At 67.1% G+C, this 55468-nt stretch carries 54 protein-coding genes (1 of these 54 cut by a window edge); 26 read left to right on the top strand and 28 right to left on the bottom strand.

Features of this window, described 5'->3' with window-relative positions; genetic code table 11:
- Positions 1 to 142: the end of a hypothetical protein gene (locus tag QN358_RS09390; protein ID WP_136640995.1), read on the top strand. The gene continues 446 nt to the left of window position 1, outside the view; the window shows 142 of its 588 coding nt (coding positions 447–588); the start codon falls outside the window, past its left edge; it ends in the stop codon at positions 140 to 142.
- Positions 143 to 189: 47 nt separating this feature from the next.
- Here the strand turns inward: QN358_RS09390 and QN358_RS09385 are convergent, their stop codons facing one another.
- Together QN358_RS09385 and QN358_RS09380 are read right to left on the bottom strand one after the other, a co-directional pair.
- Positions 190 to 876, bottom strand: coding sequence for a response regulator transcription factor (locus tag QN358_RS09385; RefSeq protein WP_323512172.1), 687 nt, complete (start codon positions 874 to 876; stop codon positions 190 to 192).
- Positions 873 to 2120, bottom strand: coding sequence for a sensor histidine kinase (locus QN358_RS09380; RefSeq protein ID WP_136641000.1), 1248 nt, complete (start codon positions 2118 to 2120; stop codon positions 873 to 875). Before QN358_RS09380 ends, QN358_RS09385 begins: the two co-directional genes overlap by 4 nt.
- Before the next feature lie 146 nt (positions 2121 to 2266).
- On the opposite strand from QN358_RS09380, the gene QN358_RS09375 reads away from it, so the two are divergent.
- The 4 genes from QN358_RS09375 (at position 2267) to QN358_RS09360 (ending at position 7813) form a co-directional block, all read left to right on the top strand.
- Complete coding sequence (locus QN358_RS09375) at positions 2267 to 3322, top strand: iron ABC transporter substrate-binding protein (RefSeq protein WP_136641003.1); 1056 nt, start codon at positions 2267 to 2269, stop codon at positions 3320 to 3322.
- A gap of 10 nt (positions 3323 to 3332) precedes the next feature.
- On the top strand, positions 3333 to 4892 hold the full coding sequence (locus QN358_RS09370; protein WP_136641008.1) for an ABC transporter permease: 1560 nt from the start codon (positions 3333 to 3335) through the stop codon (positions 4890 to 4892).
- Positions 4889 to 6157 carry an ABC transporter ATP-binding protein gene (locus QN358_RS09365; RefSeq protein WP_323512171.1) on the top strand — a complete coding sequence of 423 codons (1269 nt, stop codon included), beginning with the start codon at positions 4889 to 4891 and terminating at the stop codon, positions 6155 to 6157. Before QN358_RS09370 ends, QN358_RS09365 begins: the two co-directional genes overlap by 4 nt.
- 72 nt (positions 6158 to 6229) lie before the next feature.
- The gene (locus QN358_RS09360) at positions 6230 to 7813 is read left to right on the top strand and encodes a S53 family peptidase (RefSeq protein ID WP_136641015.1); all 1584 of its coding nucleotides are present in this window, start codon (positions 6230 to 6232) and stop codon (positions 7811 to 7813) included.
- Between the two features lie 4 nt (positions 7814 to 7817).
- Here QN358_RS09360 and QN358_RS09355 read toward each other — a convergent pair whose 3' ends face one another.
- The 4 genes from QN358_RS09355 to QN358_RS09340 all read right to left on the bottom strand — a co-directional run bounded on the left by QN358_RS09355 (position 7818) and on the right by QN358_RS09340 (position 13988).
- Entirely contained in the window at positions 7818 to 8861 is a 1044-nt protein-coding gene (locus QN358_RS09355; protein ID WP_323512170.1) for an NAD-dependent epimerase/dehydratase family protein, read from the bottom strand.
- A 90-nt stretch (positions 8862 to 8951) separates the two neighbouring features.
- A complete protein-coding gene (locus tag QN358_RS09350; protein ID WP_323512169.1) occupies positions 8952 to 9530 on the bottom strand; it encodes a YdeI/OmpD-associated family protein in 579 nt (192 codons plus the stop codon).
- An 11-nt stretch (positions 9531 to 9541) separates the two neighbouring features.
- Positions 9542 to 10372: a LysR substrate-binding domain-containing protein gene (locus tag QN358_RS09345; protein WP_323512168.1), complete on the bottom strand. Its 831-nt coding sequence runs from the start codon at positions 10370 to 10372 to the stop codon at positions 9542 to 9544.
- A 91-nt stretch (positions 10373 to 10463) separates the two neighbouring features.
- Positions 10464 to 13988, bottom strand: a complete 3525-nt coding sequence (locus tag QN358_RS09340) for a bifunctional proline dehydrogenase/L-glutamate gamma-semialdehyde dehydrogenase (RefSeq protein WP_323512167.1) — start codon at positions 13986 to 13988, stop codon at positions 10464 to 10466.
- Between the two features lie 119 nt (positions 13989 to 14107).
- On the opposite strand from QN358_RS09340, the gene QN358_RS09335 reads away from it, so the two are divergent.
- Positions 14108 to 15016 (top strand): LysR substrate-binding domain-containing protein, encoded by a 909-nt coding sequence (locus tag QN358_RS09335; RefSeq protein ID WP_323512166.1) that lies wholly within the window; start codon positions 14108 to 14110, stop codon positions 15014 to 15016.
- A gap of 51 nt (positions 15017 to 15067) precedes the next feature.
- On the opposite strand, the gene QN358_RS09330 is transcribed toward QN358_RS09335, so the two are convergent.
- Positions 15068 to 15871, bottom strand: a complete 804-nt coding sequence (locus QN358_RS09330; protein WP_323512165.1) for a hypothetical protein — start codon at positions 15869 to 15871, stop codon at positions 15068 to 15070.
- A gap of 72 nt (positions 15872 to 15943) precedes the next feature.
- On the opposite strand from QN358_RS09330, the gene QN358_RS09325 reads away from it, so the two are divergent.
- Positions 15944 to 16546: a PadR family transcriptional regulator gene (locus QN358_RS09325; RefSeq protein WP_136641040.1), complete on the top strand. Its 603-nt coding sequence runs from the start codon at positions 15944 to 15946 to the stop codon at positions 16544 to 16546.
- Positions 16539 to 18173, top strand: a complete 1635-nt coding sequence (locus tag QN358_RS09320) for an MFS transporter (protein ID WP_136641041.1) — start codon at positions 16539 to 16541, stop codon at positions 18171 to 18173. The genes QN358_RS09325 and QN358_RS09320 overlap by 8 nt, the downstream gene beginning before the upstream one ends.
- Before the next feature lie 77 nt (positions 18174 to 18250).
- Here QN358_RS09320 and QN358_RS09315 read toward each other — a convergent pair whose 3' ends face one another.
- From QN358_RS09315 to QN358_RS09265, 11 genes are all read right to left on the bottom strand, one after another.
- Entirely contained in the window at positions 18251 to 18880 is a 630-nt protein-coding gene (locus QN358_RS09315) for a hypothetical protein (protein WP_323512164.1), read from the bottom strand.
- Positions 18881 to 18926: 46 nt separating this feature from the next.
- A complete protein-coding gene (locus QN358_RS09310; protein ID WP_136641043.1) occupies positions 18927 to 19430 on the bottom strand; it encodes a GNAT family N-acetyltransferase in 504 nt (167 codons plus the stop codon).
- 162 nt (positions 19431 to 19592) lie between these two features.
- Positions 19593 to 20369 (bottom strand): polyprenol monophosphomannose synthase, encoded by a 777-nt coding sequence (locus QN358_RS09305; RefSeq protein ID WP_136641044.1) that lies wholly within the window; start codon positions 20367 to 20369, stop codon positions 19593 to 19595.
- A 69-nt stretch (positions 20370 to 20438) separates the two neighbouring features.
- A complete protein-coding gene (locus tag QN358_RS09300) occupies positions 20439 to 22079 on the bottom strand; it encodes a class F sortase (protein ID WP_323512163.1) in 1641 nt (546 codons plus the stop codon).
- Positions 22076 to 23041: a DUF4397 domain-containing protein gene (locus QN358_RS09295; protein WP_323512162.1), complete on the bottom strand. Its 966-nt coding sequence runs from the start codon at positions 23039 to 23041 to the stop codon at positions 22076 to 22078. The genes QN358_RS09300 and QN358_RS09295 overlap by 4 nt, the downstream gene beginning before the upstream one ends.
- A gap of 19 nt (positions 23042 to 23060) precedes the next feature.
- On the bottom strand, positions 23061 to 25115 hold the full coding sequence (locus QN358_RS09290; RefSeq protein WP_323512161.1) for a hypothetical protein: 2055 nt from the start codon (positions 25113 to 25115) through the stop codon (positions 23061 to 23063).
- On the bottom strand, positions 25112 to 26587 hold the full coding sequence (locus QN358_RS09285) for a glycosyltransferase family 2 protein (protein ID WP_323512160.1): 1476 nt from the start codon (positions 26585 to 26587) through the stop codon (positions 25112 to 25114). Before QN358_RS09285 ends, QN358_RS09290 begins: the two co-directional genes overlap by 4 nt.
- 37 nt (positions 26588 to 26624) lie before the next feature.
- Positions 26625 to 27176, bottom strand: coding sequence for a GtrA family protein (locus QN358_RS09280; protein WP_136641048.1), 552 nt, complete (start codon positions 27174 to 27176; stop codon positions 26625 to 26627).
- A gap of 147 nt (positions 27177 to 27323) precedes the next feature.
- Positions 27324 to 28604, bottom strand: a complete 1281-nt coding sequence (locus QN358_RS09275; protein ID WP_136641049.1) for a CynX/NimT family MFS transporter — start codon at positions 28602 to 28604, stop codon at positions 27324 to 27326.
- 66 nt (positions 28605 to 28670) lie between these two features.
- Positions 28671 to 29321: a hypothetical protein gene (locus tag QN358_RS09270; RefSeq protein ID WP_237280254.1), complete on the bottom strand. Its 651-nt coding sequence runs from the start codon at positions 29319 to 29321 to the stop codon at positions 28671 to 28673.
- A gap of 10 nt (positions 29322 to 29331) precedes the next feature.
- Positions 29332 to 30438 (bottom strand): acyl-CoA desaturase, encoded by a 1107-nt coding sequence (locus QN358_RS09265; RefSeq protein WP_201799227.1) that lies wholly within the window; start codon positions 30436 to 30438, stop codon positions 29332 to 29334.
- A gap of 294 nt (positions 30439 to 30732) precedes the next feature.
- Between QN358_RS09265 and QN358_RS09260 the strand changes: the two genes are divergently transcribed.
- Both QN358_RS09260 and QN358_RS09255 read left to right on the top strand, forming a co-directional pair.
- Positions 30733 to 30990, top strand: a complete 258-nt coding sequence (locus QN358_RS09260; protein WP_136641050.1) for a ribbon-helix-helix protein, CopG family — start codon at positions 30733 to 30735, stop codon at positions 30988 to 30990.
- A 34-nt stretch (positions 30991 to 31024) separates the two neighbouring features.
- Positions 31025 to 31369, top strand: a complete 345-nt coding sequence (locus tag QN358_RS09255) for a type II toxin-antitoxin system PemK/MazF family toxin (RefSeq protein WP_323512159.1) — start codon at positions 31025 to 31027, stop codon at positions 31367 to 31369.
- A 45-nt stretch (positions 31370 to 31414) separates the two neighbouring features.
- On the opposite strand, the gene QN358_RS09250 is transcribed toward QN358_RS09255, so the two are convergent.
- Genes QN358_RS09250 through QN358_RS09240 form a run of 3 tightly spaced genes read right to left on the bottom strand, consistent with a single transcriptional unit; the run spans position 31415 to position 34384 of the window.
- The gene (locus tag QN358_RS09250; protein ID WP_237280266.1) at positions 31415 to 32221 is read right to left on the bottom strand and encodes an ABC transporter permease; all 807 of its coding nucleotides are present in this window, start codon (positions 32219 to 32221) and stop codon (positions 31415 to 31417) included.
- A 34-nt stretch (positions 32222 to 32255) separates the two neighbouring features.
- Positions 32256 to 33236 (bottom strand): ABC transporter ATP-binding protein, encoded by a 981-nt coding sequence (locus tag QN358_RS09245; protein ID WP_136641052.1) that lies wholly within the window; start codon positions 33234 to 33236, stop codon positions 32256 to 32258.
- Positions 33233 to 34384 carry a LolA family protein gene (locus QN358_RS09240; protein ID WP_323512158.1) on the bottom strand — a complete coding sequence of 384 codons (1152 nt, stop codon included), beginning with the start codon at positions 34382 to 34384 and terminating at the stop codon, positions 33233 to 33235. Before QN358_RS09240 ends, QN358_RS09245 begins: the two co-directional genes overlap by 4 nt.
- Before the next feature lie 203 nt (positions 34385 to 34587).
- Between QN358_RS09240 and mftD the strand changes: the two genes are divergently transcribed.
- Positions 34588 to 35853, top strand: coding sequence for a pre-mycofactocin synthase MftD (gene mftD, locus QN358_RS09235; RefSeq protein WP_136641053.1), 1266 nt, complete (start codon positions 34588 to 34590; stop codon positions 35851 to 35853).
- Positions 35850 to 36665 (top strand): mycofactocin-coupled SDR family oxidoreductase, encoded by an 816-nt coding sequence (locus QN358_RS09230; protein WP_136641054.1) that lies wholly within the window; start codon positions 35850 to 35852, stop codon positions 36663 to 36665. The genes mftD and QN358_RS09230 overlap by 4 nt, the downstream gene beginning before the upstream one ends.
- Positions 36666 to 36676: 11 nt before the next feature.
- Here QN358_RS09230 and QN358_RS09225 read toward each other — a convergent pair whose 3' ends face one another.
- Positions 36677 to 38416, bottom strand: coding sequence for a cellulase family glycosylhydrolase (locus QN358_RS09225; protein WP_323512157.1), 1740 nt, complete (start codon positions 38414 to 38416; stop codon positions 36677 to 36679).
- Between the two features lie 121 nt (positions 38417 to 38537).
- Here QN358_RS09225 and QN358_RS09220 point away from each other — a divergent pair, with 121 nt between their 5' ends.
- From QN358_RS09220 to QN358_RS09210, 3 genes are all read left to right on the top strand, one after another.
- A complete protein-coding gene (locus QN358_RS09220) occupies positions 38538 to 39053 on the top strand; it encodes a CarD family transcriptional regulator (protein ID WP_136641055.1) in 516 nt (171 codons plus the stop codon).
- Between the two features lie 83 nt (positions 39054 to 39136).
- Entirely contained in the window at positions 39137 to 40009 is an 873-nt protein-coding gene (locus tag QN358_RS09215; protein WP_136641056.1) for an HpcH/HpaI aldolase/citrate lyase family protein, read from the top strand.
- A 110-nt stretch (positions 40010 to 40119) separates the two neighbouring features.
- Positions 40120 to 40383 carry a thioredoxin gene (locus QN358_RS09210; protein ID WP_136641057.1) on the top strand — a complete coding sequence of 88 codons (264 nt, stop codon included), beginning with the start codon at positions 40120 to 40122 and terminating at the stop codon, positions 40381 to 40383.
- Between the two features lie 14 nt (positions 40384 to 40397).
- On the opposite strand, the gene QN358_RS09205 is transcribed toward QN358_RS09210, so the two are convergent.
- Positions 40398 to 40895, bottom strand: a complete 498-nt coding sequence (locus tag QN358_RS09205) for a dihydrofolate reductase (protein ID WP_136641058.1) — start codon at positions 40893 to 40895, stop codon at positions 40398 to 40400.
- On the bottom strand, positions 40892 to 41701 hold the full coding sequence (locus QN358_RS09200; RefSeq protein ID WP_136641059.1) for a thymidylate synthase: 810 nt from the start codon (positions 41699 to 41701) through the stop codon (positions 40892 to 40894). The genes QN358_RS09205 and QN358_RS09200 overlap by 4 nt, the downstream gene beginning before the upstream one ends.
- Positions 41702 to 41798: 97 nt before the next feature.
- Here QN358_RS09200 and QN358_RS09195 point away from each other — a divergent pair, with 97 nt between their 5' ends.
- Both QN358_RS09195 and QN358_RS09190 read left to right on the top strand, forming a co-directional pair.
- Positions 41799 to 42110, top strand: a complete 312-nt coding sequence (locus QN358_RS09195) for an EthD family reductase (RefSeq protein ID WP_323512156.1) — start codon at positions 41799 to 41801, stop codon at positions 42108 to 42110.
- A gap of 3 nt (positions 42111 to 42113) precedes the next feature.
- Entirely contained in the window at positions 42114 to 42602 is a 489-nt protein-coding gene (locus QN358_RS09190) for a glutathione peroxidase (RefSeq protein ID WP_136641061.1), read from the top strand.
- On the opposite strand, the gene QN358_RS09185 is transcribed toward QN358_RS09190, so the two are convergent.
- A complete protein-coding gene (locus tag QN358_RS09185) occupies positions 42599 to 43255 on the bottom strand; it encodes a PadR family transcriptional regulator (RefSeq protein WP_323512155.1) in 657 nt (218 codons plus the stop codon). The genes QN358_RS09190 and QN358_RS09185 overlap by 4 nt on opposite strands.
- 141 nt (positions 43256 to 43396) lie before the next feature.
- Between QN358_RS09185 and QN358_RS09180 the strand changes: the two genes are divergently transcribed.
- Genes QN358_RS09180 through QN358_RS09170 form a run of 3 tightly spaced genes read left to right on the top strand, consistent with a single transcriptional unit; the run spans position 43397 to position 47008 of the window.
- Entirely contained in the window at positions 43397 to 44590 is a 1194-nt protein-coding gene (locus QN358_RS09180) for a MalY/PatB family protein (RefSeq protein WP_136641063.1), read from the top strand.
- The gene (gene nhaA / locus QN358_RS09175) at positions 44587 to 46482 is read left to right on the top strand and encodes a Na+/H+ antiporter NhaA (RefSeq protein WP_136641064.1); all 1896 of its coding nucleotides are present in this window, start codon (positions 44587 to 44589) and stop codon (positions 46480 to 46482) included. The genes QN358_RS09180 and nhaA overlap by 4 nt, the downstream gene beginning before the upstream one ends.
- A gap of 40 nt (positions 46483 to 46522) precedes the next feature.
- Positions 46523 to 47008 carry an FBP domain-containing protein gene (locus QN358_RS09170; RefSeq protein ID WP_323512178.1) on the top strand — a complete coding sequence of 162 codons (486 nt, stop codon included), beginning with the start codon at positions 46523 to 46525 and terminating at the stop codon, positions 47006 to 47008.
- 18 nt (positions 47009 to 47026) lie between these two features.
- On the opposite strand, the gene QN358_RS09165 is transcribed toward QN358_RS09170, so the two are convergent.
- Both QN358_RS09165 and QN358_RS09160 read right to left on the bottom strand, forming a co-directional pair.
- Positions 47027 to 48172 (bottom strand): VIT1/CCC1 transporter family protein, encoded by a 1146-nt coding sequence (locus QN358_RS09165; protein ID WP_136641066.1) that lies wholly within the window; start codon positions 48170 to 48172, stop codon positions 47027 to 47029.
- Between the two features lie 29 nt (positions 48173 to 48201).
- Positions 48202 to 48669, bottom strand: coding sequence for a DUF5997 family protein (locus tag QN358_RS09160; protein WP_136641067.1), 468 nt, complete (start codon positions 48667 to 48669; stop codon positions 48202 to 48204).
- Positions 48670 to 48760: 91 nt separating this feature from the next.
- On the opposite strand from QN358_RS09160, the gene QN358_RS09155 reads away from it, so the two are divergent.
- The 4 genes from QN358_RS09155 (at position 48761) to QN358_RS09140 (ending at position 52860) form a co-directional block, all read left to right on the top strand.
- The gene (locus QN358_RS09155; RefSeq protein WP_323512154.1) at positions 48761 to 49717 is read left to right on the top strand and encodes a LysR substrate-binding domain-containing protein; all 957 of its coding nucleotides are present in this window, start codon (positions 48761 to 48763) and stop codon (positions 49715 to 49717) included.
- A 27-nt stretch (positions 49718 to 49744) separates the two neighbouring features.
- Entirely contained in the window at positions 49745 to 50809 is a 1065-nt protein-coding gene (locus QN358_RS09150) for an NADPH:quinone reductase (protein WP_136641069.1), read from the top strand.
- Positions 50809 to 52182: an alpha-amylase family protein gene (locus tag QN358_RS09145; protein WP_136641070.1), complete on the top strand. Its 1374-nt coding sequence runs from the start codon at positions 50809 to 50811 to the stop codon at positions 52180 to 52182. The genes QN358_RS09150 and QN358_RS09145 overlap by 1 nt, the downstream gene beginning before the upstream one ends.
- Before the next feature lie 69 nt (positions 52183 to 52251).
- Positions 52252 to 52860: a GNAT family N-acetyltransferase gene (locus QN358_RS09140; RefSeq protein WP_136641071.1), complete on the top strand. Its 609-nt coding sequence runs from the start codon at positions 52252 to 52254 to the stop codon at positions 52858 to 52860.
- A gap of 30 nt (positions 52861 to 52890) precedes the next feature.
- Here QN358_RS09140 and QN358_RS09135 read toward each other — a convergent pair whose 3' ends face one another.
- Positions 52891 to 54402 (bottom strand): 8-oxoguanine deaminase, encoded by a 1512-nt coding sequence (locus QN358_RS09135; RefSeq protein ID WP_323512153.1) that lies wholly within the window; start codon positions 54400 to 54402, stop codon positions 52891 to 52893.
- A gap of 53 nt (positions 54403 to 54455) precedes the next feature.
- Here QN358_RS09135 and QN358_RS09130 point away from each other — a divergent pair, with 53 nt between their 5' ends.
- Complete coding sequence (locus QN358_RS09130) at positions 54456 to 54941, top strand: GNAT family N-acetyltransferase (protein WP_323512152.1); 486 nt, start codon at positions 54456 to 54458, stop codon at positions 54939 to 54941.
- 125 nt (positions 54942 to 55066) lie between these two features.
- On the top strand, positions 55067 to 55468 hold a 402-nt coding region (locus tag QN358_RS09125; protein ID WP_323512151.1), incomplete at its 3' end, for a hypothetical protein.

The following is a 55468-nucleotide window of genomic DNA, read 5'->3' as shown; positions in this document are numbered from 1 at the left end:
CGCGCTCGAGGCCCTGCCCGACTGGACCAGCCTCACCCCTACAGAGGCCGCTCACGCCGTGCAGGTGAACGCCGACCCGAACTACTATGCGAACTATTTCGCTGACGCAGAGACGGTGGTCACGACGCTGTCGGGCCGGTAACGAACCGCGCCAGGAAGGCGTGCCATCCAGAAGACCTGACGACCGTGTCAGACGAGCCCGTGCTGGTACGCGAAGATCACCAGCTGAACCCGGTCGCGCAGTTCGAGTTTGCCGAGGATGCGGCTCACGTGCGTCTTCACGGTGGCCTCGCTGAGGTGCAGCTCGCCCGCGATCTCGGCGTTGCTCAGACCGCGGGCGACAAGGTCGAACAGATCGCGCTCGCGCGGGGTGAGCAGCGAGAGGGTGTCTTCGCGATTGGAGCCGGCGCCCGAGCCAGTATCGACAGGCGAGGCGAAGCGCCGCACGAGGTTCGCAGTGGCACCCGGGGCGATGACGGCGTTGCCCGCGTGAACCGTGCGAATGGCCGCCAGCAGAAACTCGGGGTTGGTCGTTTTCAGCAGAAACCCGCTCGCGCCGGCGTTGATGGCGCGAAAGGTCTTGTCGTCGAGGTCGAAGGTGGTCAAGACGATGATCCGCGGCACCGTTTCGGCCGCCGGATGCCCGGGCCGACCCTGCACGATCAAGCCGGTGGCCTCGATTCCGCCCATCTGCGGCATCTCGAGATCCATCAGCACCACGTCGACAGGGGTTGAAGCGCTGAGCGCGACCGCCTCCGCACCGTTGGAGGCCTCCCACCGCACGCTGAGGTCGGGTTGCGAGTTGATCACCATGGCGATGCCCGCCCGGAACAGCGGCTGATCATCGGTGAGGCCTACGCGAATCTCGGCGGTCATCTGCTGCTCTCACTGGGGAAGGGGGTGCGGGGCTGGGTGGGGAGATGCTGAAGGGGTGAGGCTGAGGAGTACGGCAGGTAGCCACGAACGCGAAAGCCTCGGGAGACGTCGGTGCGAGGCCCGGTTTCGACCCCGCCGCCCAGCAGGCGCATGCGCTCGGTCATGCCGATGAGCCCCTGGCCCGATGTGCCGATGAGGCTGCGAGTGCCTGTGCCCGGCTCGTCGGTCAGCACGTCGAAGTGAACGGCGCTCGCCTGCCAGTCGAGCCGCAGGTCGACCGCCGACCCGTGCCCGCCGTGCTTGATCGCGTTCGTGAGGCTCTCCTGAAGAACGCGGAACAGCGCCAGCTCGTGGGCCGCGCTGAGCGCCACCCGGGAGCCCGTCTCGGTGACGGTCACGGCGAGCCCGGCATCCCTGACGCTTGCCACCATGACGCCGAGCCCTGCCGCGCCGAGCGCCGGCCGCGCCGCCGGATCGCGCGGCTCTCGCAGCACGCTCAGCAGTTCGTGCACGTCGTCGAGCGCTGCCCGGGCCGTGCGGCCGATGGTCTCGAGCGCACGGGTCTCCGCCTCGGGGTCTGCGGCTTTCGCGTACCGAGCCCCGTCAGACTGCGCGATGACCACGGCCAGGGCATGACCGATGAGGTCGTGCATCTCGCGGCTGAGCAGGGCGCGCTCGCGTTCCTCGGCGAGCGTCGCCTCGGCCATGATGCGGTCGTGCAGCCGCCCGAGTCGTTGGCCGGCCGCGGCCCGTCTGTTGCGTACGAGCACTCCGAGCGCCCAGAAGAGCGCCAGCGCCGCAGCGATGACCGCGCTGACGAGCACGAAGTAGACCCCGCGGTAGAACGGATCGGTGGGCAGCAGTGCGCTGTCGCTCGTCTTCGGGGCGAAGAGAACGAGCCGGGCGCCGGCCACCGCACCGCCCACTACGCTCGAAGCGAGGCCCGCCCAGCGAACGAATCTCTGCTCGGTGAGGCCGGTGGCGAAGACCGCGCCGAGAATCAGGATGTCTCCGAGAATCAGCCCGTCGACGGTACCGATCTGCACCAGCGCCCCGACCCAGGCGATCGCGAGGCCGAGGCCGGGCATCCGGCGCCAGAAAGCGAGCGAGAGGGCGAAGACGATGTCGATGAGCATGCCAGGGACGCCGTCACGCACGAAATCGGCTGCGCCGAACAGGGCGAAGGCGAGAACCGCGATGGCCGCGTCGGCCAGCCGGGGGTGTGATTCGAACCAGGCCAGCACAGTCGACACTCTAGCCGTGCTGGAACCTAACGAGATGTGTGCGGGTTTCGTTCAATCCCGTCTGCACCACCCGAACGGCCGAAGGTTAGGTTAGGGTTACCTTTGTTCGATCTTTCGTGCTCTCACAGAAAAGACCCTGTACTGCCATGAACCGCCTTCCCCTCGTTTTCGCCGCCGCTCTAGCCGCAACTGCGCTGACGCTCACCGGATGCTCGTCTGCGAGCACCACGCCGGCCGCCACCGCCGGGGCGACCGGCGCCGCCTCGTTCTCGGGAACGAGTCTCACGGTCTACAACGCCCAGCACGAAGAACTCACCCAGGAGTGGGCTGACGAGTTCACGAAGGAGACAGGCGTCACCGTAACGCTCCGCAACGGTTCTGACTCTGAACTCGGCAACCAGATCATCGCCGAAGGCGCCGCGTCGCCGGCCGATGTGTTTCTCGCCGAGAACTCACCCTCGATGTCGCTGGTCGAGAATGCCGGGCTGTTCGCCGCCATCGACGCCGACACGCTGGCTCAGGTTCCCACCGCGTACAAGCCTTCGACCGGCAAGTGGACGGGCATCGCTGCCCGTTCGACGGTGGTCGTCTACAACCCGTCGCTGATCAGTGAGGCCGAACTGCCCGCGTCGCTGCTCGACCTGGCCGACGCGAAATACAAGGGCAAGTGGGCTGCGTCACCCGGCGGCGCCGACTTCCAGGCCATCGTCTCTGCACTGCTCGCCGAGAAGGGGCATGACGCGACGCTGGCATGGCTCACCTCGATGAAAGCCAACTTCACCGCGTACAAGGGCAACAGCACCGTCATGAAGGCGGTCAATGCCGGCGAGATTCCGCTCGGGGTGATCTACCACTATTACTGGTTCATCGACCAGGCCGGCACCAAGGAGAACAGCCTCAACACGAAGCTGCACTACATCAAGAACGAAGATCCGGGTGCATTCGTCAGCGTTTCCGGCGGCGGTGTGCTCGCTTCGAGCAAGAACCAGGCGGCAGCGCAGGCGTTCGTGAAGTTCATCACGGGCAAGGCCGGCCAGGGCATCCTGCAGACCGGAACGAGCTTCGAATACCCCGTTGCCAGCGAGGTCGCACCGAACCCCGCACTGCCGACGTTGGCTTCGCTCGAAGCACCCACCATCGACCCCTCTACGCTGAACAGCACAGAGGTTACCGATCTCATGACGCAGGCGGGCCTGCTGTAGTCGAAACCCTATGGCTGAACGTATTCAGAATGACCGGCGGAAGGTCGTGAGTCGAGGCTCACGACCTTCCGCTCTGCTCGTTGTGCTGGTGTGCCTCATCGCAGTGGTGATGCTGGTGCCCGTGGGATACGTGCTCAGTATCGTTCTGCAGGTGGGGTGGAGCACGCTCGCGCCGCTGATCTTCCGGCCGAAGGTCGGCGAACTGCTTGTCAACTCGCTGCTGCTGGTCGGGTTCGGGGTGCCGCTGTGCGTGGCCCTGGGTGTGGGGGGTGCCTGGCTTGTCGAACGCACCACTCTGCCGGGGCGACGGGTCTGGGGAGTGCTGCTGGCGGCCCCTCTGGCCATTCCTGCATTCGTGAGCAGCTACGGCTGGGTGAGTGCCGTACCCTCGATCGGTGGTCTCGGTGGGGGTCTGCTCATTGCGACGCTGGCGTACTTTCCGCTCGTCTACCTGCCGGCCGTGGCTACCCTTCGGGGCCTCGACCCAGCCCTCGAAGAGTCGGCCCGGTCGCTCGGGTTGGGGCCGTGGGCCGTGTTCTTTCGAGTGGTTCTGCCGCAACTGAGGCTGGCCGTCTGGGGCGGCGGCCTCGTGGTGGCGCTTCATCTGCTCGCCGAGTACGGGGCATTCGCGCTCATTCGGTTCGACACCTTCACGACAGCGATCGTCGTGCAGTACGAGTCGACGTTCGCAGGGCCGGCGGCGAGCGCACTCGGGGCCGTGTTGGCGACCGTCTGCCTGGTGCTGTTGGTGGTCGAGGCGTCGACCAGGGGGCGGGCCCGCTTCGCGCGCCTCGGTTCGGGGGTGGCGCGCAGGGCGACGCCGGCGAGGCTCGGGGCCTTCGCGCCCCTTGCCCTGGTGGGGCTTGCTCTTCTCTCGGTGCTGTCGATCGGCGTGCCCGTGGCGAGCCTCGTGCGCTGGCTGAGCGTCGGCGACCCGTGGTCGCAGCGAGAGCTGCCCACTTCGATCATTCAAACCGTTCTCCTCGCCGGAGGCGGCGCTGTAGCCGCCGTGCTCGTCGCGTTGCCGGTCGCGTGGCTCAGCGTTCGGCACCCCAGCCGCCGTGCGCGGGTGCTCGAAGGGGCGACCTACGTCGCGAGCAGTCTGCCCGCCATCATCATTGCGCTGGCGCTCGTCACCGTGACGATTCGCCTCGTTCCGGCGCTCTACCAGACCCCCTTCACTGTCGGCCTGGCCTACGTGATCATCTTTCTGCCCCGGGCCCTGGTGAGCCTGCGCACAGGGCTCGCCCAAGCCCCGGTTGCCCTGGAAGAGGCGGCAGAGGCCCTCGGGCATTCGCTGGTCTCGGCGCGCCTTCGCGTCACCCTGCCCCTTCTGCTGCCCTCGATCGGTGCCGCCGCGGCACTGGTCGGGCTGGGGGCCGCGAACGAACTCACCGCCACCCTGCTGCTGGCGCCCAACGGCACCCGAACGCTCGCCACCCAGTTCTGGTCGGCGAGCTCGGCCGTCGCGTACTCGAACGCCGCGCCCTATGCGGTGCTGCTGATTCTCCTTTCTGTGCCCGCCGTCGCGCTGCTGTTCGCGCAATCCCGAAAGCGTGTGACCACATGAGTGCCCTCTCTGTCTCCGGTGTGTCGAAGACCCTCGGCGGGATAGCCGTTCTCGCCGACGTGACGTTCTCGCTGCCATCGGGCACCCGGATGGCCGTGGTCGGGGCCTCTGGCAGCGGAAAGAGCACGCTGCTGCGGTTGATCGCCGGGTTCGACCGGGTGGATGCCGGGCGGATCGTGCTGGGGGGCAGGGTGGTGTCGGCGGCGGCTGGTGCTTCTGCGTCGGGGCTGGCCGAGGGCGGTATCGATGCCGGTGGCGGTGCCGCTGCCGCTGACGCTGCCGGTGCCGGTGCTGGTGCCGGTGCCGGGCGGGGCGGTGGGGCGCGTGCTGTCTCGGTGCCGGCGCATCGGCGCGGGGTCGGGTACGTGGCGCAAGACGGCGCGCTCTTTCCGCACCTCACGGTTCGGCAGAATCTGCGCTTCGGCCTGTCGGGTGGTCGTTCGGCCGGTCATTCGGGAGGCCTATCGGGTGCGTTGTCGGGTGGCCGGGCGGCGGCAGAACGCCGGGTTCGCGAGGTGGCCGAGCTCGTGGCCCTCGACAGCGGGCTGCTCGGGCGGTTTCCGCACGAGCTCTCGGGCGGCCAACAGCAGCGCGTGGCCCTGGCGCGTGCGCTCACCCCCGAGCCCGGCATCATTCTGCTCGACGAACCGTTCAGTGCTCTCGACACCGGCCTGCGGGCGCAGACGCGTGAGGCCGTCATCGCCGCGCTCGAGCACAGCGGTGTGACGACAGTGCTCGTGACACACGACCAGGAGGAGGCCCTCTCGTTCGGCCACTCGATCGGCCTGCTGACGGGCGGCCGGTTGGTTCAGACGGGGGAGCCCTCTGCGGTGTTCGACAGCCCGGTCGACGCGTGGGCGGCTGAGTTCCTGGGCGCCGCTGTGCTGCTGCCGGTGGAGGTCGTGCGTGGTGTTGCGCACTCGGCGCTCGGTGAGTTGCCCGTGCGGCACGACCGGAGCATTGGCGGTGCCCGCCCGACCACGGCACTTCTTCGACCAGACCAGCTGCGCCTGATGGCGGATGCGGGTGCGAATGCATCGGCGGCGAACGCGGTGGTGCTCGAGGTAACGCTGCGGGGGTCGCATGCGCGCGTTACGGTTCGTGCAGGTGCAGGTGCAGGTGCAGGTGCAGGTGCAGGTGCAGGTGCAGGTGGTGATGCTCGTGGGGTCGAGATCGACGTGCGGGTGCCGCTGGCTGAGGCTGGGCAGTTCGCCAGAGGGGTTCCCGCGCGCATCCAGGTGACCGGCGGAGTCGTCGTCTACTGAGCCAGGGCACGACGGGCCGATGGAGTCGCAAGGGGGCTAGACGGTGTCGGTGGCGCCGTGTAGACCGGTGGTATGACGGAGACAGAGGGCGCCCGGGGCGACCACGAACGAATCGAATTGGTGCCGCTGGCCGGCAGTGAGCGGCCGCCGGCTCGGCAGGCGCTGGCCGCTGCTCGGGCGCTTCCGCCCGCTGCACTGGTCGACGCGACCGTGGTGCTGCGCCGGGAGGCTTCGGGGCAGCTGGGGGCGGCACCGGCAGATGTCGAGCTCGTGACGTCGACTCTCGAAGGGCTGGGGCTCAGCGTGCTGCTGGTCGATGCGGCCTCGCGGCGAGTGCGAGTCGAGGGCACGGCGGCCCAGGTGGGGCGCGTCTTCGGCACATCGCTCGAGGCGGTGACGAGCAGCGCGCCCGACGGGCAACGGGTTGAGCACCGCCACCGTACGGGTGGGCTGAGCATTCCTGTCGCGCTCGAGGGGGTCGTGACGGCTGTGCTGGGGCTGGATGATCGGCCGCAGGCCCGCGCCCAGTTTCGGGTTGCTGAAGCGCGAGCCGCGACGGTGAGTTACACGCCGGTCGAGTTGGGCCAGATCTACCGTTTTCCGGCCGACACCGATGGGTCGGGGCAGACGGTCGCCATCGTCGAACTCGGCGGTGGGTATCAGCAGAGCGACCTCGACACGTACTTCGGCGGGCTCGGAGTGGGGTCACCGCGCGTGACGGCGGTGGGTGTCGATGGGGCGAAGAACGTGCCGGGCGGTGACCCGACGGGGGCCGACGGCGAGGTGCTGCTCGACATCGAGGTGGTGGGCGGGCTGAGCCCGAAGGCATCGATCGTGGTGTACTTCGCGCCCAACACCGACGCCGGCTTTCTCGACGCCGTCGCCACGGCGGCCCACTCCACGCCCACGCCTGCCGCAATGAGCATCAGCTGGGGCCAGAGCGAAGACGAGTGGACGCCGCAGGCACGAACCGCGCTCGACGACGCCCTCGCCGATGCGGCGACGCTCGGCGTGACGGTGACCGCGGCTGCGGGCGACAACGGCAGCTCCGACGGCGCAGCCGACGGCAGGAACCACGCCGACTTTCCGGCGTCGAGCCCCCACGCGCTCGCGTGCGGCGGCACGAGCCTGCACGCCACCGCAACCCGCGTGAACTCAGAGACGGTGTGGAACAACGGCGCCGGCAAAGGCGCCACGGGCGGCGGCGTGAGCGATGTGTTCGGGCTGCCGAGCTGGCAGAGTGCGGCCGGCGTTCCGGCGGGTGCCGCGCCCAATGGACCCGGTGGGCGTGGGGTGCCGGATGTCGCGGCGAACGCCGACCCGGCGACGGGGTACGAGGTGCTGGTCGACGGCAAGCGGGCGGTCTACGGCGGAACCAGTGCGGTCGCCCCGCTCTGGGCTGCGCTCGTGGCGAGGCTGGTTCAGTCGCTCGGCACGCCGCTCGGGCTGCTGCAGCCGCGGTTGTACGCGCTGGCGGCAGCGAGCACGGGCACGGGCACGGGAGCGGGTTCGTCGGCGGCCGGGCTTCGCGATGTCACCGAGGGTTCGAACGGTGCCTTCACGGCCGGCCCGGGCTGGGATGCGTGCACGGGTCTGGGTGTACCCGACGGCACGGCGTTGCTTGCCGCCCTCGCGGCGACGAAGCCGGGCGCCTAGCGGCTCACCCTCGCGACCGCGGAGAGTGCTGACCGCTCAGCGGCGGCGAGGCCATTACGCGGCTGCCGTCGGCGAGGCCCTGAACGACTTCGTCGAGGGCATCCGTCGCTGACACCTGCGGTGACCAGCCGAGCACGGTTCGCGCCCGCTCGGTCGACATGACGGGTACGCCTGCGGCGATGTCGATCCAGCCCGGGTCGGTGGGCTGCAGGCGCAGCTTCCACGTTGCCCACACCAGTAGGCGCGCGGCAGCCAGCCGAACCGGCACACTGCGACTCGCGCCGAGCGCTTCGGCGATGAGCGGGGGTGTCAGCACAGGTTCGGCGGCGAGGTTGAAGGCGCCCGCCTCACGCCGGTCGATTGCGCGGCAGAACGCATCGGCCACATCGCTCGCGTGCACGGCCTGGAAGATGGTCTGCACCGGCAACGGAACCACCGGCGGCCGAATCAGCCCCAGCCATCCCGTCGGCAGCAGCGGCCCGAGAAACAGGCCGTGCAGCTCTGCCGCCGCCCGGCGCTGAAAAACAAGCCCCGGCCGCATGAGCGTGACCCGCACGCCGGGGTTCTCGGCCTCGAACCGCTCGAACGCCCGCTCGTTCACGGCCTTGTGGCGACTGTAGTGCGACGTGTGCAGCCCGCCGGTCGGCCAGTTCTCGTCGACCCGACGGTGTTTCGGGCCCGCGCTGTAGGCGCCCACTGATGACGCAGCGAGAATGTGCGGCACTCCGGCTCGCGCGACGGCCGCCAGAATGGCCCGCGTTCCGGTGACGTTGGTGCGCCACAGTGTGGCCTCGTCGCGGTTGGGCTGCAGCGCCCAGCCCAGGTGCACCACTGCATCGGCCCCTGCGAACACCGTCGCCAGCCGTTCGGTCGCGCGGTCGTCGGCGATGTCGAGCGGGTGCCACTCAACTGCGCTGTAGGGCGCCGCCGCGGTGTTCGGCACGCGCCGTGCGACACCTACAATCTGGGTGACCGCGGGTTCGCTCTGCAATCGGGTGAGCAGGGCGGTGCCGAGGTTTCCGGTGGCTCCGACGACAACGATGCGCATGGGACTCCTCTGGCGGGTACAGGATGCCCGGGCGGGCGTCTCGGTTCATCCCATCACCAATCGGGCGGGTGTCGCCCGGGGTTGACACGCCTAGTGCTGCGGGTAGATCGTCTCGCCGCGTTCGAGCATCTCGACGTACTCGGCGATCTTGCGGGCTCTGGTCTCTGCCCTCTTCACCGAGCCGATGCGAAAGAGAATGGCGTACCGGTTCACGCTCGAAAGTCCGCTGAAGAAGGCCGCGGCCAGGGGCCGTGCTGCCAGGGCGAGGGCAAGATCATCCGGAACCACAATGGTTTTCGAGCCGGCATACGCGGCCGCCCAGCGCCCGTCAGACTTCGCGCGCTCGACCTCGGCGAGCCCGGCAGGCCGCATGCGCCCGTCGGCGATGAGGCGGTCGACGCGGTCGCGGTTGATCTCTGACCACATTCCGCGCGGGCGTCGTGGGCCGAAGTTCTGCAGAAAGTAGTTGTCGTCGAGGCGGTTCTTCTGGCCGTCGATCCAGCCGAAGCAGAGGGCGCTGTCGAGGGCGTCGCTGTAGCTCACGCTGGGCTGGGCGCCGCCCTTCTTGGCGATGGCGAGCCGCACACCGGGTGATACGGCGTGATTCTCGGCGAGCCACGCGTGCCAGGCCGCTGCATCGGGGCTGAAGTGCATCTCACGGTCGAGCATGACGGGTGCCGTCAGAGGGTCTCTCGGGTGCTGTCTGCGAATGCCGGATGCACGGCGAGGGCCTGGGCGGCCTGCTCGACGAATGCGGCGACAGCGGGGTGCGGCGCCTGAAACGCGTGCACGACGGCGAGGTGATGGCGGGTCATGTCATCGACCGTGACGAAGACGACCCCGACGCGGGCGTTGCCGAGGCCGATCGACCGCGGAACGATGACGATGCCGTTTCCCGCCGCCACGTGCGCCAGCTGTTCGTCGAGGGTGTCGAGCTGGCCCAGCGCGAAACTCTGGGTCTGGCCGACGGTGACGCCCCGCAGCTCAGCCGCGATATCGCGCCACTCTGGCACCTCGTCGGGGCTGTGCAGCAGGTGGTGACCGGCGAGCTGGGCGAGGGTGACGGTGGGTGTTGGCGTGGGTGTGGGTGTGGGTTGGAGTGCCGCGACCAGCGGGTCGGTTTCCGGGAGTGCCACGACCCATGGTTCGTCGAGCACCGGAATGATGGTCAGCCCGCGGCGGAGCACCGGCAGACGTACGATCGCAATGGAGGCGGCGCCGCAGCGCACGGCTCGTGCCGCGATGCTCGAAGACGACTTCGGCTTCAGTGCCACCAGAGCGTCGGCGTGGCCGGCTGCGAACTCGGCGGTCAGGTCGTCGAGGGGGATACCGGGTGCCGCGGCGACCACGAGGGCGGCGGGCGGCTGGTCTGAGTCGCCGTTGTCGGCGCGTGCACTCAGCTGGTCAGCGAAGGCCCGAACGGCGTCGACGGCGTCCGCCGACGACGGCAGGTCGGCGTGCCGACGAGCGAGAGCGATGACGCCCTCGAGCTGTTCACGGTCTGCATCCATGCGGGCCTCCTGCCTAGTATCAAGAATACTCCGGTTGGCGGGGCTCTGCCCCCCAGATCTGCCGCTCGGCTCTGGTCGTCAGAGGAGTCCGTCAGATGAGCCCGTCAGACAGGTGGTTCGGGGTGCCGAAGCGGTGGGCGGTGATGCTGACGGCCTGCTCCTGCAAGAAGGGCAGCAGTTCGACCCGACCCGACTCGGTGACGGGGTTACTGTAGACGGCGATGTCAGGCCGCCCCTTGGTCGCTGAAGCGAGCGCTGATGCGTCGCCGCCGAGCAGACGGATGCGGCCAGCGCCGATCGACTTCGCGCGGGCGATCCACGCTGCGTCGGTCTCGGTGGTGACGGCCACGGCGGCGTCTGTGAGCGCCGGAAGCAGGCCGGAGGGCAGCACGCTCGCGGTCGACACGGTGAGGGGTGCGCCCGCGAGCAGACCCGCGGCGACCACGCGGAGCAGCTCCCTGACGGGCTGCGATTCGCTGTGCCGGATGGTGACCGGGCGCGGCAGGTAGCGCAGAACGTTGCGTTCGGCGGTGAGCTCTGACACGTCGCGTGCGGTGCCGAATTCGGCCGCCCACGCGGCGGCGTCGCTCTGGGCCGCGCGCTGCAGGAAGGCCAGGTCGTCTGCCGAGAGGTCGAAGCCGGTCGAACCGCCGACGGCGCCGTAGACCGCTGCGCCCGAGGGCGCTGCGGCGGAGGATCCACCCGATGTGCTGTTTCTGGCGGCGGTCTCGGCGGCTGCGAGCAGCCCGCGAACGGCGGCGGAGGTGACGGGGGTGGTCGCGGTGCTGTGGGCGGGCATCCACGACCCGAGGCCGACGAGATAGTTCGGGCCGCCCGCTTTGGTGCCCGGGCCGACGGCTGATTTCTTCCAGCCGCCGAAGGGCTGGCGACGCACGACGGCGCCCGTGATGCCGCGGTTGACGTAGAGGTTTCCCGCCTGCACGGTGTCGAGCCAGAGCTGCAGGTCGTCGGTGTCGAGCGAGTGCAGGCCCGAGGTCAGGCCGTAGTCGATCTCGTTCTGCAGGGCGATGGCCTCTTCGAGGGTGGCTGCGGTCATGACGCCGAGAATCGGGCCGAAGTACTCGACCAGGTGAAATTCTGAACCGCGGCGAACGCCGGTGCGAACGCCCGGGCTCCAGAGCTGGCCGGTCGCATCGAGCGAGCGCGGTTCGATGAGCCACTTCTCGCCCTCGCCGAGGGTGGTGAGCCCGGCCAGCAGCTTGCCGGCGGCCGGCTCGATGAGCGGGCCCATCTGAGTGACCGGGTCGATGGGGTAGCCCACGCGAAGCGACGACACGGCATCGACGAGCTGGTCGTGGAAGCGGCGCGAAGTGGCCACCGACCCCACGAGGATGACGAGCGAGGCGGCGGAGCACTTCTGGCCGGCGTGCCCGAAGGCCGACGACACGACGTCTTTCACGGCCAGGTCGAAGTCGGCGCTCGGGGTGACGATGATGGCGTTCTTGCCGCTGGTCTCGGCCAGCAGAGGGAGGTCGGGCCGAAAGCTGCGGAACAGCTCGGCCGTCTCGTAGCCGCCGGTGAGAATGACCCGGTCGACGGCGGAGTGCGAAATGAGCTGGCGCCCGAGAGTGTTCTCGCCCACCTGGATGAACCGCAGCACCTCCCGCGGCACACCGGCCTGCCAGAGGGCCTCGATCATCACGGCGCCGCTTCGCTCGGCCTGCGGTGCGGGCTTGATGATGACGGCCGACCCGGCGGCCAGCGCCGCGAGGGTCGAGCCGGCGGGAATGGCGACCGGAAAGTTCCACGGCGGGGTGACCACGGTGAGCGCGGCCGGAACGAAGCGTGCGCCGTCGACGCTGTCGAGTTCGCGCGCCAGTTCGGCGTAGAAGTGGGCGAAGTCAATGGCCTCCGATACCTCGGGGTCTGACTGGTCGAGGGTCTTGCCGGTCTCCGAACCCATGACCTCCATGAGACGGGCGCGGTTCTCTTCGAGTGCGACCCCGGCTCGGTGCAGCACCTCGGCGCGTTCGGCTCCGGTCAGTGCGGCCCAGCCGGCCCCGGCCGCCGCGGTGGTGGTGATGATGCGGTCGAGGTCGGCGGCATCGGTGACGGTCGAGTTCTCGACCAGGCCCTGCCCGAGCGTCGAGCCCGGGATGCGGCCGAGAATGTCGCGGCCCCACGAGCGGTTGGCGGGCAGCGCCGCATCGGTGTCGGGGGTGTTGCTGAAGCCGTGCATCCGGTCGCCCGCATCGACGGGAGCGGTACGGTCTTGCACGCGGTTCGACGGCGGAACCCGGTCGTCGAGGTTCGCCAGCGAGGCGAGAAAACGCTGGCGCTCGCGTTCGAAGAGCGCCTCGTTCTCGGTGAGTTCGAACACGGCTGACATGAAGTTGTCGCTCGAAGCGCCCTCTTCGAGGCGGCGGATGAGGTAGGCAATGGCCACGTCGAATTCTTGCGGGTGTACAACGGGCGTGTAGAGCAGCAGCTCGCCGATGTCGCGGCGAACGGCTTCGGCCTGGCCCTGCGCCATGCCGAGCAGCATCTCGAATTCGATGCCCGCCTGCACACCTCGGCTGCCGGCCAGCAGCCAGGCGAACGCGATGTCGAACAGGTTGTGCCCGGCGACACCGATGCGCACGTTCTTCACGCGCTCGGGGTCGAGGGCGTAGTTCAGCACGCGTTTGTAGTTTGTGTCGGAGTCTTGTTTCGAACCCCAGGTGGCGAGCGGCCAGTCGTGCAGTGACGACTCGACCTGCTCCATGGGTAGGTTCGCGCCCTTCACGATGCGCACCTTGATGCCGGCGCCGCCGCGGGCACGACGGGCGGCAGACCAGGTCTGCAGGCGCATCATCGCGCTGAGGGCGTCGGGCAGGTAGGCCTGCAGCACGATGCCGGCCTCGAGGTTCAGAAACTCGGGGCGGTCGAGAATCTGGGTGAAGACCTCGATGGTGAGGTCGAGGTCTTTGTACTCCTCCATGTCGAGGTTGATGAACTTCGGCGTCGGGGCAGCCGCAGCGCGCGCATAGAGGGGAGTGAGGCTCGTGACCACGTGTTCGACGGCTTCGTCGAAGGCCCACGCCGGGTGCGGTGCGACAGTCGACGACACCTTGATCGACACGTAGTCGACGTCGGGCCGCGCCAGCAGGGTGTGGGTGCCCTCGAGCCTGCGGGCGGCCTCGCGCTCGCCGAGAACGGCCTCGCCGAGCAGGTTCATGTTCAGGCGAACCCCGTCGGTGCGGATCTTCGCGATCGCCGCCCCGAGCTTCTTGTCGGTCGCATCGACGATGAGGTGGCCCACCATATTGCGGAGAACCGTGCGCGACGCCGGCACCACGATGCCCGGCAGCAGCGGGGCGAGAGCGCCGCCCACCTGCACGGCCGAGCGCATGTACCAGGGCAGGAAGGCTGGCACCAGGGGCGCGAGCTTCTGCAGGTTGCGAGCCGCGACGGTGAGGTCTTCTGGCCGCACGACGCCGTCGACGAAGCCCACCGTGAAGGCGAGGCCCTGCGGGTCTTTCAGCACCCCCGCGAGCTGCTGGCCCGACGCGTCGACCGGAATCGTGGCGGCCTCGGCGAGCCAGCGCCGCACCAGCGCGGTGGTCTCGTCGGCCAGCGGGTGCACACTCGGGCGGGTGTCGGTGACGTTCGTCATGGCAGTGATCCTTCAATCGCGTCAGTGGGGTTGCCTTCAGTATGATCGCGCTGTCTAATTAGATAAAGCGACTGTTTCTGAACGATAGGCATAAGTAGAAGTGATCAATTGGATGCCCGATGCTTGACGTACGCCGCCTCAGGCTGCTGCGCGAACTGAAGATCCGCGGCACTCTGGCCGGAGTCGCCGAAGCGCTCAACTTCAGTGCCTCGTCGGTGTCGCAGCAGCTCACCCTGCTCGAGAAGGAGACCGGTGTCGAACTGCTGCGCAAAGTCGGGCGCCGGGTGCAGCTCACGGCAGAGGCCGAGCTGCTCGTCGAACACGCCACCCGGGTGCTCGACATCCTCGAGCAGGCCGAGGCCGACCTCGGCGCCTCCTCCACCGCGGTTGCGGGAATCGTGCGGGTCGCCGTCTTCCAATCGGCCGCCCTCGCCCTGATGCCGGCCGCCCTCACGGCCATGCGCGCCGGGTATCCCGCGGTGCGGGTCGAGATGATCCAGCGCGAGCCCGAGACCGCGCTCTACGAGACGTGGGCGCGCGACTTCGACATGGTCGTGGCCGAACAGTACCCCGCCCACGCCGCCCCGAGACACCCCGATCTCGACCGCAGAACGCTGACCTCCGACGCCCTGAGGTTGGCGTGCCCGCCAGAGGCCGCCGAGGTGCATCCGGTGCTGTCGGTTCAGGATGCCCACGATCTGCCGTGGGTCATGGAGCCCCCGGGCGCCGCGAGCCGGCACTGGGCCGAGCAGGTCTGCCGCCAGGCCGGGTTCGAGCCCGACGTGCGGTATCAGACGGCCGACCTGCAGGCCCAGATCAGGCTCATCGAGTCGGGCAACGCTGTGGCTCTGATGCCCGATCTCGTGTGGACGGGTCGGGGCACCACCTGTCGCCTGCTCGAGCTGCCCGGTGCCCCGCGGCGCACCATCTTCACATCGGTGCGGCGGTCGGGGGCGCGGCACCCGGCCGTGCAAGTGTTTCGCGAGGCGCTCGAGGCGGCGGCGGCGGAGCTTGCGAAGGCGGTGTGAGGCGGCTCCCCGTGTCTACCTCCGTGTCTGTCTCCGTTTCTACCTCCGTGTCTACCCCGCTGCGAGGTAGACACGGGCCTCGACGGCAGTCTGCGCAGCGACGAGGCGTTCGGCCGTGGCCTGCTGATCGGCTGACGCCACGGTGAGGTCGAGTTGTGGGGCGGGCGGTGAGCCGTCAGAGGTCTCTGCCTCATATGCGTCGGCGCGCGCGAGGGGTACGGTCGCCGCGATGCTCTGCCAGAGCGCTACGGCGGCGTCGGGCGTCGCCCCCGGTTGGGCCCTGACCACGAACCGGCCGCCCTCGGTCGACGCGGCGAAGAACAGGTCGGTCTGCACGCCGCCCACCCGCGCGGCCACGCCGATCAGCTGGTTCGCCGCGGCGAGAAGCGCCGCAGGGTCGGTGCTGACCACCGACACGCAGAAGCTGCCGCCGCAGTCGACGGTGCCGCGGGCGTTCACCGCGAGGTAGCCGTCGGTGTGCCGCAGCTGGTCGAACACGGCCAGCGTTGTGGGCCCGCCGACGTTCGAGACGCTGTGGTTCGCACCGAGGGTGTACGTGATGTGCGGGTTCGACCAGCCGGCGTCTTCGGCGCGGTGGTCGGTCTGAACGGCGAGCTGGGAGAGGTCTTCGTCGGTGATGGCGGGGTCGACCGCCACAGTGAGGGTGATGCTCTGGTTATAGAGGTCGGTGTCGACGAGCGAGGTCGCCGCCGAGACGTGCGCCTCAGCCGCGACCCAGTCGGCGACTTTCTGACCGTCGCCCGCGGTGTGCGCCGAGCAGCCCGTCACGGCGAATACCGCGGCGATGGCGAGGCAGCCTGCCGTCGCGCGCCCGACCCTCTGCATAACTGGCATATGCTCACTTTACCAGCTCGTGAGGATGACGCCCCCTTGATTTTGAGCGACTAGTTGTGTGAGAGTAGTCGCATGTCATCCATTCGTCTGTTCATCCTGGGATCACTCTCCCAGCACGGAGAGATGCACGGGCACCAGTTGCGCCTGCTCGCCGAAGAGGAGCACGTTCACCTCTGGACAGACATCAGTGTCGGCGCCCTCTACGGCGCCATCAAGCGCCTCGCGGCCGAGAACCTCATCGAGGTGGTACGGGTCGAGCGGGAAGGCAACTTTCCGGAGCGCCAGGTGTACGGCATCAGTACTGCGGGCCTCGAAGCGTTGACCACGATGCGTTTTGACGAACTCAGCACGTTCGCCATGAAGCCCGACCCGTTCGACCTGGCACTCACCCGCCTCGACCGGGGGCGGCTCGATGAACTGCCGCAGGTCATCCAGAACCGTCTGCAGGCACTGCGGGAGCTACTGCACGACACCGAGGGCTTGAACACCAAAGCCCTGCCCTACCTCTCGCTCGCCGAGAGATTCGCCCTGAACCACCGCGAGCACCGCCTGCGCGCCGAAGTCGAATGGCATGAAGGCCTTGTCAAGGCCCTGCCCGAGATCGTCGACGATGAACGCGTCGGCCGTGCTGTCACGCACACTGTAAATCACGAAAGGCCACACACCAATGTCTGAAAAATCTGCCGCCTGGGCCTCGCCCGCGGCCTCATCGCCCCCGGTGGTACCCAAACACGCATGGCAGGCGCTCGTCGTTCTGCTGCTCGGCATGTGCATCGCCCTGCTCGACACCACTATTGTCAACGTGGCGTTGCCGAGCATCCGGTCGAATCTGAACGCCAGCGAATCGACTCTGTCGTGGATCATCTCGGGCTACGCCCTCGCCTTCGGGCTCGCGCTGATCCCCGCGGGCCGCATCGGTGACCGACTCGGCCACAAGTGGGTGTTCTTCACCGGAATCGCGCTGTTCACCGTGGCGAGCTTCGCGTGCGGGTTCGCTCAGAACGACTCGCAGCTGGTCATCGCGCGAGTCGTACAGGGGCTCGCCGGCGGTATCTTCGTGCCGGCCGTCACCGCGTTCATCCAGCTGCTGTTCCCCGGTGCGTCCCGAGGCAAGGCGTTCGCCATCATGGGCGCCGTCATCGGTGTGTCGTCGGCGCTCGGCCCCATCATCGGCGGGCTTCTGATTCAGGCCTTCGGTGACGAGAACGGTTGGCGGCTGGTGTTCTTCGTGAACCTGCCCATCGGCGTCGTGACGCTCATTGCTGCCGCCATGCTCCTTCCCAAGCGTGAGTCGAAGGATGCCCAGCCGTCGTCGGGCGTCGACTGGCTCGGGCTCGTGCTGGTGTCAGCCGGGTTCGTGGCGCTGCTTGTTCCGCTCATCCAGGGCCAAGACGCCGGCTGGCCGCTCTGGACGTACCTCACCATCGCCGGCGGCATCGTTCTGCTCGCCCTGTTCGGACTCTGGGAGGTGCTCTACACCCGCCGCGGCAAGGTGCCGCTCGTACCCCCGAGCCTATTCACGCACCCGGCGTTCACCGGTGGCGTTGTTCTGGCGCTTGTCTACTTCGCGGCGTTCACGAGTATCTTCTTCACCATCTCCATCCTCTGGCAGACCGGCCTCGGCCACACGGCGCTCGAGTCGGGTGCCGTCGCTATTCCGTTCGCGGTGGGTAGCATCATCAGCTCGTCGCAGAGCAACAGAATCTCCGCCAAGCTCGGCCGCAACGTGCTGGTGATCGGTACGGCTCTCGTGGCGATCGGGCTGGTGTGGCTGTGGCTGGTGCTGCTGCTCACGCCCGCCGCCGATCTCACGAACTGGCTCGTGCTGGTTCCGCTGTTCCTGGCCGGTGTGGGCAACGGGTTCTTCATCGCCCCCAACGCTCAGTTCATCGTCGCCACCGTCGAGCGCAAAGACGCTGGCGCCGGCAGCGCGGTCATCTCGGCCGTGCAGCGGATCGGCAGCGCGGTGGGCATCGCCATCATCGGCAGCGTGCTGTTCGGATCGCTGACCATCGCCGGGCGCACTCCGGCCGCGGTGGCCACCGGGTTCACCAATGCGGCGGCCTCGGCCATGCTCGTCAGTGCCGCGTTCGCGGTGCTCGCGTTCCTGCTCGTGTTCGCGCTGCCCAAGCGCGTCAACTCCTGGGGCAGTGGAGCGCCCGCTGCGGGCGGTCACGCTGCCGCCGGGGCGCCTGCGGCCACGGGCGCAGGCGTGCCTGCTGGCGGCGAGCACGCCGGTTCGGCTTCGCACGCCGCTCACTCGGCACACGTCGCCGAGCCCCCCACCCCGACGCACTCCTGACCCACACCCTCGCGTTTGCGTGCGTGCGTGCGTGCGTGTGGGGTGGGTGGGGCAGGGTGCGGCCGCGTAGGTGGCAGCTACGGCGAAGGCGGCGAGGCGAGGGCGGCGGCACGGGCTGCGCCGATGACGGTGTGATGCGCGGTGACGAGGGGCTCGGGGTCGTGCAGGCGATCCAAACGAAGGGCCTCTGTGAGGGGCCCGCTCGACTCGACAACGATGGCGTGGGGGCCGAGGGTTCCGGATGCCCACCAGACGCCTCCGCGGTCAGCGTGCGAGTACCAGGTTTCGAACGTCACGGGGGTGGTGTCGACGAGCAGCGTGAGCAGGTCATCCGGAACCGCAGCCAGAGGATCGACGGGCTCGTACGACGCGTGGCCGCGATGGGTGAAGGCCTCGGCGCGACGGCTGAGCTGAGTGCGAAACTCGCGGGCGTCACGGTGATCGTCAAGGTGAACGGTCACCGTCGCACCGGCTGTCGCCGTCGCGTGATCCTGCGTGGTCGCGTGCGCTGAGACGTCGCCTCGGACCGGACTGGTGAAGACGAGTGAGCGGTGGCCGCCCGCGAACATCCACTCGCCGATCTGGAGCGCAGGCCATCCAGCGACGCCGAACATAGGCAACCGGGCGAACGATTCGCGAAACGCGTCGTCGCTCACGCTGACGCGCTGCCAGAACTCGTCGTCATCCACAAACCGATGAAAAGTCATGTCGCCAGTCTGCCCCAGACTCCTACATTTGCACTGCGCAAGAGTGTCAGGCGCGCGGCAGCGGCTTCTCGTAGCAGAGCGAGAACGGAATCGCCTCGATGTACGGCTCGTACACGGCGATGGGGGTGTAGCCGAGGCGGGTGTAGAGCGCCACGGCCTCGGGCTGCTTGTTACCCGTCTGCAGAATCAGCCGCACCGCACCGCCGGCCCGCGCGATGTGTTCGAGTTCGGTCATCAGTGCCCGGCCGACACCGCGCCCGCGCTGGTCGCCCGCGACGATGACCCGCTTGACCTCCCAATCGCCCCGCAGCAGCCGCAGCGCCGCGTGCCCGATCGGAGTCTGGTCGGCGTCGATCACGAGCACCGTCGCCTGCACATCGGCTGGGTTCACAGTGAGCGCCTTCACGACCGCGGGGTCTGAGGGCGAGTTGATGCCGTCGTTGTAGCGCTCGTTCATGTCGAGATCCATGACGCGTCGCAGCTCGACCGCCCGCGCATCGTCGTATTCGACGCGTTCGAAGGTGTAGGGGGCTTCAGGATGCTCGGGCATGACTCTCATCTCATTCAGTACGATCGCTCCCCACAATTCTCCTCCACCCGCTCACTGAACCAGCACCCCGCTGGCCCGCGTGATGCGCCGCCACCGCAGGGCGCGGGTCTCGATGCGCCGCGCCGCTGCCGTGTGCGCGGGCCGCGTGGCACCTGTGAACCCTCAGCGCACCACCGACGACGTCGCCCGCACCGACGGCAGCCGGTGGTGATTCACCACGACCGCCCGCACCGCCTGCGCTCGCCGCCGCAGCCCCCACACCGTGACCCGTACGAGCGACTCGCGAACGATCGACCCACTCATCTTCGACTCGCCGACGGTTCGCTCGGTGAATGTGATGGGCACCTCCACCACCCGCAGCCCCGCCTGCAGCGCCCGCCACACCAGATCGAGCTGAAAGCAGTAGCCGTGTGACTCGACAGCCGTGAGCCCGATGCGTTCGAGTGCGCTCGAACGGTACGCCCGAAAGCCGCCGGTGGCATCTTTGACAGCGATTCCGAGCGCAAGCTGCGCGTACAGGTTGCCGCCCCGGCTCAGCAGTTTACGTTTGGCCGGCCAGTTCTCCACTCGGCCACCCTCGACCCAGCGGGAGCCGAGCACGAGGTCGTGGTCGACGAGTTGCGCGAGCAGCTCGGGCAGGGCTTCGGGGTGGTGCGAACCGTCGGCGTCCATCTCGACGAGCGCCGTGTAGCCGCGGGCCAGGCCCCACTCGAACCCCGCGAGGTAGGCCATGCCGAGCCCCGACTTCTCCGAGCGGTGCAGAACGCTGATCGCAGGGTCGGCGTGGGCCAGTTCGTCGGCCAGGCGGCCAGTGCCGTCAGGCGATCCATCGTCGACGATCAGCACGTCGGCGGTGCCGGTGGCCAGCACCCGTTCGACGATGGGTCGAAGGTTTTCGAGCTCGTTGTAGGTCGGAATGATCACGAGTGCGTCGCGCATGGTTCAGCCTTTCGAGAGTGGGTGTTCGGCAGTGGGTGTTCAACAATGGGTGTTCAGCAATACGGATGCTCACGCCGAGGTCTTGGTCGCGAACACCACCACGTTGTCGAGGTAGTGCCCGTACGAGTCGTCGAACACCCCGCCGCAGGTGATGAGCCGCAGCTGGGCGTCGGGCGTGGGCCCGTACACCTGATCGGTCGGAAACTGTTGCTTCGGCGCCTGCAGCTCGCTGTTCACGGTGTAGGTCACCGTGCTCGCATCTGACAGCGTCACGGTGACCTTCGCCCCCGGTTTCAGCGACGACAGCGTGTAGAACACGGCCGGCCCGATGGCTGAGTCGATGTGCCCCGCGATGACGGCGGGCCCGGTGTCGCCCGGCACCACCCCGTCTTTGTACCAGCCGGCCGAGGCGAAATCGGTGGGCGGGAGGATGGCGCCGGTCTGATCGCGCGTGAGCGACTCGAGCCCCGAATCGACCCCGATGTCGGGTATCTGCACGCGCACCGGTGTCAGCCCCTCAGCTTTCTTCGAGCTGGTCGAACTCACCGACGTCGCCTGGGGGTCTTGGTTGGCCCCCACGCCCCCCGAGGCCGAAGCCAGCGGAGGGCACGAGCCGAGGTTGGCCGTCTCGAGCAGCTGCATCGAGAGGGCCGTCCACGCCGCGCCATAGTATGTCGGCGTGGTCTGATCGAGCGTGTCGGCTGTCGCCAGATCGGCGTCGGATTTGTCGGGCTGGGCCGCTGCCGCGTAGGCGGCAGCCCGCGCGGCGTAGCTCACGGGATTGGTGTCGGTCGTTGTCGCGGTGCCGCCGAGGTCGAGCTGTGCCTTCAGTGGGTCTGAACGCGACAGCGTCGACACCAGTTTCGCCGCGAGAGCGGTGTCGGCCGGGTCGCACGACTCGGCGTACCTGATCGGCAGGCGAGCCGCGTCGTAGCTGTATTCCACGGTGTTCGCGCTGCTGTCACCTCGTGGTGCGGGCATTTGGTCGACGGTTCCGTCAGCGTGCACCTGTGCCCAGTCGGGCGGCAGCGCACTCTTCGTGAGCAGTGTCGTTGTGACCGCACGAGACCCAGCGCTGAGCTCGGCCCACCGCGGGTCGCCCGAACTCGCTCCCAGCTCGCTGAACGCGGCGGGCGACGCGTACGACGGGTTGTAGGCGTACGGCGAGCTGGCCGCGGCCCAGAGGCCGGGCAGCAGGATGCGCCCGGTCGCCGTGGTCACCGTCAACTTGTCGAGAATCAGCCCGCCCAGCTTGTCGCCGCTTGCTATGAGCGCAGGGTCGGAGAATTTCGTTCCCGCTTCGACGAGAGCCCGGGCCATGTCGAGGTCGGCATCGCTCGCGGGCTCGGAGTCGACAACTTTTCCGTCTTTCCAGTTCCACGCCATGAGGCCGTCTGGGCGTTGCAGGTTGGTCTGGGTCCAGCTCCAGATCGAGTCGAACGTGGCCTTGTCGTTCACTCCGACGGCGAGCAGCATGCCGTAGGCCTGCCCTTCGCTCACCGTGTCAGACCCCTGGTCGCGCCGAACGACGCGGCCGGAATCGACGTACTCCGTCAGAAACCGGGTGGCGACCTGATTGGCGCCGGCCACGCCGGTGGGTGCCGCTGTGGTGGTCGGTGCCGGGGCGGGTGCCGCCGTGCATCCGGCCAGCGTCAGACCGACGGCGACCGCGGCGGCACCCAACACTGCTGCCGGGGTGCGCCGCATCATTTGCCCCCGGTTGCCAGTCGGTTCGAGCGACGAACAAGCAGGATGGCGAGAGCCAGCGCAGCGAGCATGCTGCCGCTGAGCGCCAGACCCACGGTGTCAGAAACCCGAGCGCCGGTCGCGCCGGCCACGTGCTCTGCGGCCCAGCCGCCACCGGTCTGTATGCCGCCGGTGGGCAGGGCTGCGCCGACACTCGCCGCGTCGGTGACCGACTTGATGGTCACACCGCCTGAGGCGTTGTCGAGCACGAACAGTGATGACACGGTTCCTGCGCCCAGCGTGATCTGCGTGGTCGAGGCTGCCGCGCCCGCGCCGGTGAGCGCGAGGTTCCACGGCCCGGCTGGAACGCTGGCGTAGTTCGTCGCGGTGCCCTCTTTCGCGTCGGTCGCGATGACCGCGCCCGCGCTCGTGGCGATGCTCACCGACGGAACCGTGGTCGACGCCTGAATGACCCGAACGCGCGACTGGCCATCGGTCGGGGTGGTGAGGTCGTCGGGGAACACCGCTGTGGTCAGCTTGGCGTTGGTGCCGATGGCGGCCACCGTCATCGGCTGCCCCTGCGTGACATTTATCGAGGTCTGGATGAGCGGGTGGGCCATGTCGCCCCCCGCCGGAACCATCGCCACCACGTAGGTGCCCTGCGGTAGCGCCATGTAGTCAGACACCTGACCGTAGATCACATTGGTGAGGGACTCGAGCACCTGGCCGCCGGAGAGCGCGGTGAGCTGAATATCGACGGCCTTCGTGTCGGGCGAGAGATGGACGAGCCGGATCCAGCCGGTGTTCGCGGCGGCAGCCACCGGGGCTGCCGACTGCGATGCGGCTTGCGAGGCGGCTTGGGGTGCGGCTGTCGCCGCCTGGGCCGACGAGGCCCCGAAGACGGTGAGCAGGAGCCCTGCGCTGACGGCCACCGTTGCGGCGGCCACCTTCGACCAGGTCGAGCGGTTCTCGTGTACTGAAGTCATGGTGCGGTTCCTTTCGGGGTCAGTTCTGGGGGGTGGGGAGGAGGCCGGTCGGCTCACCGAAGGCGAAGGTGACCAGCACACCGTCTGCGGTCTGCGTGAGCGTCGGGGCGATGGTGTTGGTGTTGGTCAGCGAGGAGAAGTACGCCGAGACGTCGGCTGCAGCGAGGGAGCCGGCAGGCGTGGGCTGCCCGTTGATCGACGAGATGAGGATCTGGCGACGAGCGGCGTTCTGCTCGCCGTCGACCAGCGGAAAGTCGGAGACCGTCACGCTCGACTGGGCGAGCAGCTGACCGAGAGCCAGAATGCCGCGCGAGTCGACCTGGCCACCCGTCAGCAGGTCTTTGGCCGATGGTGCGAGGGTGAGCCGCGTGTTCGCCGCCAGCTGGGTACCGGCGGAGGAGCGTGCCTTGCTCGCGGTGTCGGCATCGGTCGTGGCCTGCGTGATGCCGTCAGGGTCGATCTTGCGAACGTCGACCTGCTGGTCGCCCAGCCCGAAGCTGGCCACCACGACCGAATTGTCGACGGCCTGGTTGACCTGCGGAAAGGTCGACAACAGCGAGCGCATCGAGTTCGTGGTGATCACGTAGTCGGAGTCGCGCCAGCCGTTTGGCGAGAGCGCCTGCACCGCGGGGTCGGTGTCGACCTTGTAGTACCACGTGACGTTCTGGCGGGCGAAACCGGCGTTCACCGAATCGACCCACATCGAGTCGTCGACGATGAGGCGTGACTCGCGGCCCACATTCGCGTCGATCCAGGCCTGCGCTTCGCGGGTCGGCTGGTCGAGGTCGGCCAGAAAGAATCCGCGCAGCTGCGTGCTCCAGAGCGGTACCGCCACGACTCCTGCAGCCACTGTGGCGACAATGACGACCGCGGCCGTCACCCGCCTGGCGGGGGTGGCCTTCGACGTACGAAGCAGCTTCTGTACGGCGTTCTGAACCACGCCCACCACCAGAAGTGCGCCGAACGGCAGCAGGGCGATGATGTACGGCACCGGAAGGTAGCCGCCGGGCCGGAACATGAATGCCACCAGCGCGAGCAGCAGAATCGCGAAGGGGCGCAGGCGCCGGATGAACAGGGCCACGATTCCCGCCACGACACCGGCCACGATGAAGACCGGGTCGAGCTGCCACCACATCGAGAATGTCTTATTGATGAGGCTGTTCGGGTCGCCGATCGACCCACTCGACTGGCGGTTCGACAGCTGAAAGCTCAGGCCGTCGATGAGGCTGGCATGTCCGGCGCCCGAGAAGACCTCGCCCTTCACCGCGGCAAGCAGAACGTACGTCAACCCGATCAGCGCGAGTACGCTCGCTGCGACAGAGAGTGTGTAGCGCCGGGTTGCCGGGTGGGCGTTTCGCCACATCAGCCACGCCACGAGTGGCAGCGCGAGCAGAAAGGTCTCTTTCGAAAGAACAGCGATTCCGAGGCAGGCAGCACTGCCGATGAAGCTGGCGAGCTGCTTGCGGTGACTCATGGCCAGAATGATCGAGCCGATGAGCCAGGGCGTGGCGATGTTGTCGAGGTACACCGAACGGTGAAACTGCAGGGCGAGGGGTGACAGCGTGAACAGCAGCAGCGTGATGGCGGCGGCCGGTCGGCTGAATCGCAGTCGGCGTGCCAGCACCCAGAGCAGTGCGGCGCTGACAATGACGCTGACGACCATGAACTCGCGGCCGGCCAGCACCGCGGTGTCATAGCGATCGAACGCGCCGGTCAGTTTCGCGTACCCCGCGAGCTGCAGCCAGCCGAGCGGCGGGTGGTCGTACCAATAGGTGTAGTGCGTCAATTCGCCGAGCTTGTCGATGGCCCAGGCCTGAGCGGTGTACGTGCCTTCATCATCGATGCGCTGGGGCGATCCGGCGAGGTTGACGATCTGCGCCACCGCGCCGAGCACGAGCACGGGCACGAACCAGACGGCTGAGCGACGGCTGCGCCGAATGCGGTCGGTGAAGCGTGATCGCCGCCGCGGTGGCTTTGCGGCCCCCGTCGCGGCGGTGCTGGTCTCGGTGGCGTTGTCGATGTCAGAGGGTGTGTGTGAAGGTGTGTCTGAGGGGCGTTCGAGGGTGCTGGTCATGACGTTCCTCCTGCCTGCTGAAGTGCGAATGAGGGTGCGGCCGACGAGGTGGTCTCGTCAGAGCGGTGTGCTCCGGTGTGTTCGGTCTTCTCCCAGCTGTTGATTCCGCGAACCTGCCGGATGACCGACCTGATCGCCGCGAGGGCGAGAAACACCTGGTACGGCAGAAGACCGAGCACGAGCTTCACGTAGTCGCGAACCCGAACCTTCTTGTCGTAGACCCGGCCGAACTCGGCGAGTCCCGTGGCCTCGACCGCCAGCGTGATGATGGTGGGCACGAGGGGCAGAAACGTCACCAGCGCGACGATGGTGGGCACCTTCACAAAGATGATGAGCAACAGCGAGAATGGGATGAGCATGCCGGTCGCTGCCTGCAGGAACGGCATGGCCAAGAGGTACCGGGCGAACATCCGCTGCTTCAGGGTGGGCAGTTTGTGCCACTCGCCCTTGCCGAGAACTTGAAGAAAGCCCTGGTTCCAGCGCGTGCGCTGCTTGTAGAGCGACGTCATCGAGCCGGGGGTCTCTTCGCGGGTCACGAACTCGGGGTTGTACGCCACGACGACTTTCGCCTGGGCGCTCGAGAGTCGAACGCCCAGCTCGCAGTCTTCGGCCAGGCAGTTCGCATCCCATCCTTCAGACCAGTCGAGCCACTCTTTGGTGACGAACACCGTGTTGCCGCCGAGAGGAATGAACTTGCTCTTCGCGTGAAAGTGCAGGCGCGACCGAAACCAGAAATAGTACTCGAGCACGTTACGAAGCGCCCACCAACTGCTCTCGAAGTTCATCAGCTGAACGCCGCCCTGAACCACGTCGGCGTCGGTCTCCTGAAATTTCGAGTCGACCACCGTGAGAAGGCGAGGGTGCACCTCGTCTTCGGCGTCGAACACGCCGATGACGTCACCGCGGGCCGACTTCAGGGCGAGGTTCAGCGCCTTCGGCTTGTTCTTGGGCACGCTGTCGTCGACGATGACCCTGATGAGGTCGGGGTGCCGCTCGGCGGCGGCGCGGGCCACCGCTTCGGTACCGGGGTCGTCGTGGCCGACAATCGCGATGATCTCGAAGTCGGGGTGGTCTTGCTGGGCCAGCACGTCGAGCGTTTCACCCAGCACCTCCTCTTCGTGCCGCCCCGGAACGAGCAGCGTGAACGAGTGGGCCGCGGGCCTCGGGTTCGCCGAGAACTGCGTGCGGGTGAGGCTCGAGGGCGAGCGCCAGGCGTGCAGCATCCACCACAGCGTGGTTGCTGCGATCACGGTGAGCAGCACTGCCACGAGCATCAGGCTGGTGTAGCCGATCCACTCGCCGGGGCTCCAGTGCGGGAGAAACCCGAAGGCCGACACGGGGTCACCGGGGGTGATCTGCGACGGGTCGGGGCGGTTGGGGTCGATCACCGAGTCGGGGCTCGGCAGGGGGGCGGGGGTAAGCAGAGGCGCAGGGCCCGCGGGCGCGGGCGTAGCGTCTGTCACGAATGTCATCGTCGATCTCCAGAGTGGGTGGTGCGGTGGAGTAGCGCTAGTCAGAGAGCAGGGCGCCCTGGGGTTCGTATTCGAGTACGACAGGGCGGGCATCCGGCATGGCCTCGGCCATCGGGTGAGCCGGCGCCGTGCGGAAGACCACGAAGTGATAAGCCGCAAAACGGAATGCTGTGCCGAGAACAAGACCGATCACGTTGCCGGAGATGTTGTCAGCGAGCTGCGAGGTGAATCCAAGCAGGTAGTGCGAAACGAACAGACAGCCCGTGGCGATGAGCAACCCGAGGAGGTTCACGACGGCGAAGAGAAAGCCCTCTTTCAGGGCGTTCGATGAGCGTTGGTTTCGAAAAGTGAGATACCGGTTGCCAATCCAGGCGACAACCATCGAGATGCTCACCGAAACGACTTTCGACCAGATCGGTGAATCGCTGAGAACGGTCGCCCGCAGGGCGTTGTACACAGCGAAGTCGACCACGAAGGCGATTCCGCCGATCAGCCCGAACGACGTGAGTCGTCGACCAGATCGGCGCAACCGCACAGCCAGACGTTTCACCCTCTCGGGTGAAGACGACGGTTCTATGGTGATTGACATAGTGGGTATGCGGAGCCACTCGCTAACGGGTTTGGTCGAGCTTGGATTTCGGCCAATCGAGGCCAGCCCGGTTGCGGAACGCTCGTTCGTGACGTAGTGGCTAGCGAGCAGCAGACCTGGTGGTGAGCACCAATTGTGGTCGCGGGGTCATCGTTCTATAACGCTCTGCCGGGTTCCCCGTGTCGCACGCAGCGACCCGGCGAGCCCGGCAGCCGTGAACGCCAGCGTGCCGATACCCACGACCGCGAGCGGCGCACCCCAGGCACCCGTCGCGTCGTGCACGGCTCCGATGAGAGTCGGCGCCGTGGCACCCAGGGCATAACCGGTGCCCTGGATCATGGCCGACAGCCCTCGTGCGTGTGTTCCGCTCACGGCGAGCTGAACGATGAGCATGAACACGATCGTGATGCCGCCGCCCTGGGCCACGCCGCCGAAGAACCCCCACGCCAACCAAGAGCTCGGCGCCAGCAGCAGCCCGATGGGGCAGCTCAGCCAGAGCGCAGCCACGAGTGCGAAGGTGCGCGGAACGCCAATGCGTTGTGACAGCAACGGCACCCCCAGCGCGCCCACCACGGCAGCGATCTGAAAGACAGACGAACTCGACCCGGCGGCCGTCACCGTGAAGCCGAGCTCCTGAACGAGAATCGACGGAAACCAGGCTGTCAGCCCGTAGTACGCGAAGGCCTGCCCCGAGAAAGCCAGCGCGAGCAGCAGGGCGGATGCACTTCGCCACGTGCGCGGCCGCCGAGCCTCTTCTGCGGCGCTGGTCGGCCGCAGGTCGATGCGACCCGTGTCGATGACAACCGTGTCGACCGCACCCGTCTCGATGAGCGGGGCGACGGGACCGAAACGGAATGCGGCGCGGGGGCCCACTGCGAACATCCAGCCGCCCGCAGCGATCACCACGAACCCCAGCCACGCGAGAAGGGCCACGTGCCAACCGAACGCCTCGGCGAGCGGTGCGGTCGCCAGTGACGTGATCATCGAGCTGACGTTGAGGGCCGACGTGTAGGCACCCGTGACGATACCCACCCGCTGCGGTGGCACGTCACGGCGGATCAGCACCGGCACCACCACGTTGCCGATGGTGATGAACCCGCCCATGATGACGGTGCCGACGAAGGCGGCCTCCACGCCGCCCGACGAGCGCACGATCGACCCGATGCCCACCCCGATGATGGCGACAGTCGTCGAGAAGTTCGCCCCGCCGCGGCCCACGAAGAACGAGGCCAGCGGGGTGACGAGGGCGAAGCACAGCACCGGCAGGCTCGTGAGCAGCCCCACCTCGGCGGCCGTCAGCCCGAGGTCGGCACGCAGAATACCCGTGATCGGTGCCACCGCAATGATCGGCCCGCGCAGAATGAACCCGATCAGTACGATTCCCACCAGCATCGGCCAAGGAAACGCTCGACGGGTGAACTGCTTCATGTAGCGTGCCTTCGTGGTCTTCGGCTCACCTGGCCTCGGGCGAGCCGCCTTCGGTCGGTGTCTATGCTACTCCCGGGCCTCCGGCTGCTGCCGGATGACCGTGGTGAGGTCGACCAGGCTCGGAGCCGCCGGGGCAGAGCCGAACCCGAAGGTCACGGGTGGATCGAGCCGTGCGAGAGCACCTACGTCGCTCCCGTCGTAGTGCCCGCTGATCGCGGTGAGCGCCCGAATCGTGCGCACGCCGTAGTACTCGCGACGGCCGGCGCCGGCGCTGCCGCTGGTGCGTGCCCCGGGCACCAACACGCGGGCGGCCGGGTCGATGAGCGTGAGCCAGGCCGGCGCAGTGGCGAGTGGCGGGGGTATCGCCCGCAGCAGGCGGCCGAGGGGCGTGAGGGTGCCGACGGCGAGCGACAGCGAGAGGGTGCTTTCGGTGCCGGCGCGAGCGTCGATGCGGAGGCCTCCGTCGATGCGGCGGAACGAGACATCCAGAACCGTCGTCTGATCGAACGTGTAGGTGGTCGACACGTACTCGGCGACCGCGTCGCTCGGTGCGAGCAGGGTGCGGTGGCCGCCGGGCTGCTCGATCATCACGTCGACGAAGCGGCCAAAGGGGGAGTGCTGCCACATTCCGACGACGAACCGGGTGCCCGACGTGCTGCCGAAACCAGCGATGCGCCCCTCGAACCGCTGTTCGCGGGTTCGGGGGCGCATCGGCATGGTGAGAACTCTAGCGGCCGTACGAGGCGGCAGCCGGGCAGGCGAACTCTTTGCTCGCCGCGCTCAGACCGACCTTGTTCAGGTGCTTCACCACAATGGCGTAGGCCTGGGGCAGGGTGGTCTCTGTGTACAGAATGGTGTGTGTTTCGCAGTACTCGCGGGCGATGACCTGGGCGCTCTTCAATGCCGGGCGGGGCATGTTCGGAAACAGGTGGTGCTCGACCTGGTAGTTGAGGCCGCCCATGAAGATGTTCATGAACCAACCACCGCTGATGTTGCGGCCGGTGAGCACCTGGCGCTGCAGAAAGTCGACCTTCGAGTCGTGCGGCAGGATGGGCATTCCCACGTGGTTCGGGGCGAAAGACGAACCCATGTACACGCCGAACACTGCGACCTGTACGCCGATGAACGCGAACGCCATGCCGAGCGGCAGGGTCATGAAGATGAGCGCCACATACAGGCCGATGCGGGAGACCAGCATGACGATCTCGACGGCCCGCTTGTCGACCTTGCCGCGGCCGAAGACGGTGCGAAAGCCGTGCAGGTGCAGGTTCAGGCCCTCGAGAACGAGAATCGGAAAGAAGAACGTGCCCTGGCGGCGGGTGAACCAGCCGTAGATGCCCTTGGCCTGTGCGGCCTGCTCGGGAGTGAACGACACGACGTCGCGGTCGATGTCGGGGTCTTTGCCGATGATGTTGGGGTTGGCGTGGTGCCGGCTGTGCTTCGTCATCCACCAGCTGTAGCTGATACCCACGAAGAGGTTGGCAAGCATGCGGCCGGCCACATCGTTGGTCTTGCCCGACTCGAAGACCTGGCGGTGCGAGGCCTCGTGCGCCAGAAAGGCGTACTGGGTGAGGATGATGCCGAGCAGCCCGGCCATGATGAGCTGGTACCAGGTGTCGCCGAGCAGCGCGATGCCGACGATGACGCCGCCCAGTGCCAGGGTGAGGGCGCTGAACATGATGTAGTAGTAGCCCGTGCGGCGCCGCAGCAGGCCAGCATCGCGTACCGTACGCAGCAGCGCGGAGTACTCGGTGGTCGGGTTCGATTTGTTGCCACCCGGCTTCGTTCTGGTGAACGTCACGACGGGCGGGGTGATTGAAGGGCTGCTCACAATTGAGCCTCATTCCGCGAGTTGATCAGGAAGAGAACGATGCCGCTGTCGCCGCGCATTCTCGTGGCGACCAAGGACTGGGGCTACCATTCATGAATCTAGGGCAGCCCGGTTCTCAGCACACCCAGCTTGGCGGCAGAAACCCCCTTTGGCAGCAAATCCGCAGCTATGTTGAGCCACGCCGTACCCTAAGTGAGATACGCTCAGTTCATGACTACCGAGGCCCGTTCACACTCCGGCTGCGAGCGTGCCATCTCTCCCTCGCTTGCAGCTGTTATACCGAGTTATACTGACGTCATGAAGACGGCGATATCGGTACCAGACGAAACGTTCCATCGTGTTGACCAACGTGCCGCAGAACTCCACATGAACCGCTCGGAGTTCTTCTCGAGGGCGGCAGAGCGGTACCTTGACGCTCTGGATGCGTTGTCGTTGACCCGCGAGATAGACGCCGCGGTGCTCCGCAGCGGCACTCTGCTTCAGGCTGAGACAGCGACGGTCACGCGCGTCGGCCGCGAACGTCTTGCAGCGCTCACGGCCGACGACGAATGGTGATTCGTCGTCGTTTTGTGTGGTGGGGCGACGACGAATGGTGATTCGTCGTGGTTCTGTGTGGTGGGTCGACCTGGGTGAGGCGCGCGGCAGCGCGCCCGCCAAGCGTCGACCCGTGGTGGTGGTGCAGGCAGACGAGTTCTCAGCGAGCGCGATCGCCACGGTCACCGTTGCCGTGGTGACCTCGAACACTCAGATCGCCGAGTATCCCGGCAACGTTTTCGTGCCGGCGGCCGCTTCGGGGCTCCCGAAAGACTCGGCGGTCAACGTCTCGCAACTCGTCACGCTCGACAAGGGCGATCTCGTCGAACAGACGGCTGACCTGCCACTGTACGTGCTCCGCGACGTCGATCGCGGTTTGCGGCTCATCCTCGCGCTCTGACCGCCCCAAGCGGCTCTCCAGCCGCTTGGGGCGCGCGGGCGGGGGTTACGAGAGAACGTCTTTCGACGAGAAGCGGCCGTAGGCGAGGGCGCCGAACACGACCACGTAGCCGAGCTGCAGCAGGGCGTTCGAACCGAACGACGACCACTCGATGGGCTGGCGCAGCAGGTCGGCGAAGTTCAGCCAGTAGTGGCTGAAGAGCCAGGGGTGCAGCCAGTCGAGCTGCGGCAGCGAGTCAGCCACCTGGGCGACGATCGAGATGACGACCGTGGCAGCCATGGCCCCGACGGGCACGTCGGTCAGGGTCGAGATGAACACGCCGATGGCGCTCAGGCCGAGCAGCGAGACGGTGACGTACGAGGCGATGAGCAAGGCCCGCACGACCGATTCGCCGATGCTGATGGTGCCGCCCGAGAGCAGCGTGACAGGCCCGACGGGAAAGAGAATGGCGCCGACGACGATGCCTGCGACAACGATCACCACGGTGGCGGCGGCGGTGAAGACGATGGCCGCGATGTACTTGACCACGAGCATCCGGATGCGCCCCGCCGGCGACACGAGCAGGTAGCGCAGCGTGCCGAGGCTCGCCTCGCCCGCGATGGTGTCGCCCGCGACCACGCCCACCGTGAGCGGCAGAAAGAGGGGAATGCAGATGGTGAGGGCCACGAGGCTCACGAAGAGCCCGTTGCCGGCGATCTGGTTGATGAAGGCCGGCCCGCGGCCCGAAGACCCCGCCGACGAGATGCGCACGGCCACGGCGACCAGCACGGGGATGAGCGCCAGCGCGGCGAGCATCACGATGGTTCGGCGGCGCCGGAACAGCACGGAGAGCTCCGACCACATCAGGGCCATGCCCGACGAGCGGCGGGTGGGGGGCCCTGTCAGATCACTGGGCAACGTCGAACCCTTCGCCTGTCAGCGCCACGAACAGGTCTTCGAGGGTGGCCCGCTCGACGGCGAAGCCGCGCACCCGCACGCCGGCCGCGACGAGATCCGCGACAATGGCGTCGGGGGCGAGGGTGTCGCCCAACGGGGCCTCAAGGGCGTAGTCGTCTTCGGCGTCGAGCAACTGCCCGGGGTGCGCGGTCGGTTCCGGATGCCCGGGGCTCAGCCCGAGCGCCCTGAAGACCCGTTCTGCGCTCTCGACATCCGGTGTCACGACGCGCACGCGTGTCTGGCCGGCGTGCCGCAGCTCGTCGAGGCTGCCCTGGGCCACGAGATTTCCCGCCCGCATGACCGCGGCGTGGGTACACATCTGCTCGATCTCGGCCAGCAGGTGGCTGGAGACGAACACGGTGGTGCCCTCTTCGGTGAGCGAGCGAACGAGGTGCCGCACCTCGCGGGTGCCCTGCGGGTCGAGACCGTTGGTCGGCTCGTCGAGCACGATGAGCTCGCGAGGCATCAGTAGGGCGTTGGCGATGCCGAGCCGCTGTTTCATGCCGAGGGAGTAGGCGTGCACCTTCTTGCCGGCGGCATTGGTGAGCCCGACCCGATCGAGGGCTTCGGCGACGCGCCGACGCCGGGTCGCCCCCGAGGCGTAACGATCGGCCGTGTCGAGGCGATGCAGGTTCGCTGCCCCCGAGAGAAAAGGGTAGAAGCCCGGGCCTTCGATGAGGGCGCCGACGCGGGGAAGAACGCCTGAGAGCTGGCGCGGCATGGGCTCACCGAGCAGGTTCACCTCGCCGCCGGTCGCCGAAGCGAGCCCCAACAGCATGCGGATGGTCGTGGTCTTGCCTGAGCCGTTCGGGCCCAGAAAGCCGAAGACCGATCCGCGCGGCACCGAGAGATACAGCTCGTTGACAACGGTCTGCTTGCCGAACTTCTTGGTGAGCGCCCGCGTCTCGATGGCGAGCGACGGGTCGCTCACTGGGCGGCGGGCGTGGCGGCGGCTGCGGCCTCCAGCTGCTCGGCGCTGACGGAGCCCGCGAACACGCGGCCGTCAGTGGTGAGCAGAACGTTGACAAGAGTGGTGCTGAGCAGGCGCCCCCCGGTGACGGGGGTGGTCAGCTGCGCGACCAAGGGGTTGCTGGTGAGCGCGGCGGCGTCGGAGCCGCTCGCGGCGGGCAGCTCGACAATCGAACTCCAACCGGTTCCGGTGACGACCGGCTTGGCCGCGGCGGCTGCTTTCGCCTTCGCGTCGGCCGTTGCCGAGGGGTCGGGTGCCGAGAGGGTCTTCTCGGTGCCGGCGGTGCCGGCCGGGGGAGTGAACGAGAACAGGTCGGCCGACGGAGTGTCGAGGCTCAGCCCGGTCAGTTCGCTGCTGAAGGCCGGGTCGCTCGCGCCCTTGGCGGTGACCTCTACCTGCAGCGGCAGTCCGGTGGCGGAGTCGACCGCGATCGAGACGTTGCCGACGAGACTGTCGGTGGTGGCGGGGGTCAGAACGAGGTCGTAGGCGCTTCGCCCGTCGACGGTGACGTCGCCGCCCACAGCGACGCCGGTACTCGGGTCGACCGCGTCGAGAAACTTCTGGGCGAGCTGGTCGGGTGTTGCGGTGTCAGTGGGGGTGGGTGTCGCGGTGGAGTCGCTCTTCGCGGGGAGGGTGCTGTGCACCGCCGTCTGCTTGCTCGAGTCGTACGCCCAGAGGTCGGTGCCGCCCCGGATCACGTCACGCTCGGCGAGCTGGTCGAGCACCTGAACACGAACGTTCGTGGGGCCATCGACGTACACGCGGGCCGTGTGGCTGCCGGTGAGAAGTTCGAGGGCCGATGAGATGTCGGCCGAGGAGGTGCTGCCTGATCCTCCGGTCGACGCGGTGGCACCGGGGGTGGCAGTGGATGACGAGCCGAGGCTCGAACTCGCACCAGCCGGCAGCGAGGGGAGGCCGAGGTTCGAGCTCTGCTGAACCGTGCCGGAGAACGCGGTGACCGAACTGTTCGTCACGAGGGCGATGACCTGCTCGGCTGTCTTGCTGGGCAGCGCCGCCGTGGCGTTCGCTGACAACGGCACGGCAATCGCCACGCCGGCCACCACTACTGACGCCACACCTGCCGGAATCCAGCGCTTCCACTGAGTCACGATGAGCCTCTCTCTGTACTGTTCAGGCGCCGTCAGCACCTGATTCTGCTTGTCGTGATACGGAGCCTACGCTCGCAAACCGTCAGTTTGCTTAGCGTTCGAAGAACCGAATTCCGCTGGCTTTTGGCACCGAGTGCCATTACCCTTGGGGCCAGCGCAGTATTTCGCCGCAGAAGTCGGAATTGTCGAAGGAGACAGCCACAATGGCCAAGAATGCATGGTTCGAGACCGTCGCCGAAGCCCAGCGCCGGGCCAAGAAACGCCTGCCGAGTTCGGTGTACGGCGCTCTGGTCGCCGGCTCTGAGCGCGGGCTCACCTACGACGACAACATGGCCGCCTTCTCAGAGCTGGGTTTCGCCCCGCACGTTGCGGGCCATCAGGCCACGAGAGACCTCTCGACCTCTGTGCTCGGCATTCCCATCTCGTTGCCGGTGCTCATCTCGCCCACGGGGGTTCAGGCGGTACACCCCGACGGCGAAGTGGCGGTGGCCCGGGCATCCGCCAACCGCGGCACCATCATGGGGCTGAGTTCGTTCGCGAGCAAGCCGATCGAAGAGGTGGCCGCCGCCAACCCCAACACGGTGTTTCAGATGTACTGGACAGGTACGCGTGAGGCGATGGTGCAGCGCATGGATCGTGCGCGCAGGGCCGGTGCCAAAGGGCTCATCGCCACCCTCGACTGGTCGTTCTCGAACGGGCGTGACTGGGGCAGCCCGCAGATTCCCGAACGCATGAACCTGAAGACGATGGTGAGTTTCGCGCCGAACGTACTGCCGCACCCACAGTGGCTCTGGCAGTTCGCCAAGACCGGCAGGGTTCCCGACCTCACCGCCCCCAACCTCACTCCGCCCGGCGGTGAGGCACCCACTTTCTTCGGTGCCTACTACGAATGGATGCAGACGCCGCCCCCCTCGTGGGATGACGTGGAGTGGCTTCGCAGAGAATGGGGTGGCCCCTTCATGTTGAAAGGGGTCTCGCGCACCGACGATGCCCGGCGCGCAATCGATGCCGGCGTCGACGCCATCTCGGTGTCGAACCACGGCGGCAACAACCTCGACGGCACACCGGCCACGATTCGCGTTCTCGCCTCGGTGGCCGAGGTGATCGACGGGCAGATCGAAGTGGTTCTGGATGGCGGGGTTCGCCGGGGCGGAGACGTTGCGAAGGCGCTCTCACTCGGAGCGCGCGCCGTGATGATCGGCCGAGCCTACCTCTGGGGGCTGGCGGCCAATGGGCAGGCCGGCGTCGAGAACGTGCTCGACATTCTGCGCGGGGGTCTCGACTCGGCGGTGCTCGGGCTCGGGCACTCGTCGATCTCCGAACTCAGCCCGGCCGACCTCGTGATCGCAAAAGATTTCGCGCGCACGCTTCCGCAGGTGCAGAACGACTCAGTTCACACCGACTCAGTTCACAACGACTCAATGAAGACCGACGCAATGAAGAGCGAAACGAAAGAGAGTGCATCATGACCGGCAGGCTCGAAGGCAAAGTGGCATTCATCACGGGCGCGGCCCGCGGCCAGGGCAGGGCGCACGCGGTGAAGCTCGCGAGCGAGGGGGCCGACATCATCGCGCTCGACCTCGCCGGCCCCATCCCACTGGTGCCGTACGACTCGTCGACGCCAGAAGACCTCGCTGAGACGGTTCGTCTGGTCGAAGGGCTCGACCGGCGCATCGTGGCAGAGCAGGGCGACGTGCGTGACCTCGCCCGCATGAAGGAGATCGTGGCGAAGGGGGTGGCCGAGCTCGGTCACCTCGACATCGTCGTCGCGAATGCAGGAATCTGTATTCCGGCGACGTGGGACGAAACCACGCCCGAGATGTTCCAGGTCACCATGGACACGAACGTGACTGGGGTATGGAACACGGTGATGGTGGGTGCGCCGTACCTTGTGACAGCGGGCGGGGGATCGATCATCCTGACCAGCTCGTATGCCGGTAAGAAGATGCAGCCGTTCATGGTGCACTACACCGCGAGCAAACACGCGGTCACCGGTATGACGCGGGCGTTCGCGGCCGAACTCGGCAAGCACAACATCAGGGTGAACAGTGTGCATCCGGGCGCGGTGAACACACCGATGGGGTCGGGAGACATGATCGAGGCCATCACGCGCACCAATGCGAGCAACCCGCCACTCGCCGCGATGGGCACGCCGTTTCTGCCGGTGTGGGCGGCCGAGGCCGAAGACATCGCAAACGCGGTGGCGTTTCTCGCGTCTGACGACGCTCGGCTCATCACGGCGGAGCACCTGAGTATCGACGCCGGGTCGCAGTACTTCTAGGCGGTGCCGGGCTAGCGGGCAGTGACGGTGAGTCTCGGCAGCGTGGGAGCTGCCGGGGCCGCCACCTGCAGGCCCACGGAGAGTGTCTGTCCCGTGCCCACGGCGGCGCCCCAATCGACGCCGGTGCAGGTGATCGACGTCGACGCCTTCAGCGAGCACGTCATGCCCCACGCGTTGGTGATCGCGGTGGCACGGGTGTCGGGCCAGGTGACGCTCCAGCCCGAAGCTCCCGTGGTGCTGGTCACCGAGACGGTGGCCACGTAGCCGTCGGCCCATGAGCTCTGCAGTGCCCAGCTGGCGCTCGCGGCGACGGGGCCGGCGGCGCTCGCGGTGGGAGGGCCGGTGGTTCCGGGCTGCGGTTTCGGCGACGGTGACGGTGGGGGTGGCGGTGACGACGATGGTGGGGTCCCGGTGGTGGGCTTCGGCGAAGGCGCCGGTGCTGGTGTAGTGGGAGTAATCGGCAGGGTCGGCGTGGTTGTGGTGCCGGTTGACGGAACGGGTGTCGGTGTCTGAACGGGAACCGGTGCCCCGGCGCCGAGCAGGGGTTTGAGTGCGCTGAGCTTGGCCGCCTGGGGAGTGACCCAGTCGTCTTTCACCAGGCCGCCGGTGTCGCCGCTGTCGGGGTTGAACGACCAGTAGGCGAAACTGATGCCCGTGTTTGCGAGGTAGCTGACGATCGACGTCATCCACTTCGTATCAGAGGGGGTTGCGAGCGTGCTGCCGAATTCTCCGAGCAGCACGGGCGCGATATTCGACTTCGCGAGGTAGCCCCAGTTCTTGTCCCACAGCGGCGCGAGGTTCGCCGGGTAGTTCGCCGCGCTGAACCAGCTCTGGGTGTAGACCGACGACGGGTAGTCGTGGGGCGAGTAGACGACCTGGTGGGCGACCGACAGGGTCACCGGTTTCGCCTTGACCCCGCCGAGCGCACCGCCCCACCATGTAGTGGTGCCGTCGGGCTGTCTGTCGGTGCCCTCGACGATGACGAGCAGTTTCGGGTTGACGCCGAGCACGGCGTTTCCTCCGCGGGTGGCCGCGGCCTGCCAGTCGACGGCCGCAGTGCCGCAGCCCCAGCAGGCTGACCCATGCGGCTCGTTGTGCAGGTCGACCCCGATGACGGTGGGGTTCGACGCGTAGCGTTTGGCGAGCATCCGCCAGTCTGAGAGCCAGGTGGATTCGGGGTACTGGGCCGTGTACCAGAGTTCTGACTGTGCGCCGGAGTCGGGGCGATGCTGGTCGAGAATGACGCTGAGGCCGTAGACCTTGGCGCGGGCGACGACGGCGTCTAAGACGAGCTGCGGCGAGAGATTCTTCAGGGTGGGATTGACGGCGTAGTTGATCGAGGTGGTGGCCTGGGCGGCCAGGCACTCGTTCGAGTACGGCAGCCGGATGGTGTTGAACCCCATCGATCTGATCTGGGCGAGCCCGGCGTCGAGGCTGATGCTCCAGAGGCCGTGGGGTGCGCAGTTCGATGTCTCCATGCCGAACCAGGCGGCGGCCTTGATGACGTAGGTCTTGCCGGTGCTGTCTTTGATGCTGCCGCCGTCGGTGTGCAGCCAGCCGGAGGGGGCGGTCGTCGGCGCGGGCGTGGTGGCGGTCGCCCCGCCGGCGGTGCTCGCCGCGGTCGCTGCAGTGGCAGAGGTGAGGCTCAGGCCCCCCGCCGCGAGAAGCAGTGCGATCGCGCCGGCGGCGAGGCGCCGCAGACCGGATCTGACCAGCGTTCTGTGGGCTGATCTGTACCCCGAATCGTGCACGCTGGGCCCCCTGTCAGAACCTCATCTGCCCCGGCGGGGAGCATACCGTAGAACTGGTAGAATTGACGTCGGCCTATTTTCGCTGGTCGAATGCACGACAAACGGATTGAGGCATACTCGCATGAACTTCGAAGTCGGAGAAACCTTGGTTTACCCGCACCACGGTGCGGTCACCATTACACACGTCGAAACCCGCACGATCAAGGGTGTCGAAAAAACCTATCTCACGATGAGCGTGCACACCAGCGAACTCACCATCAAGCTCCCGGTCGACAACATCGACCTCGTGGGCGTTCGAGACGTCATCGACGACGCCGGTGTCGAAGCGGTCTACGACGTTCTGCGCAACCCGTTCGTCGAAGAGCCGGGCAACTGGTCGCGCCGGTACAAGGCCAACCAGGAGAAGATGGCCAGCGGCAGCGTCTTTCGGGTCGGCGAGGTTGTTCGTGACCTCTGGCGCCGCGACGTCGAGCGCGGTGTCTCGGCCGGCGAGAAGCGCATGCTTCTGAAGGCGCGCCAGATTCTCGTCTCCGAACTCGCGCTTGCGCAGAGCATGACAGACGAAGAGGCCTCAGCGGCGCTCGACGCCGTGCTCGCCACCGTGACCGTGGGCGTCGAAGCCAACACCACGGCCTGAACTGCCTGAGCTGCTTGAGTAGCTTCGCGGCTCGAACAGTTTCACCACCGCACCCGAACACACTGCCGTAGAGAAGGTCGTCGATGACGTTTACCCCCGAACGAGAAACCTCCGCCTCGTCGCCTGACACCCGCCGCGGTGTCTCGGCTGAGATCGCCCGCTCGTGGCTGCTGGTGAATGCCACACGGCCCGAGACCTTCGATCAGGTGGCCGCCTCGCGCGCCGACCAGATCATTCTCGACATCGAAGACGCGGTCGACCCGAAAGCAAAACCAGCCGCCCGCGAAGGCGTGGCGCGCTGGCTGAGCGAGGGCGGCAGCGCCTGGGTGCGCATCAACGACCGCACCACCGACTTCTGGTCGGGTGACGTGGATGCCCTGAAAGGCATTCCCGGTCTGAGGGGTGTCATGCTGGCCAAGACCGAGGCCGGCGCGCACGTCTCCGAGACGTTCGACCGGCTGGGCGGCAGCACTCCGGTCATCGCGCTCATCGAGTCGGCGCTGGGAATCGAAGAGGCCCGCTCCATCGCTGAGGCGCGCGGCGCGTTCCGCTTGGCGTTCGGCAGCGGTGACTATCGGCGCGACACCGGAACCGGTGCCGACGACCTCGCCATGGCGTACCCGCGCTCGCGCCTCGTGGTGGCGAGCCGCATCGGCAAGCTTCCCGGCCCGATCGACGGCCCTACGGTGGGCAGCAGCCATCCGGTGCTGCGTGAACAGTCGGCGCTCGCCGTCACACTCGGCCTCACAGGCAAGCTCTGCCTCGACGTCGAGCAGCTACCCGTCATCAACGAGGTCATCAGCCCCACCCGCTCAGACGCCACGTGGGCCCGCGACTTTCTCGCCGACTTCGAGTCGCGCGGCCGCGTCATTCGCGACGGCAGCGACCTGCCTCGCCTCGGCCGCGCGCAGAAGATCGACAAGCTGGCTCAGGCGTTCGGCATCAAGCCGCTGTAGAGCGAGGTTCTGTAGGTCGAGCTGCCGAAGGTCGAGGTGCGGCTGCCAGTTCGAAGCACTCCGGTGCGCCGCGCGGGAATGTTCGGGGCTGCCGTGCGGCTGTACCCAGAGTGAAGGTTGAACTCTGGTCGTCGTCGTTCTGCGGAGCGTGCGCCTCGACGCGCGCCGTGATCGAACAGGCACAGTGGCTTGTAGCCGGCGTGACTCTCAGTGAGCGCAACGTGGCACTCGCCCCTGACGCTGCCGAACTCGCCCGCATCGAGGCCACGCCCACCGTCATCTTCTCCTCCGACGACGGCACCGAGGTCTTTCGCTCGGCTGGCGTGCCGACCATCCACCAGGTGCTCGCCGGCCTCGCCCTCGCCGCGGGCTGACGTCGCCCCGCGGGTCAGCGGCTGTGGGCGTGGGTGTGGGTGACGAAACGGTACCGGATGCCCGTTCGGGAGATGGCCCAGGCCGTGGCGGTGCTCTGCCACGAGTCGCCCGGCCTCGGCGCAACGGTGTCACCCGCGACGTCGAGGTCGACCTCTGTCACCTCGAGCCGGGCGGCGTGAGAGATGCTCTGGCGGTAGAGCTCGCCGCCCCCGATGACCCAGAGCGGAGCATCCGGAGCCGTGAAGCGGGGCAGAACCTCGTCGAGCGAGTGCACCACCTCGGCGCCGCGGCTCGACCAGCCTGGGTCGCGCGTGAGCACGAGGTTCTGCCGGCCCGGCAGGGGGCGAAAGCGTTCGGGCAGCGAATCCCAGGTGCGCCGGCCCATGAGCACAGTGCCGCCGGTGGTCACCTCGCGAAAGTGCGCGAGGTCTTCGGGCACGTGCCAGGGAATACCGCCGCCGTCGCCGATGACCCCGCCCCGGGCTTCGGCCCAGATCAGCGAGACGCTCACACCGCGACCGGCGCCTTGATGGCCGGGTGGTGCTGGTAGTTCACGACCGCGAAGTCGTCATAGGTGTAGTCGAAGATGCTCGCGGGGGTGCGCGTCAGTTCGAGGGTCGGCAGAGGGAAAGGCGACCGACTGAGCTGCTCGATGACCTGCTCGCGGTGGTTGTCGTAGATGTGGCAGTCACCGCCCGTCCAGATGAAGTCGCCCACCTCGAGGCCGGCCTGCGCCGCCACCAGGTGGGTGAGCAGGGCGTAGCTGGCGATGTTGAAGGGAACCCCGAGAAACAGGTCGGCGCTCCGCTGGTACAGCTGGCATGAGAGCTTGCCGTCGGCCACGTAGAACTGGAAGAACGCGTGGCAGGGCGCGAGCGCCATCTGCGGAATGTCGGCCACATTCCACGCCGACACGATCATGCGCCGCGAGTCGGGGTCGGTCTTCAGCGTTTCGATGACCTGGCTGATCTGGTCGATGTGCGAGCCGTCGGGCGTGGGCCACGAGCGCCACTGCACGCCGTACACCGGGCCGAGTTCGCCAGCGGCGTCGGCCCACTCGTTCCAGATGCTGACGCCGTTCTCCTGCAGCCAGCCCACGTTGCTCTCGCCGCGCAGAAACCACAGCAGCTCGTAGGCGATCGACTTGAAGTGCACCCGTTTGGTGGTGATCAACGGAAACCCCTGCGAGAGGTCGAAGCGCAACTGCGCGCCGAACACACTCGTGGTGCCGGTGCCCGTGCGGTCACCCTTCGCAACTCCCTCGGCGAGCGTGTGGCGTAGCAGGTCTTCGTAGGGGGTGGCGAGTGAATTAGTCATCCCTGTGAGCGTAATACGCACGTACGATGAAAGCACGCGCTCCGCACGGCGACGAGCGGATGCCCGTTCTCTGACAATCGACAAGAAGGCGTGTGCCATGCCAACAAAACTCACTGTCATCTACGACAACCCCACCGACGCAGAGGCCTTCGAAGAGGGCTACGCGCGTGAACAGGTGGCGCTGGCGAAGAAGGTTCCCGGGCTCATCCGGTTCGAATCGTCGAAGGTGTGGCCGAAAGAAGACGGCACCCCAACGCCCGCGTACCGCATGATCGACTTGTACTTCGACGACTACGACTCGGCCAGCGCGGCCGTCGCCACGCCCGAGGCCGCTCTGTTGTTCCCGTCGATCTTCGGCCTCGCCACCGGTGGCGTTCGGCTGCTGTTCTCCGACACCGAAGAGAGCTGACGCGTGCCTGAGCTCAACGACATCGCCATTACCACCATCGACGGCGGTGAGACCACCCTCGCCGAGTTCGGCGACCAGGTGAAGCTCGTCGTCAACGTGGCCTCGCGGTGCGGTCTCGCGCCGCAGTACAACAAGCTCGAGCAGCTGCAGAAGACCTACGGTGACCGTGGCTTCACCGTGCTCGGGTTTCCGAGCAACCAGTTTCTGCAGGAGCTCGGCACCGAAGAGGCCATCAAGGAGTACTGCTCAACGACCTGGGGCATCACGTTTCCCATGTTCGAGAAGATCAAGGTGAACGGCCGTTCGGCCCACCCGCTCTACGCCGAGCTGAAGAAGACTCCGGATGCCCAGGGCAAGGCCGGGCGGGTGACCTGGAACTTCGAGAAGTTCGTCATCACCCCGTCGGGTGAGGTTCACCGCTTCCGCCCGCGCACCGAGCCAGACGACCCCGAGATCATCGGGTTGATCGAGCGGTCGCTGCCCGCCGTTTAGTCGGCGAGGATCAGGTAGAGGGCGCGGCGCGCCTCGTCGAGCTTCTCGATGGCGGCGGTGCGCTGCGCCTCTGTTGCGCCGTGCCGAAACTGCTGAACGACGCCCATGAGCTTGCCGACGCTCTCGATGAACGCAGTGTCTTGGGCGTTGCGGCCGGGGGTCGCCTCCCACGCCTTCTTCAGTTCGTCTTCGTGCTCGGCGAGGTAGGCCCGACCGGCGTCAGTGAGCTCGTACTCGGTGCGGCGACCGTCGCCAGAAGAGGCGATCAGCTCCTCATCGACGAGCTGCTGAAGCGTGGGGTAGACCGAGCCGGGGCTCGGGCGCCACGTGCCGCCGGTGCGTTCCGCGATGGCCTTGATCATGCCGTAGCCATTTGAAGGGCCATCGGCCAGCAGCGACAGGATGACCGAGCGAATGTCGCCCTTGCCTGCCCGCCGGTTGCCGCGGGGCCCGAAGCCCGGGCCGAACCCGCCGCCGAGGGGGCCGAAACCGCCGGGGCCGAAGCCGCGGCCTTCTCCGCCGCCGAACCCGCCGCCGAAGTTGCGGTGTTCGAAGCTGCGGTGTTCTGAATTGTGATGACCACCGTTGTGGTGGCCCGAGTCGTGCTGGCGCCCGAAGGGCGTGTTCTCTGAGTTGATGTGATTGCGGTTCATTATCGCGTTCACCTTTCTGATGATTGATGTATCACCGAGTATCGGCGATGGGTTAAAGATATATCGCTATATATCGTTAAGTCAAGCAGGCGAACAAAAATGATTCGTCGATCGGTGGGCAGCATCGGGCAGACTGGGGCAATGCCCGCTGTTCCTGCAGATTCCCTTCGCTCAGACACGCTCGACCTTCTTCGCCAGCGCACCAGCGCCAAGTGGCGCACCTACCCGAACGACGTGCTCCCCCTGTTCGTCGCCGAGATGGATTACCCTCTCGCCGCTCCCCTCGCCGCAGCCTTCCGGGCCGTGATCGAACGCTCAGACGTGGGCTACATCGGTTCGCCCGATGCGGTGGGCACCGCCTTCAGTTCGTTCGCTGCCACACGGTGGGGGTGGAGCATCGATGCCACGGGCATCCGCACCACCACCGATGTGAGCGTGGCGATCGTCGAGACCCTGCGCCAGGCCGTGGCCCCCGGCTCGGCAATCGTGATCATGCCGCCGGTCTATGCGCCGTTCTTTGAGCTGGTGCCCGAAGCGGGCTGTGTGGTGGTCGAAGTGCCGTTGAACGACGACGGCGAGACATGCTCGATCGACCTCGACGGTCTCGAACGGGCGTTCGAGGCCGGTGCGAAGGGGGTGCTGCTCTGCAACCCGCACAATCCGTTGGGGCTCGTGCACACCAGGGAGACGCTGTCGGCGGTCGCTGCGCTGGCCGAGCGGTATGGCGCCATCGTTGTGAGCGACGAGATCCATGGGCCGCTGGTGCACCCCGGCGTCACGTTCACGCCGTACCTCAGCGTCTCTGATGCCGCACGCCGGCACGCGGTGGCGGTCACCTCGGCGAGCAAGGGCTGGAACGTCGCTGGTGCCAAGTGCGCTCTCATGGTCGCTGCGGGCCCCGAGATGCTTGCTCTGCTCGACGCGATGCCCGCCGAGGTGAGCATGCGCACCAGCCAGTTCGGGTTGCACGGCAGCGTGGCCGCCTTCACCGACGGCGAACCGTGGCTCGACGGGGCACTCGCGTGCATCGGTCGGAGCGCCGACCTGCTCGAAGAGTTGCTCGCCGAACACCTGCCCGAAGTGCGGTTTCGTCGCCCGCAGGCGAGCTACCTGGCGTGGCTCGACTTCAGGGCTCTCGCCTGGGGCGACGACCCGAGCATCCGGGCGCTCGAGGAGGCAGCGGTTGCTCTGAACCCGGGCCCCTCGTTCGGCTCGCCGGGCAGGGGGTTCGCGCGGCTGAACCTGGCGTGCTCGGCGGAGGTGCTGACAGAGGCAGTACGGCGCCTGGCGTCGGCCGAGGCGGCGGCGGGCGCGGGCAGAGGCACTGACCGATGACGGCTGGCGCAGAGAGCCCCGAGGTCACTGAGGGTGATCGCGCGCCGTTCTTTCCCCGGCTTCGAGAGAAGCTGAATCAACGGAGAGGCTTCTCTGACACCGAGAAGACGGCCGCGGCGCTGCTGCTCATCGCCACCGTCGCGGCGCTGGTGTGGGCGAACTGGCCGGGCGGCAGCACGTACGACTCCTTCTGGCACTCGACCATCTCGCTGCGTATCGGCGGCTCGTCGCTCGAACTCGACTTTCGGTCGGTGGTCAACGAAGCGCTGATGACGCTGTTCTTCTTCGTTGTGGGGCTCGAGGTGAAACGTGAATTCGCGCTGGGGGAGCTCAGCGACTGGTCGCGTGCGGTGGTGCCCGTGGCTGCCGCCATAGCGGGTCTGGCGATTCCCGCCGTGATCTTTCTGGCCATCAACCCGAGCGGTGAGACGGCCCACGCGTGGGGAGTCGTCATCTCGAGCGACACGGCATTTCTGCTCGGGGCCCTCGCCATCGTCGGGCCCCGGCTGCCCGGGCATCTGCGCATCTTTCTCCTCGCACTCGCCGTTGTCGACGACGTCGGTGCGCTCGCGGTCATTGCCATCTTCTACACCGGGCACCTCGACATAGTTCCGCTGGTCGTGGCCGTGCTCGGGCTGGCTGTCATCTGGTCTCTGAGGTACCTGCGACTCGGCCAGGGGCCGGCCTACGTGGTGTTCTCCATCGTCGTGTGGGTCGCGCTGTATGCCTCTGGCGTGCAACCCACCCTGGCTGGAGTCGCCATTGCGCTGGCGATTCCGGTCTACGCGCCGCGGCGGCGCGAAGTTGAGAACGCGGCGGCTCTCAGCCGGGCGTTCCGCCAATCGCCGAACCCCGCATACGCGCAGGCTGCCGTCAGGGGCCTGCTCGGGTCTGTCTCGGTGAACGATCGGCTGCACACGCTCTACTCGCCCTACACGAGCTTCATCATTCTGCCGGTGTTCGCGCTGGCCAACGCCGGGGTTCATCTCACCGGCGAGACGCTGGCGGCGGCCATCCGGTCACCCCTCACCTGGGGTGTGGTGGCGGGGCTCGTCATCGGCAAGCTCGTGGGCATCACCGGAATCACGGCTCTCATCAAGGTACTGAAACTCGGCGTACTCGCGCCCGGTCTCACCCTGGGCCGAGTGGCCGGCGGGGCCGCGCTCTCAGGCATCGGGTTCACTATCTCGCTGTTCATCATCGATCTTGCCATCACCGATCCGCAGCAGCAAGACGAAGCGCGCGTCGGCGTGCTCGCGGCGTCGCTCATCGCCTTTCTGCTCGGCTGGGCGGTGTTCAGAATCGTCGACAGGGTGCAGCCTCCGTCGCGCATGAGCCAGGTGCTCGCCAGACCCGTCGACCCTCGGCGCGACCACATCAAAGGGCCGCTGGATGCCCCGCTCACGCTGGTCGAATACGGCGACTTCGAGTGCCCCTTCTGTTCGAAGGCAACGGGGTCGATCGATGAGGTTCGCGCGCACTTCGGCGATGACCTCCGGTATGTCTGGAGACACTTGCCGCTCACTCGGGTTCACCCGCACGCGCTCCTCGCGGCGCGCGCCAGCGAGGCCGCAGCGCTGCAGGGGCGGTTCTTCGATCTGTCGCCTGTGATGTTCGAGAATCAAGACGAACTCGAGTTCGACGACCTGCTCGGCTACGCGGCCGCCCTCGGGCTCGATCTCGACCGATTCGAAGAAGACATGCGCTCAAGCGACGTGGTGAATCGCGTGCGTGACGACACGATCGACGCCGACCTGATGGACGTGCACTCGACACCGACCTTCTTCATCGACGGCAAGCGGCACCACGGGCCCTACGACGCGGCGAGCCTCATTCGTGAGTTGAACCTGACCCGGCCGCTCTCGGGTGCCCCGCGCACGACGCAGGTTTAGGCTGGAAGCTCGGATGCAAGGGAGTGTGTGAGTGAAGAGAATGACCGGCATCGAGATACGGCATTCGCTTGTCAACGGGTCGGCAACCGAGGCTGCAAACCTGGTGCTGCCCTCGAATTTCGTCGAACTCGACTGGGAGAACCTCGACTACCTGGGCTGGCGCGACTCGCATTCGCCTCACCTGGGGTACATCATCCGGTGGCAGGGGGAGAAGCCGATGGGCATCGTCGTTCGCGAAGCAGACGGGCCCCTGTCGAAGCGACGCATGATGATGTGCCAGCTCTGCCGGGCAACCCACACCGAGCACGGCGTCTCGCTGTTCAGCGCCAGGCGCGCAGGTGAGGCGGGCATGAACGGCAACACCGTGGGCACGTACATCTGTGCCAACCTGGGGTGTTCGGGCAACATTCGAGTCGACGTGCCGCAGGCGTCGTACTACTCAGACCCCGAGAGTGTTCTGGCAGAGAAGGTGATGGGGCTCGAAACTCGGGTGAGCGGGTTCATGCTCGATGTGATGCGGCCGTGATACGCGGGGCGGTGCGGGTTACGCGCTGCCGAAGAGCAGGCCGAGCAGGTAGGTGACGGCTGCGGCGCCATAGCCGATGAGCAGCTGGCGAAGTGCTCGCCGAAGCGGCGGGCCTCCCGACAGGATGCCCACAATGGCCCCGGTGCCGAGCAACGCGATGCCCACCAGCACTGCCGCCACGATCAGCGCGGGCAGGCCCTGCAGGCCGAACAGGTAGGGCAGCACAGGAATCACGGCGCCCGAGGCGAAGAAGCAGAAACTCGAGATGGCTGCGCTGAGGCCGGTTCCGACGGCTTCGTGCTCGTCGACCTCTTCGTGGGCGGCAGGGTCGGCGACGGAGGACACTGCGGCCTCCGCGACGATGTCTGAGGTTGCAGACGTCGCGAGGGCGGGAACGGGTGGGAGGGCATCCAGAGCCGCAGGGTGGTTCAGCACCTCGCGGGCGTGGGCCTCGGCTTCGTCGGGTGACATGCCCCTGGCGCGGTACACGAGCGCGAGTTCGTTCGCGTTCACGTCGAGGTGCGGCACAGCCTGGGTGGCTTCGGGGCTGGGGGTGGAGGCCTCGAGCAGCTCGCGCTGCGAACGCACGGAGACGTACTCGCCTGCTCCCATCGAGAGGGCGCCGGCGAGGAGGCCGGCGAGGCCGGTGACGAGTACGACGGAGTTGGGAACGCCGCTGGCGGAGATTCCGATGACCAGGGCCAGGTTGCTCACCAGGCCGTCATTGGCCCCGAACACTGCGGCGCGAAAGGTGCCCGAGAGGCGGTTGCGGCCGCGCGCGGCGAGCCCGCGAACCACTTCGGCGTGCACCTGCTCGTCGGCTGCCATCGCCGCGGTGGCGTCGGAATCGGTGGCATACGGCGAGCGGGTCTCGGCCCGCTGCGCGAGAGCGAGAACGAACACAGACCCGAAGCGCCGGGCCAGAAAACCGAGCACGCGCGTACGCACGTCGCCCCGGTGCGCGCGGCCCACGTTGTCACCGAGCAGCTCACGCCAATGCGACTCGTGTCGGGCCTCGGCCTCGGCGAGGGCCAGCAGAATGGCGCGCTCTTCGCCGGTGCGACGCTCGGCGAGATCGCGGTAGACAGAGGCTTCGGCCTGCTCGTCGGCCATGTACTGACGCCAGCGACGGAGGTCGGCGGCGCGAGGCGGTGTCGAGGTCATGGCTCCGGTCTCAGCGGTGGGCGGTGGGGTCAGCGCTTCTTCTTGGCTGCGGCCGGGCTCTTGGGAGCAACGGCATTGGGGTTCGTGCGGGCGTGGCGTTCGGCGCGCTCTTTGGCGGCCAGCTTCTCGGCGCGCTCGGTCTTGATGCGCGCGTTCTCCTCGTGTACTCCGGCCTGGCGGGCGCGTTCGACGACGAGCCACTCGGGCGGGGCGGCGAGCAGCGCCTTGATCTCCGCCGTCGTGAATGGGTCGTCTACTCCGGCCCTCGTGAGGCCCGAGATCGAGATGCCGAGCTTGCGCGCGACTTCCTGCCGGGGGTGCGGCCCGTTCAGGCGCAACTCGACGAGCCACTCGGGAGGGCTCTCGAGCAGGGCGTTCAATTCGGCCCGTGTCACGTCGACGCCGTGAAACTCGGCCGGCGCTGCGGGCAGGTAGATGCCCAGCTTTTTTGCGGCGGTTTCGGGTTTCATTGTCTGGGGCGATTTCTGCGCGGTCATGAGGCCAGCGTATCCTGAAGCATTGAGCGGTAATATCGCGCGTCGAGTGGCGCGCGGCAAATATCGCTTGGCGAAGTTCGAGCGGTGCAGAGTGCGCGGCGACAAGATGATCGGGGCCGGCATGAGCGACAACCCGTTCGACGAGGTTCCGCCCTTTCGTATCGCCTTCGCCGTCGGGGTGACGGTGACGAAGTGGACCAGGCTCTGGCAGGAGCGCCACCCCGATGTTCCGCTGAGCGTGTTCCGCAGTGAACCGGGGCTGCAGACGGCGGTGCTCGGGGCTGGCGTTGCTGACGACGACGTCATCGCTGAGGTGAGTGCTGACGTGAGTTTTGTGCGGTTGCCGATCGATGCTGAGGCACTCAGCGTGATCAACCTGTACCAGGAGGTTCAGGTTGTCATGGTGTCTCGCGACCACGCTGTCGCAGCGGTCGACGAGGTGACGGTGTCTGACCTGGCCGATGAGCATCTGCTGCAGAACCCTGACGACGTGCCGGAGTGGCGCGACGTCGCGGCCGAGCTGCAGGATGGTTCGCGCAGGCCGCTGCGGGGCATCCAGAGCCTCGACGACGCCGTGGAACAGGTTGCGGCCGGCGTGGGTGTTGTCATTGTTCCCCAGTCGCTTGCCCGCATGCACACGCGCAAAGACGTGGTGTACCGGCCCGTGACCGACGTTGCCGAGACCCAGATCGCATTGGCCTGGGTGGCCGGAAACCCGTCGCCACAGGTTGCGGAGTTCATCGGAATTGTGCGCGGCCGGTCAGCGACGAGCTCGCGCGATGCCCTCGACACGACCGCGGTCATCAGCGGGGGCCGCGACGGCGAGCAAGGCCAGGTTGCGGTCAAGAAGATCGGGCCAGTGGCGAAGGCCAAAGCGAAAGCGCGCGCGGCCCAGGCCGCCGAAGATGCTGCCGCGGGCAAGCGCGGTTCTGGTGCCGGTAAGTCTGGCGGGGGCGCGTCAGGCGCGGCCGCGGCCCGCAAGAAGAAACAGTCTGACCAGGCGAACGCCGCGCAGGCCAGACGACGAAAATTCGGCGGCAAGCGCTGAAACAAGCTCCGCGAGAAAGGCGGCCCCATGAAAGCCATCATCTACACTCGTACCGGTTCGCCGGAGGTACTCGAACTGGTCGATCGTGAGCCAGGCGTCGTCGGCCCGGCCGACGTGCGAGTTCGCATCTGTGTGTCTGGTGTCAACCCGACCGACTGGAAGTCGCGGTCCGGCAACGGCGTGACGCGCGAGCTCGAGCACGAGCAGGTGCCGAATCAAGACGGTGCCGGCGTCGTGGATGCGGTGGGTAGCGCGGTCACCCGTTTCTCAGTGGGCGACAAGGTGTGGGTGCGCGACACTGCGTATCAGCGGGCCACCGGAACCGCGCAGCAGTTCACGGTTCTGCCCGAACACCTCGTCAACGCTCTGCCGGCGGGCGTCTCATACGATGTCGGTGCGTCACTCGGAATTCCCGCCCTCACCGCCCACCGTGCTCTCACCTCGCGCGAGACCGGACCCGATCGACTCGCTCCTGGGTCGCTCGCCGGGATCGTCGTGCTTGTTGCTGGGGGCGCGGGTGCCGTCGGCCACGCAGCCATTCAACTGGCTGTGTGGGCTGGCGCAACCGTGATCACGACGGTGAGCGGCCCCGCCAAGGCAGAACTCGCCCATGCGGCGGGTGCCCACCACGTCATCGACTACCGCAGCGAGAACGTCGTCGAGAGGGTTGCGGCGATCGCGCCCCACGGTGTCGCCATCATCGTCGAGGTGAACCCGAATGCGAACCTTGCCGACGACGTACAGATGATCTCCACCGGCGGAACGATTGCCCTCTACGCTTCCGGTGAGCCCGACGAGGTGTTGGTGCCCGTTCGCGCGAGCATGACCAAGAACGTGCGGTACCAGTTCGTGCTCACCTACACGACGAGTGAGGTCGAGAAGGGCAACGCGGTCAGGGCGGTCGGGGCTGCGGCAGCCGACGGCGCCCTCGAGGTGGGTGCCGAGAATGGATTGCCGGTCATCCGGTACCCGCTGGCCGAGACGGCGGCTGCGCACCGGGCTGTCGAAGATGCGGTTGTGGGCAAGGTGCTGATCGACGTGGGGTCGCCGGTGACTCCTGTAGCGCCCGACTCTGACGAAGCGCTCAGCTGATGAGTGAACCAGCGTGGGTCGAGCACGCCGTGTTCTGGCAGCTCTACCCGCTCGGATTCGTCGGGGCCGACATCGACCCCGGCGATCGTTCGATCGACAGGCCCGTCGAGCACCGGCTCGGGCGCATCATCGGGTGGCTCGACTACGCGGTCGAACTTGGTGTGTCGGGCATCGCCTTGGGCCCGCTATTCGCATCGCAGACCCACGGATACGACACCGTCGACTTCTTTCGCATCGACCCTCGACTCGGTGACGAAGGTGACTTTGCTGCACTGATCGGTGCGGCGCACGAGCGAGGCCTGCGGGTGGTGCTCGACGGCGTGTTCAACCACGTGGGGCGTGAGTTCGGCCCGTTTGAGCGAGTTGTTGCCAGTGGTGCTGGTTCTGGTGAGTCGCCGTTGCGGTGGTTTCGGCTCACGGGCCGCGGGCCTTCGGGTGACCCCGTGTTCGAGAACTTCGAGGGGCACGACGCCTTGGTCGCCCTGAACCATGATGAACCTGCCGTTGCCGACTTCGTGACCCACGTGATGACGTACTGGCTCGATCGCGGCGTCGACGGCTGGCGCCTCGATGCCGCCTATGCCGTGCCTTCAGCGTTCTGGGCGACAGTGCTGCCCAGGGTTCGCGCCACGCACCCTGACGTCTATATTTTCGGCGAGGTGATTCACGGCGACTATGCCGACAGTGTTGCTGAGGGCACCCTCGATTCGCTCACCCAGTACGAGTTGTGGAAGGCCATCTGGAGCTCTATCTCCGATGCGAACTTCTTCGAACTCGCAGCAGCGCTTGACCGCCACAACGCGTTTCTGAGCAGTTTTACGCCCGTCACTTTTGTAGGCAACCACGACGTGAGCCGGCTCGCAACGGTTCTGGATGACCCGCGGCACCGCGAGCACGCTCACGTCATTCTGCTCACGGTCGGCGGCACCCCCACCATCTACTACGGCGACGAGCAAGGGTTCACTGGTCTCAAAGAGGAGCGGGTCGGTGGTGATGACGCGATTCGTCCGGGATTCCCGGCCGACGGGCATGCGGCCCTGCCTGCTGACGGGTGGAACACCTACCGACTCCATCAGAACCTGATCGGCTTGCGCCGGAGACACCCGTGGCTTCACCGGGCGCAGTCGACCACGATTGCCCTGACGAACACCTTCTACGTGTACGAGGTGCGGTCGGGTGCTGACTCGCTGGTGGTTGCGCTCAACGTGGGTGACCGAGACGAGACGTTCGAAAGGGGTCGTGGCGGGGGAGCGTTCGATGTGCTGGCGGGGTCAGCCCGGGTCTCGTCAGGCGGGGGCGCCGCGGCGACAGCTCCCACTGATGCCGTCACTGTCACGGTTCCTGCGCACGGCTGGGCGGTGCTCGGAGCCTGACGCGGGGGCGACTGACGCTAGTGCCTCAGATCGGTGTCGCCCGCGTTGGAGCTTCGGTAGGGTCGGATCATGAATTCTCCGCTGCCCGATTTCGCCGCTGTTCCCACTCTCGTGGGTGAACGTCTCACCCTCGAGCCGCTCTCGCTCGAGCACGTGCCCGACCTCTCCGAGGCCGTCGCTGAAGGTGAACTGTGGCGAACGTGGTACACCCGCATTCCTTCGCCCGACGAAATGGCCGACGCCGTTCAACACCGGCTCGACCTGAGCGCGGCGGGTCAGTGGGTACCGTGGGCCGTTCGCCGACATGACACCAACCGAGTCGTGGGAATGACGTCGTACCTGAACATTCGGGCCGACAACCGAAAGCTCGAAATCGGCTCGACCTGGCTCGGTCGCAGCTCGCAGCGCACCGGCCTGAACACCGAGGCGAAGCTCTTGCAGCTCACTCACGCCTTCGAGACTCTCGGCTGCATCGCCGTTGAGTTTCGCACCCACTGGCACAACAGCCAGTCGCGAGCGGCGATCGCCCGGCTCGGTGCCAAACAAGACGGGGTTCTGCGCAACAACGACATCTGGCGTGACGGCACCCTGCGTGACACTGTTGTGTTTTCAATAATCGAGGGCGAATGGCCCACTGTGCGGCTCGGCCTCACCGAGAAGGTGGCTGGGCGGGCGTAGCGCCTTTCGGCTCCTCGCCCACCGTTTCGTTCACCGCCTCTGCAAGGTGGTCGAGGCCTTGGCCACGGCATTCGCGACGACTCGTTCGTCGACGCGCGTGAGCACACCGTTCTCGACGACCCTTTCGCCATTGACAAGGAGCAGGGCGAGCGGAGGCAACGAGCCGAGGGTGAGCGCGGCAACCGGGTCGAGAATGCCTGCGTGCTCGACTCCGTCGATCTTCCACACCGCGAGATCGGCAAGCTTGCCGGGTTCGATCGACCCGAGCTCATGATCGCGGCCCAGTGTCGTGGCGCCGCCCATGGTCGCCATGCGAATGGCGCGGCGACCGGGCATACCGTCGGCTCCCGCGCGCAGCCGGTTCATCAGCACAGCCATGCGAATCTCTGTGCCGAGCTGGCCAGACTCGTTCGACGCTGCACCGTCAACGCCGAGCCCGACGCTGATTCCTGCGTCGAGCATGCCAGGTACCGGGGCTATGCCGGCGGCCAGGCGCGCGTTCGACGAGGGGCAGTGCGCCACAGACGTGCCTGTGGCCGCAAACCGGCCAATCGCGTGCTCGTCGAGGTGTACGCAATGAGCCATCCACACGTCGTTGCCCAGCCACCCCAGGTCTTCGAGGTACTGTGTGGGCGTCTTGCCGAACTTCGTCTGGCAGAAAGCGTCTTCTTCCACCGTTTCGGAGCCGTGCGTGTGCAGGCGAACTCCCCGGACCCGGCCCAGAGCGGCCGACTCGGTGAGGAGGTCGGCCGTCACAGAGAAGGGCGAACACGGGGCAAGCGCGATCTGCGCCATCGCCCCGGGGCTCGCGTCGTGATACTGGTCGATGGCCTGGTCGCTCGCCGCGAGAATGGCGTCGATCGTCTCCACGGCGAAATCTGGGGGCAGGCCGCCCTGCGAACGACCCAGATCCATCGAGCCACGAGTGGCGTGGATGCGAACACCCAGCTCTGAAGCCGCCCGAACGATTCCGCCGAGAATGTCGCCAGACCCGCTGGGAAACACGTAGTGGTGGTCGGCGACGGTGGTGCATCCGGATTTCGCAGCCACAGCCATGGCGCCGAGAGCCCCGGCCTCGACCAGATCTGCGTCGATGGCCGACCATAGCGGATACAGCGAAACGAGCCAGTCGAACAGAATCGAGTCTTGAGCGTACCCTCGAGTGAGCCACTGGTACAGGTGATGGTGGGTGTTGATAAGCCCGGGCGTCACTAAGTGGCCGCCGGCGTCGACGACCGTGACGGTCGCGCGCCTGGAATCGTGCGGTGTCGAATTTACGGGGACGGTGCTGGTGCTGGTGCCCGTTCCTGTGCCTGAATCGACCGCGCCGGCCGCGCCGTCTCGCGCCGCGATTGCGGGAGCGGGTGAGCCCGAAAACGCCCAGGCAGGGGCCTGGCCTGGGCCCACGGCGACGACTACCTTGCCATCGATGACAACAAAGCCGCTCGGGTACTCGGTGTCAGCCGCGTCGACCGTCACCACGTAAGCGTTCGTGACAATGGTGCGCGAAACGTGGGCCGAGAGCGACGAGTTCTGATGCATGGCTCCACGCTAGTGGAGGCCGCTCTCGGCCCCGTCGTGCGATAGTGAAAGCTGTGGATAAGTCGACCGAGCGTCTCATTGTGCAGAGCTACACGCTTGCCGAGGCTGAGCGCGTGCTGGCGCAGACTCCCTCGGCCAGCGACAACTGGGCGCCGGGTTACCCCTTCGTTGATGAGCTGGCCATTCTGCCCCGATTCATCGCAGATTTCCGCGAAAACGGCGATCCGGCTCCGTTCGGGCCCTATATCGTGCGGCGGCGCTCTGATGGGCTCGCCATCGGGGGATTGGGCTTCACCGGCCGACCTGATGCCGACGGTACCGTCGAGGTTGGCTACGGGCTGATTCCGGATGCCCGGGGCCATGGCTTCGCTACTGAGGCGCTTCTCGCCGTCATCGAAATCGCTCGGCGTGCGGGCGCGTTGATCGTGCGTGCTGATACCGCCGTGGAAAATGTGCGCTCGCAGAACGTGCTGCTTAAATGTGGGTTTCGCGAGGTCGAGTGGAGTGCTGACGCAGTGTTCTTCAAGCGCGTTCTCTGAGATGGGGCTGCTCTCGATGTGCTCGAAAAGGTGTCTCGAAAAGTTTTTTGAGATTCTTTCGTGTAGGGGTCGATTTGGGCCATATTTGTTGAGTGAATGTCAGTGGTTGGTGGTTGACTTGGGTCATGAACGAATCGGCCCTACCTTCTGACCCGGCGTACGAGTCCCTTGTGGATTCGCTTTCGTCGTGGTGTGGGGCTGCCGCGCCCTTCGGGCTTGCCGATGATGTGTTGTTGTCGCGGATCGCAGACGCAGAGAAGCTGGGCCGGTTAGTGGATGGGTTGCGTGTGCGGTTGGCGGGGGAGGTGGCTGAGAGGTCCCGTGCGGAGCTCGGGGATGGGTCGCTGTCACGGGCACAGAACTTCACGACGGTCCCGAAGCTGGTCGCCGCGGTAACGGGCGGGGCAGGGCATACCGCGAACAACTGGCTGAAGCTCGGCAAGTCGGTGCGGTCGGGGGTGTCGATCAATGGGGTTCTGATCCCGTCGAACTTCCCGCACGTCGAACAGGGCCTGACGGATGGCAGT

Origin of the sequence: Subtercola sp. RTI3, from assembly GCF_035018625.1 — a bacterium.
GTDB lineage: Bacteria > Actinomycetota > Actinomycetes > Actinomycetales > Microbacteriaceae > Subtercola > Subtercola vilae.
The sequence above is the reverse complement of the archived record's forward strand: the minus strand, read 5'-3'. Positions and strand labels throughout refer to the sequence as shown.

What these genes read in the sequence shown, in the direction of transcription:
- QN358_RS09385 (WP_323512172.1), bottom strand. Translation starts at nt 876, where the DNA reads ATGACCGCCGAGATTCGCGTAGGCCTCACCGATGATCAGCCGCTGTTC.
- QN358_RS09375 (WP_136641003.1), top strand. Translation starts at nt 2,267, where the DNA reads ATGAACCGCCTTCCCCTCGTTTTCGCCGCCGCTCTAGCCGCAACTGCG.
- QN358_RS09370 (WP_136641008.1), top strand. Translation starts at nt 3,333, where the DNA reads ATGGCTGAACGTATTCAGAATGACCGGCGGAAGGTCGTGAGTCGAGGC.
- QN358_RS09365 (WP_323512171.1), top strand. Translation starts at nt 4,889, where the DNA reads ATGAGTGCCCTCTCTGTCTCCGGTGTGTCGAAGACCCTCGGCGGGATA.
- QN358_RS09360 (WP_136641015.1), top strand. Translation starts at nt 6,230, where the DNA reads ATGACGGAGACAGAGGGCGCCCGGGGCGACCACGAACGAATCGAATTG.
- QN358_RS09355 (WP_323512170.1), bottom strand. Translation starts at nt 8,861, where the DNA reads ATGCGCATCGTTGTCGTCGGAGCCACCGGAAACCTCGGCACCGCCCTG.
- QN358_RS09350 (WP_323512169.1), bottom strand. Translation starts at nt 9,530, where the DNA reads ATGCTCGACCGTGAGATGCACTTCAGCCCCGATGCAGCGGCCTGGCAC.
- QN358_RS09345 (WP_323512168.1), bottom strand. Translation starts at nt 10,372, where the DNA reads ATGGATGCAGACCGTGAACAGCTCGAGGGCGTCATCGCTCTCGCTCGT.
- QN358_RS09340 (WP_323512167.1), bottom strand. Translation starts at nt 13,988, where the DNA reads ATGACGAACGTCACCGACACCCGCCCGAGTGTGCACCCGCTGGCCGAC.
- QN358_RS09335 (WP_323512166.1), top strand. Translation starts at nt 14,108, where the DNA reads ATGCTTGACGTACGCCGCCTCAGGCTGCTGCGCGAACTGAAGATCCGC.
- QN358_RS09330 (WP_323512165.1), bottom strand. Translation starts at nt 15,871, where the DNA reads ATGCCAGTTATGCAGAGGGTCGGGCGCGCGACGGCAGGCTGCCTCGCC.
- QN358_RS09325 (WP_136641040.1), top strand. Translation starts at nt 15,944, where the DNA reads ATGTCATCCATTCGTCTGTTCATCCTGGGATCACTCTCCCAGCACGGA.
- QN358_RS09320 (WP_136641041.1), top strand. Translation starts at nt 16,539, where the DNA reads ATGTCTGAAAAATCTGCCGCCTGGGCCTCGCCCGCGGCCTCATCGCCC.
- QN358_RS09315 (WP_323512164.1), bottom strand. Translation starts at nt 18,880, where the DNA reads ATGACTTTTCATCGGTTTGTGGATGACGACGAGTTCTGGCAGCGCGTC.
- QN358_RS09310 (WP_136641043.1), bottom strand. Translation starts at nt 19,430, where the DNA reads ATGCCCGAGCATCCTGAAGCCCCCTACACCTTCGAACGCGTCGAATAC.
- QN358_RS09305 (WP_136641044.1), bottom strand. Translation starts at nt 20,369, where the DNA reads ATGCGCGACGCACTCGTGATCATTCCGACCTACAACGAGCTCGAAAAC.
- QN358_RS09300 (WP_323512163.1), bottom strand. Translation starts at nt 22,079, where the DNA reads ATGATGCGGCGCACCCCGGCAGCAGTGTTGGGTGCCGCCGCGGTCGCC.
- QN358_RS09295 (WP_323512162.1), bottom strand. Translation starts at nt 23,041, where the DNA reads ATGACTTCAGTACACGAGAACCGCTCGACCTGGTCGAAGGTGGCCGCC.
- QN358_RS09290 (WP_323512161.1), bottom strand. Translation starts at nt 25,115, where the DNA reads ATGACCAGCACCCTCGAACGCCCCTCAGACACACCTTCACACACACCC.
- QN358_RS09285 (WP_323512160.1), bottom strand. Translation starts at nt 26,587, where the DNA reads ATGACATTCGTGACAGACGCTACGCCCGCGCCCGCGGGCCCTGCGCCT.
- QN358_RS09280 (WP_136641048.1), bottom strand. Translation starts at nt 27,176, where the DNA reads ATGTCAATCACCATAGAACCGTCGTCTTCACCCGAGAGGGTGAAACGT.
- QN358_RS09275 (WP_136641049.1), bottom strand. Translation starts at nt 28,604, where the DNA reads ATGAAGCAGTTCACCCGTCGAGCGTTTCCTTGGCCGATGCTGGTGGGA.
- QN358_RS09270 (WP_237280254.1), bottom strand. Translation starts at nt 29,321, where the DNA reads ATGCCGATGCGCCCCCGAACCCGCGAACAGCGGTTCGAGGGGCGCATC.
- QN358_RS09260 (WP_136641050.1), top strand. Translation starts at nt 30,733, where the DNA reads ATGAAGACGGCGATATCGGTACCAGACGAAACGTTCCATCGTGTTGAC.
- QN358_RS09255 (WP_323512159.1), top strand. Translation starts at nt 31,025, where the DNA reads ATGGTGATTCGTCGTGGTTCTGTGTGGTGGGTCGACCTGGGTGAGGCG.
- QN358_RS09250 (WP_237280266.1), bottom strand. Translation starts at nt 32,221, where the DNA reads ATGGCCCTGATGTGGTCGGAGCTCTCCGTGCTGTTCCGGCGCCGCCGA.
- mftD (WP_136641053.1), top strand. Translation starts at nt 34,588, where the DNA reads ATGGCCAAGAATGCATGGTTCGAGACCGTCGCCGAAGCCCAGCGCCGG.
- QN358_RS09230 (WP_136641054.1), top strand. Translation starts at nt 35,850, where the DNA reads ATGACCGGCAGGCTCGAAGGCAAAGTGGCATTCATCACGGGCGCGGCC.
- QN358_RS09220 (WP_136641055.1), top strand. Translation starts at nt 38,538, where the DNA reads ATGAACTTCGAAGTCGGAGAAACCTTGGTTTACCCGCACCACGGTGCG.
- QN358_RS09215 (WP_136641056.1), top strand. Translation starts at nt 39,137, where the DNA reads ATGACGTTTACCCCCGAACGAGAAACCTCCGCCTCGTCGCCTGACACC.
- QN358_RS09200 (WP_136641059.1), bottom strand. Translation starts at nt 41,701, where the DNA reads ATGACTAATTCACTCGCCACCCCCTACGAAGACCTGCTACGCCACACG.
- QN358_RS09195 (WP_323512156.1), top strand. Translation starts at nt 41,799, where the DNA reads ATGCCAACAAAACTCACTGTCATCTACGACAACCCCACCGACGCAGAG.
- QN358_RS09185 (WP_323512155.1), bottom strand. Translation starts at nt 43,255, where the DNA reads ATGAACCGCAATCACATCAACTCAGAGAACACGCCCTTCGGGCGCCAG.
- QN358_RS09180 (WP_136641063.1), top strand. Translation starts at nt 43,397, where the DNA reads ATGCCCGCTGTTCCTGCAGATTCCCTTCGCTCAGACACGCTCGACCTT.
- nhaA (WP_136641064.1), top strand. Translation starts at nt 44,587, where the DNA reads ATGACGGCTGGCGCAGAGAGCCCCGAGGTCACTGAGGGTGATCGCGCG.
- QN358_RS09170 (WP_323512178.1), top strand. Translation starts at nt 46,523, where the DNA reads ATGACCGGCATCGAGATACGGCATTCGCTTGTCAACGGGTCGGCAACC.
- QN358_RS09165 (WP_136641066.1), bottom strand. Translation starts at nt 48,172, where the DNA reads ATGACCTCGACACCGCCTCGCGCCGCCGACCTCCGTCGCTGGCGTCAG.
- QN358_RS09160 (WP_136641067.1), bottom strand. Translation starts at nt 48,669, where the DNA reads ATGACCGCGCAGAAATCGCCCCAGACAATGAAACCCGAAACCGCCGCA.
- QN358_RS09150 (WP_136641069.1), top strand. Translation starts at nt 49,745, where the DNA reads ATGAAAGCCATCATCTACACTCGTACCGGTTCGCCGGAGGTACTCGAA.
- QN358_RS09145 (WP_136641070.1), top strand. Translation starts at nt 50,809, where the DNA reads ATGAGTGAACCAGCGTGGGTCGAGCACGCCGTGTTCTGGCAGCTCTAC.
- QN358_RS09140 (WP_136641071.1), top strand. Translation starts at nt 52,252, where the DNA reads ATGAATTCTCCGCTGCCCGATTTCGCCGCTGTTCCCACTCTCGTGGGT.
- QN358_RS09135 (WP_323512153.1), bottom strand. Translation starts at nt 54,402, where the DNA reads ATGCATCAGAACTCGTCGCTCTCGGCCCACGTTTCGCGCACCATTGTC.